Below are 57,671 nucleotides of genomic sequence, written 5' to 3'. Positions count from 1 at the left end.
GACGCCGATGCGCAGGCCGCGCACGCCGGCGCCGAGGCGCGCGCCGAAGCCTCCGGGCGGCGGCGGGGGCGCCCATGCGGTGAGGTCGTCGTCGGGGTCGGGCTCGCTGGCGACGGCGTCGAGGAAGCGCGCGAGATCGGCCGTGCTGCTGGCGATCGGGCCGGCGTGGGCGACCGAGCCCTTGAAGCCGTCGCCGGCGCGGCTGACGCGGCCGAAGGTCGGCTTGATGCCGAAGACGCCGTTCAGCGCGGCGGGCGCCCGGATGGAGCCGCCGCCGTCGCCGCTGGCCGCGAGCGGCGCGAGCCCGAGCGCCACGCCGACGGCGGAGCCGGTGGAGGAGCCGCCCGCGGCGCGCTCCTTGTGGTGCGGGTTGTGGGGCATGCGCTGGTGGACGCTGTTGCCGATCGGCGACATGCCCCACTCGGTGAGCACGGTCTTGCAGAGGAACACGGCGCCCGCCTGCCGGAGCCGGGCGACAACGGCGGCGTCGCGCGCCGCGGGCGGCTGCGGGCCGCAGGGCGAGCCGAGCGTGGTCGGGAGGCCCTCGACGTCGAACTCGTCCTTGACGAGCAGGGGCACGCCGTCGAGCAGGCCGCGCGGCCGCCCCGCGGCGTGGCGCGCGGTCGCCGCGTCGGCGTCCCTGAGCGTCGCCTCGCGCGAGGTGGCGACGGCGATGTTCATGCACGGGCGCTCGGCGGCGAGCGCCTCGAGCGCCGAGAGCGCGCGCTCGGCGACGCGGAGCGGGGTGGTGGCGCCCTTGCGGTAGGCCGCCGCGTAGGCCACCGAGGGCCTGGGCCAGTCGCGGACGGGGGGCGCGCCGAGCCCGGCGTCCTCCCAGCGCCGCGGCGGCGCGGCCTGGAGGGGGCGCGCCTCCGCGGGGACGTCGTCGCGGAAGGCGTCCGGGAGCGAGGCGAGGCGATCGATGCCCAGGCTGCGCTTCATCACCTCCCGGAGCGCGGCGGAGGATCCGGGCGCCTCGGCGGCGAGGCGCGCCGCGGTGAGCGCGCGGCCGGTGAGTCGGGGGACCTTCATGCGGCGCAGCTTACTCGACGGGCCGGGCGGCGCGGCGCTCATGGTCAGGGTGCTCCGCGGGCTCACGTCGTGGCTGCGTGTCGTCGGTGGCGGGCTCGGTCGTCGTTCCTCGTCGATCCGCGCGTGGGAGGGCCTGGGACGGCGGCCGCCGCGACCCTGGAGCTCAGGCAGACGAGGTGAGGTCGTCCCAGACACGCACCGACTCGGGGCGCAGCTCGCGCAGCCACGTCACTGCGCGCCCCTCGGATAGCCTCCGCTCGAACACCAGCGCCGCGTCGCCCGCGTAGAACGTACCGGTCGAGTCGGTCGCCTCTTCCACCTCGTCCAGGCCGAGCGCCTGCGCGAGCTCACGACCGTGCGACGAGCGCGAGACATGAACCGGCACTTCCTTGGGGTGTCCCCACAACGCAATGCGGGAGACGAAAGCGCGCACCGAGTCGCTCGTTCGCTCCCACTCGTCCCAGCCGAACCCATAGGCCCACATCCTGCCGTCCTCCGTCACGCAGGCGAGGGTGTCAGGGTTGTCGATGTCTCGCGGACTCACCAGGATCGCCGGGCCATCCGGCGTCTGCTGAAGCGGCCACTCAGCGACGCTCCCTTCGCCGAGAGCTCGATCGAGCATCTGGATCCCGCCGAAGCGCTGGATCCGATCGACGCTGCGCAGACCACCGAACGAGCTCTCGGCGTCAGCGGCCGTTCTGGCAAGCGCCTCGCTACCGCCGTTCTCCAGCACCCACGAGGCGAGCCGCGCGGGGTCGCCGGCATCGTGCAGCCGGCACAGCCAGCGCGATGCCGCCTCTCTCACGCGGGGTGATAATGGAAGCGTCCTCGACGCTGGATCTACGGTTGCGCAGAGAAACCCGACCACGCTCTGCCGACATCGCTTATCTGGTGCCGCAAGCGGGAGATCCAGATGCCAGGCTTCGTTGTCCAGGGCTGCTCGCCCGGTCGCATCGATGAGATCGTCGCGAAACTCGATCCAGCCAGACTCCGGCGCGACAGGCGGCTTGTCGACCGCTCGCACCACCGGAAAGACGCACTGTAGCCGCAAGGCCGCGCACTCTTCGAGCCAGGGCCGCAGGCTCGTCGCTGTGGGGCCCAGCACGCGCAAGAACACGTCGTCGCGCAGTGCGAGCACCCCATCGCAAACATGCCATACGAACCCGTGCAGGCGAGACTGGCGGCTCGCCTGCCCGACCCGGCGAGCAACGCCCTTGACGAGAGCGTTCGTCTTGTCGAGCGCGGTGACCCGTCCCGTCTCGGGATAGAAGTTCCCGAGATCGACACGCGCGCGCAGCTCGAAGTTCGGAGCACGCCACGGCTCGAGCCTTTCCGCCACCTCGTTCAGCTGCGCCAGGGAGGCCGTGAGCTGCTTGGCCCCGTAGATGGATCGGAGCTGAGGGCTGAACATGCCCTTCGCGACCGTTCCAAGAAGGGGATGGCTGAATCGAGTTTTCACGTCGGCCCCCAATCGTTGTTCTCCCCGGTGCCTCCGAAGACGCCGGGAGTCATTCCGGTCACGCGGTTGGTGCGGCGCTGAATCTCCGCATCCGAGCCATCTCTATCTGAAGCGATCTGCGATGGCCAGCACCTCCGACACGCTGGACACGCGGCGGGACATTCGCTGAATGCCGCACTCCTCGACGAGCCAGACGGCATCTCCGTCGACGAAGACCTGCGCTGCAGCGTCAGACAGGTCTCCGCGGAGACTGAGTCCGTGGGGCAGCACCTCCTCCGAACGGCATGTGGCCTCCGATGCGTAACCGTTCTCGAGAAGGTAGACTTGGCGCTCGAACCAGCGCTCGACACCCGTGCCCACAAGGCGCAATTGCACATCGTCGTCGTCTGGCTCCTGCCACGAGGCCCACACGCCGCCCGTCTCGTCGACGTACAGGCTCGTGCGCACCGACGTGTTCTCAATCCAACCGATGAACCAGGCGCCATTGTAAGGATGGACTGGCTCAGACCAGATGCCCGGTGAAGTCCGTTCCCGGATCGCGCCCGCCGCCCATGGGGCGACGAGTGAAATTCCCCTCTGCCCGCGGAAGCCCCCCACGAGCTCGTCCACAGCGAAGACAGCACTGGTGAGCGCCTCCGATGCCCGGTATCGCTCGAGCTGGGCGCGCAGACCATCACGATTCTGCAGACCAGGCTGCCACTCTCCGAATGAGCTGGCGCCCGTGAGTCGGTCGGGATGACGCGGAACCGTGGCGATGCGCCCACCGGCCGTCATGTGGAACTGCGTCTCGAAAGCGCCGTCGAGCACCCCGCGAACCCAGCAACCGGTCGCTGTCTCGTACAGCTCGAACGCCTCTGGGAAGTATCTATCCGTGTGGTCCACCGACCCGAGCAGCGGCCCCCGCGGCGGAACGCCGGCGATTGAGCCGTACGAGTACCTCGCCGGCGCGGGCGAGAGGCCACGCGGCAGGGGGTGTGCGAGCAAGGCCCGAAGTCGCTCGCTGGTCGCGCACGCCACCGTCAGCGCGTCGCGCAGCAGCAGGACGATCGCGCCTTCGAACCAGAGCAATTGCTCCGAACGCCCGATCGAGCGAACTGCGCACGGCGGTCCCAACGCGCCTTCGACCCACGTGGCCATGAGCGCTCCCTGCGCCCCGTGGTTGTGGCGCTCGCGGAGCACGAGCCCCTCGGAGATCAGCCGCGCTGCCTCGCGGAGGACGGCCGGATCGTCAACGGGCACCGGAGGTCGCGGCTCGAAGGGGTTGCCGGCGAATGGAACGCGTACCACCGCCCCGTCGTGCAGGGCGAGTGAGCCCAGTGGCCCCAGATTCTCGAGCCCCGGGGCGCTCGGCAGATCGTCGCGCTCGGTGAACATCACAGGCGTGGCCTCCAGGACCCCGACAAGTGATGGCAGGGGATCGGCAGGTGGCTCGCTCGGCGCTCCTGGTCGGGCCAGGCGTACACACGCACGCCGACCGGGAGCATGCGCTGCTGTGCCGCCAAGGGGAGCGGAGACCGCCGCAACGGAGGACCTACCCGGCGAGGGTCTCGCACACCCGTGCCTCGGCTTGTGGGGTGAAGCACTTCAACAGCGCTCGCTCACCGAAGCGCTGGAACGCTACGAGATCGGCAGAGATCGCCAAGGAGGCGCAGTCGTCCGTTCCAATCGGGTCGACCACGAGCCCCAGGCGCTCGCAGAGCTCGTTCAGCGGGAGATCTGACTCACGCGTGGCTGCCACCCTCGCGTCGAAGCGAAGGATTCGCTCGACGTAGGCGGCGTAGCTCAATGCCGAGATGGACCACAGGCCCTCTTCGAATGAATACCGGTAGATGCGGCGGTCCTCACCGAGATAGACGAACGCGTCCGACATCCCGATGTCCCAGTAGCCGACTAGCAATCGCGACGGCTCACCGGGCGGAAGCCAGGCGTCGCCGGAGACGAGGAGCGGCGATTCGAACGCCTGCGCAGAAGCCCCGCCCGCGAAGAACTCGGCGTGGCAGAGCACAGGACCGCACATGGCAGTTCGATCGAACCGCCGGACGCCGTGCGCGAGGCCGAGCGCTTCCGAGACGGCATCGCCAAGGCGGGACGATGCTCCTTGTGCGTGGAACCATGCGAGGAAAGAGGGGATGCCGTCGTTGTTGACAACCACGAACCGCGGGGCCGTGGTCACGTCGTTGAACGACGATTGCCACGGAGCATGCAAGCGTACGTTCGCTCGTTTCCCGAGCCCCAGCGATACCCCTCCGCCAGGGAGGCGGTAGCGGACGGCCGCGCTGCCATTGCGCACCAGAAAGGATCCCTCGACGCCTCGCTCCCGGTCGTCGAACGATAGCCCCTCGCCTTCCACTGGTTCGCCCTCGGCGAGCACGGCCGAGTAGGCAGGGAACCAGATCGGCTTGTGCGGCTGCCGCTCACCGAAAGCCCGGATCCAGGGGATGAGTCGCTCGGCGCTTCGGGCGTAAAGGCACCACGTGTCCCGGCTCTCGGTGACCAGCACAGAGCCCTCATACCATCTGAATGAACCACACGTCTCCGGAGCAGAGGGCACATCACCACCGCGCGCGCGAACGGCGTCGAGGATCTCATCGCGAGCGACGGTGGGGGCGCCCGTGCAGGCGAGGTAGCTGTCCTCCCAGCCCGCGAAGCGAGAACGCAGCCGCTCGCGGTCCCTGGATGGGACGCCAGGGAGCGCAGGGAGATCAAGCGTTTGTAGCGTCTGCGATGAGGTCACAGTCTCCTCGATCTACTGTGAATACCACGTAGCGTTGGCCCGACGACCGTCGTCCGGGGCTGCTGCGCCCTCCCCGGGTAGCCTGTTGCCGCACAGGAGCCAGGAGAGTCCCCGTCGCTGCGGACCTGAAGCCGATGCGCGGGTCCGCCATTCGGGGACGACTTGGGAATCTTCCCACTCAGCTGGCCCGTGCCCACCAGTGCGTGCGAGCCAGCTTCTGCGAGCAGTTCGCGTTCATGGACCGTGGCATCTCAGGCAGACGAGGTGAGTTCGTCCCAGGCAAGCACTGCCTCAGGGCGCAGCCCGCGCATACGCGTCACGGTTCGGTCGGGTCGCCTCCGCTCGAACACCAGCGCCGCGTCGCCCGCGTAGAACGTGCCGATGGAGTCGCTAGCCTCTTCGACCTCGCTCAGGCCGAGCGCTCGGGAGAGCTCACGGCCGAGCGGCGACAGCGCGATAAGGGTCGGCACTTCTTTGGGGTGTCCCCACAGCGCAATGCGGGCGACGAACGTGCGCACGGAGTCGCTCGTGCGCTCCCACTCGCCCCAGCTAAAATCGTATGCCCACATACTACCATCCTCCGTCATACAAGCGAGCGTATCCTGGTTGTCGAGGTCATCCTGGCTCAGGAGAATCGCAGGGCCGCCGGGGGTCTGCTGAATAGGCCACTCCGCGACGCTCCCCTCGGAGAGGGCACGATCGAGCATCAGGACCCCGCCGAATCGCTGGATCCGATCGACGCTGCGCAGACCGCCAAACGAACTCTCGGCGTCTTCTGCCGCCCTGGCGAGCGCCTCGCTGGCACCATTCTCCAGCACCCACGAGGCGAGCCGCGAGGGATCTCCGGAATCGTGCAGCCGGCACAGCCAACGCGATGCCGCCTCTCTCACGCGGGGTGACAACGGAAGCGTCCTCGACGCTGGATCTACGGTTGCGCAGAGAAACCCGACCACGCTCTGCCGAAATCGCTTATCTGGCGCCGCAAGCGGGAGGTCCAGATGCCAGAATTCGTTGTCCAGGGCTGCTCGCCCGGTCGCATCGACGAGATCGTCGCGAAACTCGATCCAGCCAGACGCCGGAGCGATAGGCGACTCGCCGGCCGCTCGCACCACCGGAAAGACGCACTGTAACCGCAGGGCCGCACACTCTTCGACCCAGGGCCGCAGGCTGGCCGCCGTAGAGCCCAGCACCCGCAAGAACACGTCGTCGCGCAAGGCAAGCACCCCGTCGCAGACATGCCATACGAAGCCGTGCATACGAGACGAACGACTCGCCTGGCCGATCCGGTGAGCAACGCCCTTGACGAGAGCGCTCGTCTTGTCGAGAGCGGTTACCGGTCCCGTGTTGGGATAGAAGTTCCCGAGATCGACACGCGCGCGCAGCTCGAACTTCGGCAAACGCCACGGTTCGAGCCTTTCTGCCACCTCATTCAGCTGCGCCAGGGAGGCCGTGAGCTGCTTGGCGCCGCAGATGGATCGGAGCTGGGGGCCGAACGTACCTTTCTCGATGGTTCCAAGAAGGGGATGGCTGAATCGAGTTTTCACGTCGGCCCCCAATCGTTGTTCTCACCGGTGCCTCCGAAGACGCCCGGAGTCATTCCGGTCACGCGATTGGTGCGGCGCTGAATCTCCGCATTTGATAAATTATTGCGCCCTGCTGCCCGCTCAGCCTCGAGCTGCGCTCGGTACCGCGTCGCGTTGGCCCGGCGAGCGTCGTCCAGGGGCGCTGTGTTTCCCTGGGCGGCCTGTTGCCGCGCGCGATCCAGCGGTGCCCCCGCCCCTGCGGGCCTGAAGTTGAGGGGCGGTCCGCCTCTCGGGGGTGACGCGGGGATCGTCTCGGGCTGCTGGCCTGTGCCCGCCAGCGCATGCAAACGAGCCAAGGTCTGCGAGCAGTTCGGACACGGCGCGCATGCGGTTTCATTCACATCGGTGCTTCCGATCGGTCCCATGCGACGCAAGGCGCGGCGAAGGTGCCGCTGGCCTTCCGGTGTACCCGGATCGCATCTCACCCCATTTCGATCTTCGTAGTCACGGAGATAGTTGCTAATCGCATGCGGCTCGGAGCACCAGGACGGATCCCTGCCCTGGCCGCGCCCGGAGTCTTGAGGGAGCGCGGCGGCGACGGCAGGATGCAGATCGTACAGCGGCCCCTGGCCCGTAGGGTTGCGGTAGCGAGCTGACTGTCCGGTGAACTCCCGCGTGCCGCCTCCTTGAGATCGCGGAAGGCGCCGGGTGCTGAGGTCGGAGCCCATCAGCCCATCGAGGTCGACCAGCGCGAGCGGCCTCCCGCTCACATACCCGTACGCTTCGAGCCCCCCTTCGAGCCCCAGCGGCTCCGGGCTCAGGTACGTCGCGCTCGCCGGCTCGAAGTACCGCCACCGGTTGTAGTGGAGCCCCGTCTCCGGCTCGTACCAGTGCCCCGGGAACCGGACCAGCGTGGCAGCAGCGTCGCCCGCGATGACCCGACCGTACGCGTCGGTCTCGAAGACCTGGTCGACGCTCCCGTCACCATTGACGAGCCCGAGCGGCACAGGCGCCCCGTCCCGGTGCACGAAGTACTTCCAGGCGCCCGGGCCCGCCTCGGAGTCGATCGCCTGCGCGACCGGCGCCGGCGAGCCCGGCGAGTACGCGTAGCGCCGTCGCTCCACCAGCGCGAACGGCGTGGATGTGCCTGTGGCGCTCGCCTGGCGCTCCACCATCTCCTCCACGAGGTCCTCGCCATCCCAGCGGTAGCGGTGCCGTACCATCGCCGCGTCCCGACGCAGCACGCGCTTCTCGATCCGCCGCGCGAACCCATCGTAGACGAACTCGAGGCGCGTGCCGTCGGGCAGCGTCATGCCCGAGACCAAGCCGAGCGCGCCCCATGCGTAGGTGGTCACCGCGGTGCCCTCGACCTTCTTCACGAGCCGGCCGCGCGCGTCGTACGTGAGGGCCGCGCCGTTGGTGGTCACGAGCCGGCCGCCGCTGAGGTGGGACTGCGCGCGGCCGTCGATCCAGCGCACGTCGCCTCGCGGCGAGAGCACGTAGTCCTCGGTCCTGGCCCGCCCCTCATGCTGCTTCTGCGCGATCCGGCCGCGCGCGTCGTACAGGAAAGACTGCGCCCCACGATCGCGATCGGCGAGCACCTGGAGCTCGTCGGCAGGCGACCATCGGTAGTCGAACCGCAGGGTCTCCGGGCCGCCCAGGCCGCCGACCCACATGGGCTCGCCCGGGCGGATGACGGCGGTGCTGCCGCCGAAGACCGCCGAGCGGAGGACGTTGCCGTGCGCGTCCCTCGTGAGCTCGATACGGCCACCGCCGGCGAAGAAGCGCCCCGTCTCGCCGTCCGTCGGGTCGTACGCGAACCTCGCGATCGGCTGGTCCGCACCCCGGGTACCCGAAAGATCCGAGACGACGAGCGCGGCGCATCGCCCGACGGCGTCGCGCGGGGCGGCGATCGCGAAAGCGCCGAGCACTTCCACCTTCGAGCGATGCAGGCCGGCGTCGTAGACGTGCCGGAGCGATGTCACGGACGAGGGGTCGTCCTTCCGCTCCGTGTCCTCGCGGATGCAACGCCCTCGCTCGTCGTACGTATAGAGAGTGCTGACGGCCTCCGTCTCGAAGCTCAGGAGGCGCCCGCGCTCGTCGTACTCCAGCCTGTGGGATGTGTCGTCCGAGAAGGTGCGCGCGATCAGCCGATCGAGGTCGTCGTAGGCGAGCTCGACGAATTCGCCGTCGTCGAAGGTGATCCTCGACAGCCGCCCGGCCTGGTCGTTCCTGTACCGCAGCAGGCGACCGTCGAAGGTGCGCTCGGAGAGGATCCGACCCTCGAGGTCCCGCTCGATGGTGTGCACGTCGCCTTCCTCGTTGACGATGCGCACCATGTCGAGCTCTCGATCGTAGGCGTACGAGACGCGCGTGCCGTCGCTCCGCTCGACCGCGATCACCTCGCGGAGGCCCGCGTAGATCAACCGGAACCAGCGGCCATCCGCGTCGCGCTCGCCGGCGAAGCGGCCGGCCTCGTCGTAGGTCGTGACCGTGCGAGCGCCCAGCGGCGAGCGGTGCTCGACCACGCGCCCCATCGCGTCGTAGATCCAGCGGTGGACCCCGCCCTTCTCGTCCCGCATCTCCACGAGTCGCCCGAGGAAATCGTAGCGGAGCGCCCGCGCGCCGCCGTCCGGCTCGACGATCCCGACGCGGTTGCAGAGCGCGTCGTACGTCATCGCCGTCTTGCCGCCGTCAGCGGTCTCGGCCTGGACAAGGCAGCCGCGCTCGTCGTACCGGAAGCTGGCGACGAGCCCCATCGCGTCGGAGAGGTAGATCAGGTTGCCGTTCAGATCGCGCGCGTGCTGCGTCTCCAGGCCCTCAGGACCGCGCGTGGTCACGACGTTGCCGCGATCATCGTACCGGTACTCCGTCACATGAGCGAGCGGGTCGACAACGCGGTACACGCCGTCGGCCTCACCCATCCGCCATATGCGCCTGAGGCCGTCGCGATACCCCACCAGCTCGCCTGCATCGTCGAACACATTCTCGTGCACCTGCCCCGCCCAGACGATCCGGTCCGCCTTTCCGAAAGCGTTGACCCCGATCCTCCGCAGGGCGCGCGAGGTGATGACGTTGTTCTCGTCCCCGCAGTACTCGACCTTCGCGTGCAGAAACCCCTTCGCGCGACTTCCGTCCGCCAGCACCTCGGGCACGCCCTCGGCCAGGAGCGCGCGTTCCTTGGGATCATTGCTCCACGTCTCCACGCAGCGGCCGCGGTCATCGTAGCCGTAATGCACCTCGAGGCCCGTGGGCCAGCGCTCCAGCACGAGCCGATGGTCTGCGTCGTACGCGAAGGTCATCGCGTGCCCCAGGGCATCGCGCGCGACCACGAGATCTCCGCGTTCATCGTATTCGTACGTGCGGAAGGACGTCCAGGCGCCTCTCGAGGACGCGTTCTTCACCTCGAACGCGGCGATGCGGCCGTCGCGGTGCCGCCGCACGCGGAGCAGGCGGCCCACGCTGTCGTTCACGAACTGGAGCGGGCCGGTTCCGTTTTCGTAGAAGAGCCGGGCCTGGTTGCCGTTGTGATCGAGGAGCGCGCTGAGGCGGAACTCGTTGTCGATGGCAAAGACGTCCTCGAAGACCCGCGTGATCCCGTCGTCCGCCTTGAGGAGATAACCGTCGCGGGTGCGCGTCAGCAAGCCGACGGGGAGCTTCACTGTCTCTCCCTCCTCGGGGCAGCGGCCCTCGCACGCGAGCGCCGTCGCGGTGACGACGCGCACCCTGCGGCGGCGGAGCTCGATGACGCGCCAGCCGAGCGAATGGTTCCAGCCATAGCCAAGGCCGTAATCGAGGTCGCGCTGCGCAGAGTTATAGGCGCGCTCGATCACGAGCGGGAACGCTCCTGGCAGCGCCATGTCGGTGACGGCGAGGGTGTAGACGCGGCCCGTCACCGGATCGATGGGGTGCCCCGCGTGCGTTCCCCCACCGCCCCCATGCGTCGGGTTGGGACAGCCGCCGCCGCTGCCCTGACCGCAGCTGCCAGCGTTGCGGCCGCCGCCCTGGGCGCCGTTGCCGCCGTTCTTGCCGCCCGCGCCCTGATCGCCGCCGGCGCCGTTGCCGCCCCGCCCGCCGCTGCCACCGCCGGCGCCGCCGCCGCCGAGGATGAAGACACCCGGGTTCATCCCAGGGATCGCGGGGATGTTCGGAACCGGAGCTGTGCGCGCCATGAGGCGATGGTCGCCCAACGAGCCACGGAGTCAATACCCGCTGCCACGCAGAAATGTGCTGGGATGCCGCAGCCCATGAGGGGTTGACGGAGCGTGGCGTCCCTGCGCTCGACGCCTGAATCCGCGATGAGCTCGACGGGTGAGCGCGAGCAGGCTCCGCTCGGTGCGTCGATGACATCGAATCTCCCGCAGAGAATGCCGATGGGCGGACGTGCGACGAGGAGAGCTTCAAGCCGTGATCGTGCTGGAGACGCACGCCTGGCTCTGGCTCGTCGCGTCCCCAGATCGCCTCTCCGAGCAGGCAGCCGTGGCCGTCGATGGTGCGGATAGGCTCGGCGTCTCGGCCATGAGCTGCTGGGAGATTGCGATGCTCGCCGAAAGAGGGAGGGTCGAGCTCGATCGGCCCGCGCAGAGATCGCTCGAGGACGCGCTCGCCAGAAGCGGAGCGGGGCGATCCTCTCGCCGATTGAACCGGTGATCGCTGCGCCGCGTGACGGCCACAACGGCTTGACAGCAGCGTCGGAGGGCGGGTCTCATCGCTGGTGGATCCATGGCGACGAGCAGCCCTCCGCATGTGAGCGCGACGCCGGTCGGCGCTGCGACCGCCGCCGCCATGGCATGGAGGTTCAAGGGCAAGCTCTGGGTGACCGCGATGGTGAAAGCCACCTTCGGGTTCGCCAGCGACACGATGATGCAGCGCATCGCCCCGCAGGAGATCATTGGGGAGGAGGTCCACCACGGCGGGCTCCCCTCGCGGAGCATCCGGTTCACGACCGATCTGGTTCCTCGCCTGCTCAAGGCCGACGTGCTCTTCACGGGCCATGCGCACGCGCCGCACGGCCGCCCCGTCGAGGCGGCGCATGTTCGGCTCGGACTCTTCTCGGGCAGCTGGACGCTGCTGGACAAGACGCTGATGGTCCGTAAGCGGGGCGGCTTCGTGCGGCTCCCCATCGATTACGAGCATGCTTTTGGCGGGATCGGCTTCCCGGACAACCCGTTCGGAGAGGGCCATCCGCAGGGCTCGGGCGAGCCGAACATCCTCGATCCGGCCGACGCGAGGCGCGTGGCTGGCTTCGGCCCGATCTCGAAGGTCAGCCCCGCCCGCCGGCGGCTCCTCGGGGCGACCCCGCGCGCCCTGCTGGAGCGCGGTATCCGCGAGATCCCGGACGAGCTCAGCTGGGACTACTTCCAGGCGGCGCCGCCGGATCAGCGCACGCATTTCCTGCGCGGCGACGAGTGGATCGTGATGGACGGCCTGCACCCGAGCGCGGCGCGCATGCGCATGCGCCTGCCCGGCGCGCGCGGCTTCGCGCGCATCCACGGCCTTGCGGGCCTCGGCCTCGCCGAGCACCAGGAGCTCCCGCTGAGCGCCGACGTGCTGCGTATCGACGGCGACGAGCAGCGCTGCACGGTGACGTGGCGCGGCAGCTTCCCCGTGCCCTCGGAGGACGTGCTCCCGCGCATGCGCATTTTCGCCGGCGTCGAGCTCCCGGGCGAGCCGATCGCGTGGCCCGCTCCGGGCGCCGCGGTCAGCAGGGCCGGAGCGACGGCGCCCCGCGCGGGCGCGGCGGGCGACGAGGACGACGCCGCCCTCGAGTCGACCGTCGCGCTGTCCGCCGCGGCGAGCATGAGTCCCAGCGGGACGCTGGACATCGCGCCGAACAGGGCGCTCGCGGTCCCAGCGACGCTGCCGTTTCGTCCGGCCCCCGCAGGCGCCTCGCCGTCGTCGCCGAAACGGCCCGCGCCATCGCCACCGGAGGCTCCGCTCGCCAGGTCGGGGACGATGCAGATGCCGAAGGACGTCGACAGCCACGCGGCGCGCCAGCCGGCGACTCCCTTCACGGCCGAGCCGCCACGCGCGCCGCCGGCCGAGCCACCACGCGCGCCGCCGGCCGAGCCGAGCGCTCCCGCCGCCAGCGCGGCCGCGCCCGCGGTCTCCACGCCGGAGCCGGCGAGCCCCGCGGCCGCGGGGGGCGCCTTCGCCTGGGCGACGCCGCCTCCCGAACCGCCGCCCCCGGAGCCGCCGCCGCCCGGAGCGCCGAAGCGCCCCGCGAAGCTCGATGTGCGGGCGCTCCTGTACGGCACCGGCAAGGGGCGAGGCTGACGCTCCGATGCCCGTGAGACCCCGAAGAGCGAGCCCCGGTGGCGCAGGGTGCCAGCAGCCCTCATGCGGCCATCCCGGCGCCCCCGCGGCGCGCACGCCCACGCGGCCTCTCCACCTTTCCGGTGCCCCAGGGAAGGCCGCGGCGGAATCGGAGAACGAGCGATGAAGGAAGCCTCCGGGACGTTGAGCGTTCGCATCGAGTCAGCGCGAGGGCCGTGGGACCACGTGCAGGTCCGCGAGCTCTCCGGGCGAGAGGCGATCTCGCAGCTCTTCTCGTTCGACCTCGACGTCGTGATCGACGAGGGCCGCGAGCTCCCGGCCGACGCCGCGCCCGGCGCCGAGATCAGCCTGGTCTTCGAGGCCGACGGTGAGGAGATCCGCCGCGTCTCGGGCATGCTCGGCCCGATCCGGGACCGCCTGGAGCCGCTGGCCGAGCGCGCCACCTGCCGCCTGCGCCTCGTGCCGCGCGCGTTCCGGCTCACCCTCGTCGAGACGCAGGAGATCTACCTGGACCGCAGCGTTCCCGACATCCTCCGGAGCAAGCTCGAGCGGCACGGCCTGGGCTCCGAGGACGTCGAGCTGCGGCTGCTCGAGAGCTATCCCGAGCGCGAGTTCGTCGTGCAGTACGGCGAGAGCGATCTCGCGTTCATCAGCCGCCTGGCCGAGCACGTCGGCATCAGCTTCTTCTTCGAGCACGAGGGCGGCCGCGACAGGATGGTCTTCACCGACCACCCGTCCGGCTTCCGCCCCGCCTCGGGCGCGGAGACGGTGCCCTTCCGCGCTCGCGGGGAGGCCTCGGGCATCTTCGCCCTCGAGGTGACGACCGACCTGGTGCCCACCAGCTACGTCGTGCAGGACTACAACTACCGCGCACCGCAGCTCGACCTGACGGCCTACGCCAGCCTGGGCTCGGGCGACGGCGGCGGCGTCGTCGAGTACGGCAGCCACGTCAAGACGCCCGAGGAGGCCGGGAAGCTGGCGCAGATCCGGGCGGACGAGCGGCTGTCGCGGCAGCGCGTGTACGAGGGCAAGGCCAGCCGCGCGGCGCTGTCCGCCGGGCGGCGCGTGACCCTGATCGAGCACCCGCGCTTCCCGGAGCCCGAGGAGCTGCTCCTCGTCGAGGTGGAGCACGAGGCGAGGTTCCCCGCGTTCAAGGACGCCGGCGAGCAGAGCCCGTTGTACAGGAACGCATTCCGCGCCATCCCGGCGCGCGTCGCCTACCGGCCGCCGCGCCGGACGCCGAGGCCGCGCATCTCCGGCGTCGTGACGGGGATCGTGCAGCCGGGGCACGGGGGGAAGACGAACGGCGTCGCTCAGCTCGACGCCGAGGGGCGCTACACGGTCCAGCTCCACTTCGACACGGCGGAGCCGGGCGAGCAGAAGGCCTCGCGCCCGGTCCGGATGGCGCAGCCCTTCAGCGGCGTGGGCCACGGGATGCACTTCCCGCTGCGCCCGGGCACCGAGGTCCTCGTGGCGTTCGCCAACGGCGACCCGGATCGCCCGGTGATCCTCGGGGCCATGTTCAACCCGCTCGCGCCGTCGCCCGTGACGGCCCGCAACGCCAACCAGAGCCGCATCACCACGGCGTCCGGCGCCATGCTCGAGATCTCGGAGAAGCGATGACGAAGCCCACGACGGTCGGGATCCACTTCCGCTCCGAGGCCGCCCCGGCCGGGGCGTTCACGGTGCTGGGGCTCCGCGGCGAGGAGGCGCTGTCGCGCCCGTACCGCTTCGAGATCGATCTCGCGTCGCCCGATCCCGCGCTGCCGCTCGACGACCTCGTCGGCGCGGCCGGGGAGCTCGATCTCGCCGGCCGCGCGGTCCCGGGGGTCGTGGCCGAGGTGGAGCAGGGCGGCGCGCTCGGCGGCGATCGGTACGCCTACCGGGTCGTGCTCGTGCCGCGCCTCGCCCTGCTCGGCCTCGCGCGGCAGACGCGCTTCTACCAGCGGCTCAGCGTGCCGGACCTGGTGGAGGCGGTGATCGCCGGGAGCGGCCTCGGGATCGAGGTGGAGCGGCGGCTCGAGCGGGCGTATCCGCCGCGCGAGCACGCCGTGCAGTACCAGGAGAGCGCGCTCGACTTCGTGTCGCGGCAGCTGGAGCAGGCGGGCGTCAGCTACTTCATCGAGCCGCGCGGGGGGACGGAGCGGCTCGTCCTCTGCGACCACCCGGACGGCTTCCGGGGCGCGGTCGAGGCCGCGATGGGGGAGGCCGGAGGGGTGCGCGCGCTGCGCTGCCGGCGCCGGATGTCGCCGCGCGCGCTCGTGCTGCTCGACTACAACGAGCGCACGCCCGAGGTGCCGCTGGAGGCCGAGGCCGAGGTCGACGCGCGCGGCTTCGGGCTGCTCGTCGACGAGGGCGGCTCGTTCGCGGCGCCCGAGGAGGGCGCCGCGATCGCCGCCGTGCGCGCCGAGGAGCTGCGCTGCCGCGCGACCGTGTACGACGGCGCGATCGGCGCGCCGCTCGCCGCGGGCGAGCGCCTCGGGCTCTCCGGCCATTTCCGGGCCGACTGGAACCGCGATTACCTGGTGACGCGCGCCGTGCACCGCGCCGGGGCGGGCGACGGGCCGCGCTATGCTTGCGAGTTCGAGGCCATCCCGGCCTCGACGCGCTACCGCCCGCCGCGCGCCACGCCGAGGCCGCGCCTCGAGGGCGCGATGGTCGCCCACGTCGACGCGCGCGGCCCGGAGGGCGTCGCCGCGGTCGACGCCGAGGGGCGCTACCGCGTGGTGATGCCGTTCGATCTGAGCGGCGCGGCCGAGGCGCAGGGCTCGGTGCCGATGCGCCTGGCGACGCCCTACGGCGGGGCCGACGAGGGCATGCACTTCACGTTGCGCAAGGGCGCCGAGGTGCTGTGGACCGGCGTCGGCGGAGACCCCGAGCGGCCGGTGATCACCGGCGTCGTGCCCAACGCGAAGAGCCGCGTGGTCACGAGCGCCGACGAGGGGCGCGGCCGCATCCGGATGCCGAACGGGGCGATGGTCGAGATGGGAGGCGGCTTCGGGCGCGCGCGCGGCGGGCCCGCGACGCGCGCCGGCGCCGAGGGCGCGCTGCCGACGGAGCAGCAGCTCGGCCAGGACGACATGACGACCACCGCGAGCAGCGCGGAGGACTGGATCCGCATCGCGGTCCCCCACAGCGACGGGAAGTACAGCTACCTGCGCTACGGCGAGCGGGCGACCGCGTCGGCCGGGACGTTCACCGAGTCCGCGCGGCTCGATCCGACCGCGGGGTTCGGCGACAGCGGCTGGACGTGGTCGAGCCTCGACAACGGCTACGACACGAGCTCGGACGAAAGCGACAAGGGGAAAGCGGCGCACTTCGGCTGGGCGGCGAGCGACGGGGTCTACGATCACACGGACGGCAACCGCACGGTCGTGACCCAGGGGGACTACCAGTCGGTCACCACGGGCAACCGCACCGACGTCGTCCTGGGGAACTACCGGCTCGTCATCCCGAACCGGACGCTCGGCATCTTCGACGTGGACTTCTACTCGATGACGTTCAGCAAGGACTGGCAGGGCTGGCGAAAGACGACGCGCAGCCACGTCTCGACGGTCAACCTCACGTACGGCGACAACTCGAATTTCTTCACCGGCGTCAACTTCGGGGCGAGCCTCGGCGGGAACTACAGCCTCGCGGCGGGCGTGAACGGCAACGTCTTCCTCGGGCTCAGCACGGGGATCACGGCCGGGATGAGCTGCAACATCGCGTACGGCCCGGTGCTCGAGTTCGGCAGCACGAAGAAGCTCACCACGGCCGACGAGCAAGACATCAAGGCGCGCTCCAAGGTGCACCTGCGCGTGCGGAGCACCGACGCCCCGACGGTCGAGGCCGCGAAGCCGTGGGCAGCCGCCGTGGTCGCGGGCGCCCTGGGCGCGGTGGCGGGCCCGCTCGGCGCCTCCGCGGGCAAGGACGATCTCGAGAAGGGCAGCGGGCTCACGGGCGCGACGTGGGGCATCGCGACGCTCGGGGCGCTCGTCGGAACGTACCTTGTCCACAAGCTCGCCCACGCGAGCCCGCTGAACGACGCCGAGCTGATCATCGAGCCGACCCAGCTCCTGCTGCGCTGCGGCGGGCTGGCCGGCGCGTACATCAAGATCGAGCCCGCCGCGATCGAGCTCGCCTGCGGTCCCAGCAGCCTCAGGATCGACGCGACGAGCGTGATCGCCGGAACCGGGACCGCCAAGCTGGAGCTGAGCAGCACAGCCGCGTCCTCCGTCCTGAGGTTCGGCGGCCACCAGGTCCAGATCGACGCCGCGGGAGCCCTCATCCAGGGCGCCAACTTCCACGCGCTCTAGGAGGAGCCCGCCCGGCGGGCGCGCGGGCTCGCGGCCTGGCCGCGTCGAGAGCTGCCATGAAGATCATCAACCACACCCCCACCACGTTCGCCGCGGTAGCCTGGCAGATCCGGCCCCCGCAATGGGCCCTGTGCCTGATCGCGAAGGGCACCTACCGCCTCGTGCCCGGCGAGCCGGCGATCCCCGCCGACGCCCCGGAGCCGCCGCTCGGCGACGTGCACGAGGGCTACGATCCGCGCGGGGCGCTTCTCCAGGCGTCCGACTTCGCCCCCTTCAAGCCGAAGGCGGATCTCCTGCTGACCGGCAAGGCCCACGCGCCCGGCCGCCGGCCCGTGAGCTCCCTGCCGGTGAGCTTCGCCGTCGGCAAGGCGTCGCTCGCGCTGCAGGTGACCGGCGACCGGTACTGGACCGACCCGGCCGCCGGCAAGCGCACCGACCCGCAGCCGTTCGTCGAGATGCCGCTCGGCTTCGACCGCGCCTTCGGGGGCCCGGGCTTCGCGGCCAACCCGGTTGGGCGCGGCGTGTTCGACCCGGGCGAGCGCGATCTCCGGCGACGGCCGCTGCCGAACATCGAGGATCCGCGCGCGCCGGTCGACTCGCCCGCGGCGCGGCCGCCGCCCGCGGGCTTCGGGCCGCTCGCCGCCGCCTGGGCGCTGCGCGCGAGCAAGCTCGGCACCTACGACGAGCGCTGGCTGAAGCAGCGCTGGCCCTTCTTCCCCGACGATTTCGACTGGAGCCACTTCAACGCGGCCGTGCCGGCGCTCCAGGTCGAGTACCCGCGCGGCGACGAGGACATCGTCTGCCACAACCTGCACCGCGCGCGGCGCGAGTACCGCGCGCGGCTCCCCGGCGTCCGGATGCGCTGCTTCCTCGACGAGCGCGCGGGCGGCGCGGAGCGCTTCCGCGAGGTGCAGCTGCACCTCGACACGGTCCGGGTCGACATGGAAGCCGAGGCGCTCATCCTCGTGTGGCGCGGCCATGCGCCCGTCTCCGCCGAGGACCACCCCGAGGTGCGGCACGTGCTCCTCGAGAGCGAGCCGCTCGGCGAGGGCCGCGTCGCGGCGGCGCGCTACCGCGAGCGGCTCGCGCTCGCGCTGCTGGAGGCGCGCCCTGCCGCGGCGGAGGCGACCGCCGCGGCGGCGCCGCCCGGCAACGACAACGACGGAGCGTCTCCCCTGGCCGGCGTCGACGACGCCGAGCTCCTCGCGCAGATCCGCGCGACGCTCGAGCGGGGCGGCGCCCCCGCGGCGCTCGTGGCCTCGCTCGGCGCGTCGGTCGATGGCCCGCGCCCGCCCGGCGCGGAGCTCGAGGCGTGGCTGGGCAAGCTCGGCGGGGACCCGGCGCAGCTCGACGAGATCCAGCGGAAGAGCCGCGAGCAGATGAGGAAGGCGCTCGAGGCCGGGGGGCACGACCCGGCGCAGCTCGACGCGCTGGAGCGCGAGGACGAGGCGCGGGACCGGGCAGCCACGGAGCGCGCGGCGCCGTGGACGCGCGAGCGCGTGGAGCTCTGCCTGTCGATCCGCGAGAGCATGGCGGGCGCCGATCTCTCGGGGCTCGACCTGTCGGGGCTCGACCTCAGCGAGGCGAGCCTCGCGCGCGCGCTGCTCGTCGGCGCCGACCTGACCGGCGCCCGCCTCGCCGGGGCCGACCTCGACGGCGCGACGCTCGCCCGCGCCAGGATGGCGGGCGCGTGGCTCCCGGCGGCCAGGCTGAACGACGCCGACCTCTCCGGCGCCGACCTCGCGGGCGCCGACCTGACCGGCGCGGCGCTCGGCAAGGCGCGCCTCGACCGCGCGGCGCTGCGCGGGGCCATCCTGACCGGCGCGGCCGCGGCCGGCGCCTCGTTCCTCGAGGCCGACCTCACCGGGGCGCGGCTCGACGGCGCGCAGCTCGCCGGCGCCCGCCTCGCGCGCGCGGCGCTCGACCGCGCGTCCTTCGCCGGCGCGGCGCTCGAGGGCGCGAGCCTCGAGGGGGCGCACGGCGAGGCGGTCGACCTGCGCGGCGCCGACCTGCGCGGGCTGCGCGCCTCGGAGCACACCCGCCTGCCGCGCGCCCAGGCGCGCGGCGCCCGCGCCGACGGCTCGCGCTGGATGCACGCCGACCTCACGGGCGCGGACCTCGCGCTGTCGAGCCTGCGCCGCGCGGATCTCGGCCGGGCCGAGCTCGGCGGCGCCGACCTGCGCGGCGCCGACCTGGCGGGCGCCGACCTGACGCGGGCGCGGCTCGGCGGCGCCCGCCTCGAGCGGGCGAACCTGCACGGGGCTCGCCTCGAGGCCGCCGACCTGCGCGGCGCCGACCTGCGCGGCGCCGGGCTGTACGAGGCCGCCCTGTGGCAGGCGCGGCTCGAGGGCGCCGACCTGGAGGACGCGCAGCTCGCGTCCACGCTGCTCACGAGCGATCGAGGCGCGACGTGACCGGCGCCGCCGCCACCTCCGCGGGCTTCGCGCGGGACAAGGACGATCTCCTCGCGCGCCTCGACGCCGGACCGCTCGATCCGCCGATGATCGTTGGCCTCGACCTGCGCGGCGTGGACCTCGCGGGCCGCGATCTCTCGGGCGTGCTCTTCAACGGCGTCGACCTGAGCGACGCGCGGCTCGCCGGCGCGCGGCTCGCCGGCGCCGTCTTCCTGGCCGTCACGCTCCGCGGGGCCGATCTGTCGGGCGCGCGGCTCGAGCGCGCGGTGCTCGCGCGCCACGCGCGGCTCACCCGCGACGCCGCGGCCGCGGCGCTGCCGCTCGAGGCCGATCGCGACCTCGGCGCCGAGTCCCTCGAGGCGCTGCGCGCCGCCGGGTACGCGGGGTATGCCGCCGGGGCCACGTCGCTCGCCGGCGCGTCGCTCCGCGGGGCCGATCTGTCGGGCGCGCGGCTCGAGGGCGTGGACCTCGCCGGCGCCGATCTCTCGGCCGCGACGCTGACCGGCGCCGCGCTCGCGGAGTGCGCCCTCGACGGCGCGCGCCTCGACGGCGCGACGCTCCGCGAGGTCGAGCTCGACCGCTGCGCGCTCGCGGGCGCGAGCTTCATCGACGCCGAGCTCGCCGCCGTGACGCTCATCGGCGTCGCGCTCGGCGCGCTCGACCTGTCGCGCGCGCGCCTCGTCCGCGGGCTCCGCGTTCCGAACCAGGACCTCCGCGGCGTGGCGCTCCCGCGCGACCTCGCCGGCGGCGACCTCACGGGCGCGAACCTCGCCGGCGCGGACCTGTCCGGCTTCGACCTGCGCGGCTGCAAGCTCGACGCGGCCGATCTCGACGGCGCGCAGCTCCCGTCCGCGGCGCTCGGCGGCGCCTCGCTGCGAGGCGCCTCGCTGCGCGGCGCGCGCCTCGCCGGCGCCACGCTGAGCGGGGCCGACCTCGAGGGCGCCGTGCTCGAGCGCGCGAACCTCGACGGCGCCCGGCTCGACGGCGCCGGCCTCGAGGGGGCCGACCTCACCGGCGCCAACCTGTCGGGCTGCGATCTCTCGGGCGCGCGCCTGCGCGGCGCCCGCCTGCGCGGCGCGCTGCTCGCGGCCGCCGCGCTGCGCGGGACCGAGCTCACGGGCGCCGATCTCGCCGAGGCGTCGCTCCAGGACGCCGCGCTCGACGGCGCGGATCTGCGCCGCGCGCGCCTCTCGGGCGCCCGCCTCGCCCGGGCCGAGCTCACCGGCGTCGATCTCTCGGACGCCGACCTCGCCGGCGCCGATCTCTCCGAGGCGCGCGTCGCGGGCGGGCGCCTCCGCGGCGCGAACCTGTCCGGCGCGCGCCTGCACGGCGCCATGCTGAAGCGCGCGCAGCTCGCCGGCGCCGCCCTCTCCGGCGCGGATTTCGGGGGGGCCTCGCTCGAGGGGACCTCGCTGCTCGGGCTCGATCTCCGGGGCGTGCGGCTCGCAGGCGCGCGGCTCGCGAAGAGCTCGCTCGTCGAGGCGAAGCTCGGCGGGATGGATCTCTCGGGCGCGGTGCTCCGCGACTGCGACCTGTCGCGCGCGGACCTCCGGGACGCGCGGCTCGACGGGGCCGATCTGGCGCAAGCGAGCCTGGCCGGCGCCGAGCTGGGCGGCGCCTCGCTCGTCTCGGCGCGCCTCGGGGTCGCGAACCTGACCGGCGCCAGCCTCCGGGGCGCGCGGCTCGCAGGCGCGGATCTCTCCCGGGCGTGCCTTGACGGCGCCGCGCTCGCGCGCGCCGATCTCGGCGGCGCGCGGCTCGACGAGGCGATGGCGCGCAAGGCGGATCTGAGCGGCGCGCGGCTCGAGGGCGCCTCGCTCGTCGGCGCGGACCTGTCGCACGCCGACCTGTCGGGCGCCGATCTGTCGGGCGCCGATTGCCGCGGCGTGAACCTGCACCGGGCGGCCACCGCGCACGCGCGCTGGGACGGCGCGAAGCGCGAGGGCGCCCGCGGGACCGATCCGGATCGTGCCCGCGCCGAGGACTGGCGCCCGCCCACGCTGTTATGAACGGCCGACGACGGCCGCGAAGCCACGACCCGAGGACCTCCGCCATGCCCACCGCTGCCCTCCCTGCTCTCCCCGTCGAGCCCCTGCCCTCCGACGCGCGCCCCGAGGGGCTCCTCGACGCCGCGCCGCGCGCGCCGTGCGCGCCGTGCGCGCCGTTGGAGGAGCGCCCGCTGCGCATCGTGGCGCGCGCAGGCGCCTCGGCGTCGATCGTCGAGCGCGACGGCCACGAGGTCGTCGCGGTGCACGACCGGGCCGGCCGGCTGCTCTTCGAGTACGACGCGGAGACCGGTCGGGGCAGCCTCGTCGCGGCGGGCGGCCTCTCGCTCGCGGCGCCCGGGGGCGACATCGATCTCGTGGCGGGCGGCGCCATCCGCTGCTGGGCGGCCGGCGAGGTCGCGATCGCGAGCCGGAGCGGCGCGACCCTGAGCGCGCGCGCCGGCGAGCGCGGGGCGACGGTGCAGGTCGCGCCCGGGCGCGTCACCGTGGCCGGAGAGGCGCTCGCCGCCGTCGCCGAGCGGGGCGACGTGCGCATCGCCGAGGCGCGCTATGAGGGGCGGGCGCTCACCGCGGTACTGGAGCGGGCGCACACCACCGTGGGCAAGATCGAGTCGATCGCCGGGCGGGTGATCGCGCGGGCGGGGGATCTCTTCCAGGAGGTGCGCGAGCTGCACCAGCTCCGCGCCGGGCGGGTGCGCGCGCTGGTCGAGGACGTGATCGAGCTGCGCGGGCGCGAGGTATCGGTGGACGCGCGCGAGGACGTGAGCATCGATGGCCAGCGGATCAACCTGGGTTAGGAGGGCGCGGCGATGTTCCCTGTGACCACGACGCAGGCCGGGATCTGCCAGGCCATGCCGGACACGTGCAAGACCCCTGCGCCGCCTGGTCCGCCGGTGCCGCTGCCGTACCCGAACGTGGCGATGTGCAACCAGGCGCTCCCGAGCACCTGCGCCCTGAAGGTGCTGGTGGAGGGCAAGCCGGTGCTCACGAAGCAGAGCGAGATCCCGATGTCGACCGGCGACGAGGCGGGCGCTGCCGGCGGCGTCGTGAGCGGCAAGATCAAGGGCGAGGCGATGTTCCGCAGCTTCTCGGCGAAGGTGAAGGCCGAGGGCAATCCGGTCGTGTTCCACGCGTGCGCGGTGGCGCAGAACGGAAAGAGCCCGAACATGCCCATGGGCGTGCAGGTCGCGCCGTCGCAGGCGAAGGTGATGGTGGGCGGCTGAGGGGCCGCGCGGCTGGCGGAGGGGGTCCACGTGGCAGCGCGTCGTTACCGCGTGGTTCACCGCAGCCGGTACGAGCTCGGGGCCGAGGGCGTGGTCGCGTGCCGGCTGGAGGCGCACCTCACCCCGCGCGTGCTGCCGCATCAAGCGGTCGAGTTTCACCAGCTCGTGGTGCGGCCCTTGCCGCGCTCGAGGCGGGTCGAGGAGGACGCCTTCGGCAACCTCTGCGCGCGGATAGAGATCTGCGGGAGCTACGGCGCGATCGACGTCACGGCCCTCAGCGTTGTGCGCCTCTGCGAGGAGGCGGCGGGCGGCGCCGGCGATCTCGGGGACGACTGGCGGGCGGTGGCGGCGCGCACGGCGGCCGCCGCGGCGGAGGACCCGGCGCTGCGCGCGCTCGTGGAGGGCACGGCGCGCGCGCCGCGGAGCGGCGCGATGGCGGACTACGCGCGGGGGTGCTTCCGGGAAGGCCTCCCGCTCGGCGGCGCGCTGGAGGGGCTGGTCGACCAGATCCGACGGGATTTCACCTTTACCCCGGGCGTCACCGCCGCGGACACCGGCATCGCCGTCTTCTGCGAGCTCCGGCGCGGCGTCTGCCAGGACTTCGCGCACCTCGCCGTGGCGTGCTTGCGATCGATGGGCCTCGCGGCGCGTTATGCGAGCGGCTACGTGGCCGGCTCCGCCTCGGCGCCGGCGCGCGCCTCGCACGCGTGGGCGTCGGTGTGGTTGCCGTCGGGCGGCTGGCACGACCTCGATCCGACGCTCGGGCGCCTGGGCGCGCCCGGGCACATCGTGCTGGGCTACGGACGCGACTACGATGACGTCGCGCCCCTCAGGGGCACCGCCGAGGGCGCGCGCGGCGTCCGGCTGCGGACGGAGATCGTGGTGGCGCCGCAGGGAAGCGAATGACGTCGCGCCGTTTGCACGAGCGGGTCGCGCGTACCCAGCCGAAAATCGAAAGGAGCTCGAACGATGATCGAGGTTGCCGGACCGAACGCCGAGCAGATCCGTTACTGGAACGAGGTCGCCGGACCGAAATGGGTGGCCCTCGGCGATGCCATCTCGGCGTCGACCCGGCCGCTGGGCGTCGTCGCCATGGATCGCGCGGGGATCGCCGCGGGCGAGCGCGTCCTCGACGTCGGCTGCGGGCTCGGCGACACCACGCTCGAGCTTGCCCGGCGCGTCGGCGCGGGCGGCTCCGTGCTCGGCGTCGACATCTCCGCGCCGATGCTGGAGAGGGCGCGCCAGGACGCGCGGGCGGCAGGCGCCGCGCGCGTGGCCTTCGAGAACGCGGACGCGCAGACCGCGGCGCTGCCCGGGCTGTTCGATGTCCTCTACTCGCGCTTCGGCGTCATGTTCTTCACCGAGCCCGAGGCGGCCTTCGCGAACCTCCGGCGGGCGCTGCGGGGCGGCGCGCGGCTCGCGTTCGTCTGCTGGCGGCCGCTCCAGGAGAACCCCTGGTTGCACGTGCCGGCCATGGCGACGGCCCGGCACATCCCCATGCCGCAGGCCGAGCCGCACGCGCCAGGCCCGTTCGCGTTCGCCGACGCCGCGCGCGTCCGGGAGATCCTGTCGCGCGCGGGGTTCGTCCGGATCCATCACGAGCCGCTCGATCGGGAGCTCCTCGTGGCGGGCGGGAGGTCGCTCGATGAGACCGTGGACTTCCTCCTGCAGATGGGCCCGTCGGCCGCGGCGCTGCGCGCGGCGAGCCCCACGCCGGAGGTCGTCGACCGCGTGCGGGCCGCCGTGCGCGAGGCGGTCGCGCCGCACGACGGCCCCGGGGGCGTGCGCATGGCCAGCGCCGCGTGGATCGTGACGGCGGCAGTGGACTGACGCCTCCGGGACGCCCCTCCCGCTCGTCAGCCGCGTCATCTCCGCGACGACGGAGGTCCTGGAGCTCCTCAAAGAGTCGACGCATCGAGATCGCTCCCGGAGCGACGCCGCTCGCTCCTGGGCCGCACGGAGCACCCCCATGTCGTTCAAGCGCCTGGATCCCTGTCTGATGTTCGACGGAGCCGCCGAGAGGGCCATCAAGCTCTACGAGAGCGCGCTCGGGGCGAAGTGAGAGGGCGTGATGCGCTTCGGCGATGTGCCGGGCGACAACGCATCTCCCGAGAGCAAGGACCGGAGGATCCACGCCACGCTGCACATCGGTCCTGGCGTCATCCTGGTCAGCGACACGATGCCCGGCACGCCGGCCGCGAAGGGGAGCAACACCGAGGTAAGCTTGCACTTCGGCGAACTCGCGAAGAGGACGAAGGTGTTCGACGCGCTCGCCGCGGGCGGCGACGTCACGATGCCCCGGCCACCTCGGTCCCCTCCAAACGAACCTCCGCACGCTCGCCCCGCCTCGTGTGTCCCCACGCGCACGGCGCCGCTCGCTCCCTGGCACGGCGCCCGCATACCGACCGTCACGAAGGACGTGGCGGGGGGACCACGCGGAGGAGACCCATGAGCCAGAGAGCATCCGATCAAGCCATCCAGGTGAAGCCGCTCGCAGGGCACATCGGCGCCGAGATCCACGGCGCCGACATCTCGAAGCCGCTGCCCGACGAGGCCGTGGCGGCCATCCGCGCGGCGCTGCTGAAGTGGAAGGTCGTCTTCTTCCGGAACCAGCCGCTCGACCACGCCGAGCAGATCGCCTTCGCCGCGCGCTTCGGCGAGGTGACCTACGCCCATCCGCACGAGGACGAGCCGTTCGACGAGCACCCGGAGATCCTCGCCATCGACAGCCGCCGCTACGATCGCCGCTACGGCAGGCGCTTCAGCTACGAGAACCGCTGGCATACCGACGTCACCGCGGCCGTGAACCCGCCGGCGGCGTCGATCCTGAGGGCGCACATCCTGCCGCCCTACGGCGGCGACACGACCTGGACGAACCTCGTGGCAGCCTACGAAGGGCTGTCCGCGCCGCTGCGCGCGCTCGTCGATGGCCTGCGCGCGGAGCACCGCTTCGGGCTGCGGTTCGCGCCGCAGGACCAGGACAGCCCGTACCTGCGCAAGGTGCGCGAGAACCCGCTGATCTCGATCCACCCGGTGGTGCGCGTCCACCCCGAGACCGGCGAGCGGGCGCTGTTCGTCAGCCCGGGCTTCACCAGCCACATCGTCGGGCTGTCGCCGCGCGAGAGCAGCGCGATCCTCGACCTGCTCTTCGAGCAGATCAGCCGCCCGGCGTACACGGTGCGGTTCCGGTGGGAGCCGGGCAGCATTGCGTTCTGGGACAACCGGGCCACGGCGCACCTGGGGCCGCAGGACCTCGGGCACCTCGACGTCGAGCGCGTCCTCTACCGGGTGACGCTGACCGGAGACATCCCGGTGGGGGTCGACGGGGTCCGCTCCGAGATCGTGGCCGGGGAGCCGTTCGGGAAGCGACCTCCGAGCAAGGTAAAACCCGCCCGCAAGGACAAGGCGCCCGAGGCGGAGGTGCAGGCATGAGCGCCGCGAGCGCAGGCGTCGAGAGGACGTCGTTCGAGGGGCCCCACGGGCCGGTGGAGGCGGTGCAGGTCCGCCCGGCGTCGGGCGGGCGCTCGCCGGCGCCGGCGGTGCTGATCCTCCACGAGGGGCTGGGCCTCACGGTCCATACGATCGAGCTGGCAAGGCGCTTCGCGCAGGAAGGGTACCTCGCGTTTGCGCCGAACCTGTATTCGCACGACGCGACGCACCGGACCTTCACCGAGGCGGAGGTGGCCCGGGGGGTGAGCCTGCTCCGCGCGGCCGACCGCGACGAGGTGGTCGGCCGGTTGCCGGCGAACGAACAGGAGCGGCTGAAGAAGGTGTTCGCCTGGTTCGGTAGCCGCGACACGTCGACGTACCTGCCCGACGCGAGGGCGGCGGCGGCGCACCTCGCCGGCAGGTCGGACGTGCGGCCGGGGGGCGTCGCCGCCGTCGGGTTCTCGCTGGGCGGAGGGCTCGTGGGGCAGCTCGCGGTCGCAGGCGTGGCGCTCGCGGCTGGCGCGGTGTTCTATGGGCAGGCGCCGGCCCTCGAGCAGGTGAAGAACGTGCGGTTTCCGCTGCAGGTGCATTATGCGGAGGAGGATCCGGCGATCACCCCGAGGGCGCCAGCGGTGGGGGAGGCGTTCAGGGCTGCGGGGCGGGAGCTGATCTCGTTCGTGTACCCTGGGACGCGCCACGGGTTCTTCAACGAGACGCGGCCAGCGTACCACGCCGACGCGGCGCAGCTCTCGTGGCGGCGCACGCGGGAGTTCTTCGCCGAGCGCACCGGCAACGTCGGGCAATGGCGGCCGCAGGCCGTGGCGGGCGAGGGTGTGCGCGCTGCAGGGTAGCTGCGGCTCCGTCGCTGGCACCTCTGGCACCTCAACCTGGGTCGGGCACCTCGGGCACCTCAACCTGGGTCGGGCACCTCGGGCACCTCAACCTGGGTCGGGCACCTCAACCTGGGTCGGGCACCTCAACCTGGGTCGGGTCGGAACCTCCGGAACCTCAACCTGGGTCAGCACCTCGAATCTCAACCTCGGTCGGATCGGAACCACCGAACGAACCTCAACCTGGGTCGGGTCGGAATCTCGAACCTCAACCTGGGTCGGGTCGGTCCCGCCTCCCGACGGTGACCGCGCTGCAGGAGGCGCTCCGTACCGCCTCCGAGACCGCCAGCGCGCCCGGCGCCGCGCACTCCGAGATCCGGGTCTACCCTGACGTCCCTCACGCCTTTTACGCCGACTACCGGCCGAGCTACCGGCCGGAAGCCGCCGCCGACGCCTGGCAGCGCCAGCTCGACTGGCTGGCCCGACACGGCGTTGCCTGACGGCGACCGGCCGCGCCAGCGCCCCGGCGACCCCTGCTGCCCCGGCAACAAGCTGCGCCTCCGCTGCTACTCCTTACGCACCCCACGCCCGCGCCAGCGCGCCCCGCGATCGGATACCCTGACGCGGTGCGCGCCAGGATCCGAGACACCGAGCTCTACTTCGACGTCGAGGGCATGGGCCTCGTCCCCGACGGCCCGCGGATGCGCGAAAAGCCGGTGATGTTCGTCGTACATGGCGGACCTGGCGCAGATCACTCCTCGCACAAGGGCGGGATGACGCCGCTCGCCGACCAGGCGCAGCTCGTCTACTTCGATCATCGCGGACAGGGCCGCTCCGCGCGGGCGCCAAAGGAAACGTATACCCTCGAGAACAATGTCGAGGACATGGAGGCGCTGCGCCTGCACCTCGGCCTCGATCGTATCGTGGTGATGGGCACCTCCTATGGCGGCATGGTGGCCATGGCCTATGCGCTCGAATACCAGCGGAACATCTCCCATCTCATCCTGGTGGCCACGGCGGCCAGCCATCGCCTCATCGACCGGGCGAAGCGGATCGTCGCGGAGCGCGGCACGGAGCAGCAGAGAGCGGCGTGCGAGCGCCTCTGGGCCGGCCAGATCGAGAGCGACGAGCGGTTCGCCGACCTCCTCCAGATCCTGGGGCCGCTCTACTCGACCACCTTCGATCCACACAAGGCGGCCGAGGCCCGCGCGCGCACCATCTACAGCGTCGACGCGTGGAACGTCGGCCTGGAGGGGTTCATGCGGAGATTCGATTTCACGCCGCGCCTCCCCGAGATCGACGTGCCCACGCTCGTCATCGCCGGCCGACACGACTGGATCTGCCCACCCGATCTCTCGGAGGAGATAGCGCGGCTCATCCCGGGCGCGGATCTACGTATCTTGGAGCGCAGCAGCCACTGGGTGCGCGCTGACGAGCCGCGGGCGCTGCTCGACGCCATCGCCGGCTTCCTGGCCCAGAGGCGGTAGCGCGCAGAGCGCACCGCCGAGCGCCGCGCCCTCTACTGGATCCCGGCCTTCTTCATGGCCGCGGGCATCCGCTGGACGATGACCGTTCCGACCTTCTTCCCCACCTCGCCGCTGATCTCCGGGAGGAGCTTCGCGGCCTTCTTTCCTACCGGGGTGCCGTAGAACTTGATGAGCTCCTTCAGCTCATCGGCGGTGAACTTCCCCGCATAGATCTCGACGTTCCACTGGACGAGCTCGTCGTACGGCAGCACCTCGGCGACCACCGCCTTCAGCTTGCTGGCGTCCCTGGGCGAGATCTTCGCGCCCGCTTGCTGCATCGAGGCTCCCATGTTGGTCATCAGCTGATCGAGGAGCGCATTGTAGACGTCCTTGGGCATCACGAGGTGCGTGAGCTCCAGGGCGAGCTTCTTCTCCGCCTCTCCGGCGTACGCGCTGCCGAGCGACACGAAGGAGAGCAGGGTCACAACGGCGAGCGAGACGATCCATGAACGAAGCGCGTGCTTTTTCATGGGCCCTTTGTATCACGACCACGCCGCGATCCGCGCCGCGCAGGCAGGCCCGCCGCATCCCTCCCCGCAGCCGCCGCGACACCTTAGGAGCCGCCATGCAGCAGCCGTTCGGGCGCTCGGTCACACGACCGTCACCTCGTCTCCCACGCGCAACGTGCCGGCTTTCGTCTCCTGGATGTAGTTCTGCCCGAAGTTCACGTCGCTGGGCTTCTGCGCGTCGCGCCGGTACGTGGCCAGCGTGCGGAGCGGCTCCGGGCCGCGCTCCGCGGTGCGCTGATCGGTCGTGGTGACGACGCAGCGGGCGCACGGGCCGCCGGCGCGGAGCACGAGGTCTCCGATGCGGACGCGGCCCCACCGGTCCTCGTCGAAGGCAGCGCAGCCGCTCACGACGAGGTTGGGCCGGAAGCGATCCATCGGCAACGGCGCGGCGCCCCGGCCCTCGAGGTGAGCGTTCAGATCGGCGAGCGAGGCCTCGGAGATCACGAGCAGCGGGAACTCGTCGGCGAACGACACGACGTCTTCCGGGCCTGCCACCGAGGCCTTGAGGACGGGCCGCCGGAAAGCCTCGCCGATGCGGACGAGCCGCGCCGGGTGATCCAGGACGCCGCTGAGCCACGCGGCGGCTTCGTCACCGCAATCCTCGGCCAGGAGGCCGCTGCTGCTCCAGACCTCGACCGTGAGCACGCGCGCGCCGTCGGCCCTGCGCGGCACGGAGATCGGCGGCCTGCCGGCGAAGCCGAGCGTGAGCGCGCTCTCGGAGAGCTGCGTCTCGATGAGCGCCATGCGCGGCAGCGGGCGCTGCGTGAGGGGCTTTCCCTCGGGGTCGACGATCATGAACCGCCGATCGCCCGCGAGGCCGAGCGCGTCGACGGCGGCCTCGTCGACCGCGAGGCCCCGGCAACCTTTGACGGGATAGATGTGGATCGCGGAGAGTCGCATTCCGGAGCTTATAACACCCCTCCGGCGCTCGGCGCCCGGAGAAGCGCGGCGCGCACGTTCCGAGCGCCCACGCTCCCCGTCGTCATGCCACGTCGCCTCCCGCCGCCGGTATCCCGAGCACCTGCCGCAGGTCCATCCCCACGACGACGTCCGCGTTCTGCTGCACCCATTCGACGAGCGCGGGGCGCAGGGCGCGCGCGATCTCTTCCTTGACGAGCCCTTCCACGACGCTCGGCCCGAGGCGCTGCGGGTCGAGCGCGACGCCGCCGCCCGCGACCAGGGCGCTGAACAGGCGCACGAGCGACTCGGCGCCCGCCGCGTTTCGTGCCGCGCCGAGCGGCTCGACCCGCTCGACGGCGATCTCGCCGCCGCGCTTCACGACGAAGCGACGGACGTCGGCCTGGTCGACTCCCCTCTTGTGGAGCACCGCCGAGGAGCAGTCGACCTCGATGCGCTGCACGCGCGGCGCGGTCTCGATCTCCTGCCGCGTGCCCTCGATATCGACGCTGGCCGCGATGGTCGCGCCGGCCGGGATGCGGAACCCGTCCGAGCCCACCCCGCCCGCGAGCTCCTGGTGCAGCGTCAGCCGCGCAGACAAGCGGGCGCCCCGCACGGCCGTGCTGCCGCCGGCCTCGAGGTTCGAGAGCACCTGACGCACCGTCACGACGAGATCGGGATCGCTTGTGGGGTCGTACGGGGGCATGGCCATGGGCGTCGAGGTGACCAGTCCGCGCATGAAGGCGCGCGCCTCGTCCTCCGCCGATCCCTTTCCGACCCGGACGAGCCCTCCCGTGTAGAAGACGTTGGGCGTCATCGCGCCTGAACGGAAGTCGTACTCGACCTGCTGGAGCCCCATATCGCCGAGCGGCGGCGGCAGGTTGATGACGAGGTACGGCTCGAAGGTGATCCGCAGGAGCGCCGGCGCGAGCGTCAGGCGGAGCGCCGTCGCGCTCGACGTGGCGAGCGCGGCGATTCCGGTGCGCCTCAGGACGGCGCGAGCGGGGAGGTCGAACGAGATCGAGACCGACTCGAGATCGATCCACGACGGCAGGAAGCTCCAGGCCATTCGAGGAGGGTACACCCCCCTGGCCGCCGGAAGCGCGGCCTATTGACCCGCCGCACGGGGCGCGCCCATCATGCCCCGCATGAAGCCAGAGGAATTCCTCGACGAGCTCGACCGCAAGGTCGGTGAGCGCCTTGCCCACATCGGCGCAGTGGCCCGCGCGGCGGAGCCGGCGAGCGGCGTCGGCATCCCGGCGCTGCTCGCGACCGCGCTCAAGAAGGAGCTCGAGGCGACCGAGGAGGCTGCGCTCTGGCTCACCACCGAGACGGACGTGGAGGTGAAGCTCGCCCTCGCCCGCCAGTGCGGCGACGAGGCGAGGCACTACCGGCTCATCGCCGAGCGGCTCCGCGCGCTCGGCGTCGACCCCGCCGCCATCCCGGCGAAGTTCGGGCCGCCCACGCCGATGTTCGGGTACTTGAAGGGGCTCGGCTCCACGGTCGAGCGCGTCGCAGCGGGCCAGTTCACGCGGGAGGCGCTCGCGAAGGTGCACAACCAGGCGTTCATCGATTACTGCGAGTCGCAAGGCGACGCCGAGACCGCGCGCCTTTACCGCGAGGTCATCCAGCCGGACGAGGGCCATCACCACGAGATGGGCCGGCGGCTCCTCACGCGCCTCGCGGACACCGAGGAGGCCCAGGCGCTCGCGCGCGCCGCCGCGATGCGCACGCTCGAGATCGCCGAGGAGCTCCAGGAGATCGCCCGCCTGAAGATGGGTATCTGCCGCGCGCCTGGGTGCTAGTGTTCAGGCACGGTCCTGACGGACCGCCACCCCGCTCGATCCAGCCGCTCCGATGCGGTTCGCCGATCTGACCGTCGACGTCCGGGCGTCGATCGCGAGCTAGCGTGTCGTGGTGTCGCGCTGTCGCGCAGAGAGAGCGACCAGGGCGGGAACAACCGTTCGGGCAAGGCGTTCGCGCATGCCTCGCGGCGTCCCGGCTGTTCGCGAGGGGCGTTCAGGGCACGGCGGTCTCGGCGTCGGTCGCTGTTCCGAGGCCTATATGCGGGATGGCCCGACATGCGAAAGCCATCGAATCCATGCACCCTCCAGATACCGAAGTTGCCGCCTTGTCGCGAGGCGTACTCGCGGCGAGAGGCGGCCAGTTGGGTCAAGGGGGGTTCTCATGATCAAGTTTCCGGGGGACAGATCGTTCCGGGAGGTGGCCCGGTTCACCCAGGATTGTGGTTCGATCTGCACGCACGCGGCGCAGTATTGCCTCGAGATGGGAGGCTCTCACGTGAGCGCCCCGCACATGCGGCTGCTCCAGGACTGCGCCGACATCTGCGAGGCGACGTCAAAGCTCCTCCTGCGCAGCTCGCCGCAGATCACCCAGATGATGAGCGTGTGCGCGAGCCTCTGCGAACAGTGCGCGGCGAGCTGCGATAAGCTCACGGGAGATACGCAGATGAAGACGTGCGCTGACGAGTGCCGCCGCTGCGCTGCCGCCTGCCGGCAGATCTGAGAGCGGCGGAGACATCGTGGTCTTCCGGACCGTGAGCCGAGCAGCGGAGTAGCTCCCCTCGCCTTTTGCGGATCGCAGCCGTCCTCCACGCCAGAGCCCCCGCGCGCGCGGCGGCCCGTCGGCGCCGCGGTCGCGTGTGGTCCGGCGGCGGAGCGACGCCGACGGCGGCGGCGTTCTGGCTCCCCATGGTACCCTCGCGCGCATGCGTTATCGAAGGACCATGGGAGCCGCGGGGTTCGCTCTCCTGTGCGCCGGGTGTGGCGGGGACGCGCCCGAGGCAGCGGTGCGTGCGGTGCGCGACCTGGGTGCGCTGGAGTTTGCCCCGGCGATTCGAGGGCGGGACGGCGGCTACAGCGCGCGGTGGGGCGACCGATCGGTGTGGGTGTTCGGCGACACGACCCTGGAGATGCCGGGGGAAGACGGAGCGCTGTGGAGGTCGAGCACCTTCTGCGCGACCGACGATCTGGATGCGTCGGATGGGCTCTCGTCGCTCACCGAGCCGCTCGACGCGGCCGGCGCGCCGCGGGAGTTCCTCCCGTTCACCGAGGAGGAGCTCGCGTTCAACCTCGCGCACTCCGACCCTCGGGCGCAGGAGACGTGCGAGGAGGACTGCGGAGCGCGCTATGCGCTGTGGCCGGGCCCCATCGTCGTCGACGAGGCGACCGGCCGTGCGCTCGTCTTCTACAGCAAGGTGACGGGGCGGCTCGGGGTGTTCGACTTCGACATGCAGGGTTCGTCGATCGCGGTCTGGGAGAGCTTGGATGCGCCGCTCGCGCGCCCGGAGGTACGCCCGGGCGCTGCGGATCCGACGCTCCTCTTCGGCGCGGATGAGCCCTCGCTCACGTCGGCGGCGCTCGTCCGCGAGGGGATGCTCTACGCCTACGCCTGCGCGTGCTCGGGTCTCACGTGCCCGTGCCTCGTCGCGCGCGCCGCGCTCGCGGAGGCAACGGAGCGCGCCGCGTGGCGGTTCTTCTCGGACGGGCGCTGGGTGGAGGGCCATGAGGAGGCGGAGCCGGTCATGGCGGGGGCACCGATGATGTCGGTGCATTGGAACGAGCACGTCGGCAGGTACATCGCGCTGTACAGCGAGCCGGTATCGTCGGAGATCTCCCTCCGGACGGCGCCGGCGCCGGAGGGGCCATGGTCGGACAGCGCGGTGGTTGTCACCGCCGAGGTCCCGCCTATCCCGGAGGCGTGGCCATATGCCGGCCTCGTGCACGCGGAGCTCGCGCGGGAAGGAGGGCGGGTGGAGTACGTGACGTACTTCCGGGAGACGGGGTTCCTGGAGGGAGAGATCCGACTCGTCGAGCTGGAGCTCCAGTAGACGACGACCCGACCCAGGTTGAGGCCTGCGGCCTGCCGGACGCCGCTCGACCCGACCCAATCCACACCGCCCGACCCGATCTAGGTTGAGGCCTGCGGCCTGACCCAGGTTGAGGTCTGCCGGGCTGCCGAGACCGCTCGACCAGGTAAAGAGGGGCAGCTGAAGACGGTCGAACCGGGTTGAGACGACCTGGCTCGGTCGACCATCCGCCATGAACCTAACCCGAATGGCCCCAGCCGGATCGCTCCATCGGTTGGGCAGGTCTACTTCACCGGCACCCAAGGTGCCTTTCGCTCAGACCCATCCGACCACAACGTTAAGCCCAGCGCGGCAATCCATCCCCAGCGTCACGAGAACGCTCCCGCTCGCTTCACCTTCCCCAGACGGACCTTCCCCACGACGGCGCCTTGGCCCGCCCTGCTGTGGCGCTGTGACGCACCGCCAAGGTGCCTACATCGCGATCACGACGTCCGCCACGTTGGCGCCATGATAGATGCGCATCCACCACGTCCCCCCCGGAAAGACGGCGCTTCGTACCCCGGCACGCCATCGTTCAAGCGCCGCACGGTATGACGCACGAAACGCTCGCACAGCGGCACCAGCGATTCGCCATGCATCGCCCTGGTTACGGCCGACGGCAAACGTCGGATTGCGATCGCGCAGCGCCTCGAAGCTCGTCGCGCGGCTGTAAGGGGAGACCGTACTGGCGCCCTTGTTGCCTAATAATCGGAGCCCTTGCCGCTGCAAATCCGCATGGGCTTGCGCTTCCTGTCGCTCAAGCTCGGTCGCGACTTCACGGCGAAAGCCTTCTGCGTTGTCGTGCTCGATGGCGGGTGGTAGCGTGAGCGAAAGCGTTGCTTCCGCCGGCCACTGCCGATTCTCTGGATCAAGATACACGGAGGGACGCGCTGCACGGAGCGCGCCACCGCCGAGCTCGCTCACATCCGACTTGGCCCCCGGCCACTCGTGCGCGTGGCGGACGAGGCCAGCGGCTACGGGGTTCGCGATGACGTAGGCGATCTTCTCCACCGTAGCCGCGCGCGTCAGCAGCCGCACCACGCTGCCACGTCGCAGGGTCATGGGGCCACCCCGTCGCAGGGTCATGGGGCCAGGGGGAGACACCGTGATCGGTCTCGACCATGCCCGAGACCGCGAAGCGTGTCGAGGTCCCCGGAGCCGGGCGCGCAGCGACCGGCGACGTCTCTCTTTTCGCAGGGTCATGGGGCCACCCAGGCCCCCGGTAGATCCCGGCAGGGTCCGCGACGCTCAGGAGCAGGCAGGTTCGCCCCGCCCCCAGCAACACCAGCGGTCCCATCGACGAGGGTGGGCGAGGCACGCCGCTCGGAGCGAGGGGTCAGAGGCGCGGCCCCAGGCTCGACGTCCTCGCCGGGGCCGCAGCGGTCATCGCCGCCTGCCGCGTGGGTGGGTGGGCGGCTTGCTGCGCGCGGGCACCAGCGCGGCCGTGGTGCTCTCGTCGAGCTTCGGCTTGAGCCGCGGTCTGTACGACTCCCCGTCGATGATGAAGTCGAACGCCGCGTTCTTGAACCGATCGACGGCGCTCTGCGCGAGCAGCACGTCGTCGAACATCGCGAGCCACTCAGCCGTGTCGCGATTGCTCGTGACGATCATCGAAGCGTTGCCTGTGCGTTCGAGGAAGAGCTGGTACACGTCGCGGCTCTCTTCCTTGTTCATCGCCTCGAGCGCGAAGTCGTCGAGGATGAGCAGGTCGACGGTCGTGAGCGCGACCATCTCGGCGTCGCGTGAGTTGTCGAGTCTGCTCTGGCGCAGCCTGCGCAGCATCGCGTCCGCGCGCAAGAAGCGCACGCTGTAGCCGTGCTGGCACGCGAGGTGTCCGAGCGCGTTCGCGAGGTAGGTCTTGCCCACGCCGACAGAGCCGAGGATGACGATGTGCTTGTGCTCTTCGAGGAAGCGTAGGCTCGTGAACCCGCCGAGCAGACGCTTGTCGAAGCTGACCTTCGCGGTCTTGTCCCAGAGCTCCAGGCGCATGGCCGGGTCGAGCCCGGCGTCGCGTACGCGGCTCTCCGTCGCGCTGGCCTCGCGGCGCGCGATCTCGTCGGTGAGCAGCATGAGCAACAGCTCCTCGTGTCCCATCGACTGCTTCTCGGCGACCAGGAGACGCTCGCGCAGCGTCGCCGCGATGCGGCCGAGACGAAGGCGCTTGAGCGCTGTGATGAGCGCAGGGTCGACATCGCTCGAGCTCATCACGAGTCCTCCTTGGTCGCGGCAGCCGCCGGCATGCGCGTCGCGAAGTGCTCCGTGCTGCGCGCGAACCGCGGCGCGGGCAGCGCAACGACCGTGCGCTGCCCCGTGGACGGTGACGCCGGCGTCTTCGCCGTCTCGAGCATGCGCGCCACGCGCTGCACGTCGATGACATCAAACGCGAGCGCGCTCTGGCAGATCGCCTCGACACGCCCATTACCGAACTTCTTGCACAGACGCAGCAGCGCGTAGACCAGCCGCATGCGCGTCCAGGGCAATGGCACCGCGAGCAGTCGCTCAGCGTAGACGCCGACGTGCACTCCGCACGTCTTCGCGCTCGCGATGAGCGAGGCGACGTCGCGCACCGCTGCGACGTCCTTGCCCATGGGGTAGTCGCTCGGATCGGTGGAACGCTTGCCCGGCGCGACGCGCGCGTGCACTTTCACGAGCTCCGTACCGGCGTAGATTCTCACCGACGCGCTGTCGGCGCGGACGCGCACCGTGCTGCCGACGTAGCGGGTGGGCACGCTGTAGAGCGACCGGAGCACCTGCACGTGATGATCGGGGTGCACCTTCGCGTCGGTCCAGTACGGCACGTCGAACGGTGCTGCCGGCGCCGGCTTCATGGCGCTCCTCTCGCGCGCCTCGAACACCTCGCGCGGTACCTCGCGCGTCGTGCCGTGGACGCGCGCGCCGGCAACGTCGCGGCACCACCGCTCAGCCGACACGCGCGCGTCGTCGAGGCTCGTGAACGATTCGCCGTCGAACCAGCTCTCCCGCACGTAGGCGACCTGATTCTCGACACGCGCCTTGTCTCTCGGCGACCGGACACGCGCGGCATCGACGAACAGCCCGCGCGTCTGCGCGTAGTCGAGGAAGGCTGGCACGAGCACGGGGGCAAGCTCGTCGGCGCGCAGCACGATGGCTTTCATGTTGTCCGGGATGATCACGCGCGCCATCGCGTCGAAGAACCGCCACGCGGCATCCAGGCCCGCGCACACCGCCACGGTGGTCTGCTCGAACGACGGCCACACGAACTGGTAGCGGCTGTACACGAGCGTCACCACGAGCACCCACAGATTGCGAGCTCGCTGCGTCGCAGGATCGAACAGCCTGCCCATGAGGCCGAAATCGACCTGCGCGACCTCGCCGGGCTCGGTATCAGCGACACGAACCGTCGGCGTCTTCTTGCGCCACGCGAGCTCCTCCTTGGCGAAGCGCCAGAGCGTGTCGTAGCTCGCCGTGACGCCGTGGTCGCGCTGGAGCAGCGTGTGGATTTTCCGCAGCTTCAGCGGGCGAGATTGAGCGAGCCAGGCCTCGATACGCACGCGATGCGCGTCGATCTGCTTCCTCTCGTCGCTCGCGTCGGGCACCGGGCGCGCCTGCACGCGCTGGGCGATCGCGTGAATCTCCTCGTCCGTCGGCTCGCGGTCGAGTGGCAGTGGCAGCGTCGCTGCGGCCTCGAAGTACCTGCCGACCGTCTTGCGATCGAACCCCGTCTCGCGCGCCACCTGACGCGCGCTTTGCCCCGCCGCACGACGGCGGAGCATTTCCTTGATGTCAACCATGATCAGCTCTCGGTAGGGCATCGGGCTCCTTCCGACGGCGACCCGCGCCGTCATCGGAAGGAGCCCGTCTCAGATCCCGACCGCGGCGTCCCGAGCTGGCCCCATGACCCTGCGAAAAACCTCGGAAGCTGGCCCCATGACCCTGCGAAAAACTGGGTCACGCCCCCGCGCGGGTGGCCCCATCCTCCTGCGATTGGGGTGGCCCCATGACCCTGCGAAAAACGCCGTCAGGTGGCCCCATGACCCTGCGAACTGGCACCACGCTCGTGGGTTCGTGGTCCCACACCGGTCCTTCCCACGTGCGGAGGACCTTCGTTCCAAGCGCAACGATGCGGTGAAAAAACTGCAAGAAGCGCGGCAAAACGCCTTGCACATCGGTCACGACGAGGTGCAGATGCGTTGACATCGCGCAAAGAGCGTGGACTTCGATGCCAAATCGACGGGTCGAAACGGCGAGCGTGTAGACCAGGAACTGGGTGAGGGCAGCATCCGGGCGGAGAAGGAGATGCCGGCGCAGGACGCGACGGGTGATGAGGTAGGTGGCGCCGGGAGCGATTTCACGAGGCTGGCTCATGGCCTGGGCATACGAACAAATGCCGTGCCAGAGATCGTGATCAATCATTTCAATGACTTATGCCGGCGCGACGGGTACGACGGGTGGCGGCCGCCACGTGGTCCGCCACCTGGACCGCTGTCGCAGCGACGGCTGCTAGCCTTGGCGGCATCGGCTGGATAGCGGAACCTGCGCTCACACAAACCGAGGAGCGCGCTCTGGGTGGGTGCGCGCAACCTGGGTGTGGTCGCCCGGCCTCGACCTTCGTCGGTAGCAACCCGGGTGTGGTCGTCTTCTGCCCGATCAATCACCTCAACCTGGGTGCGGTCGCCGCCGCAACCTGGGTGCGGTCGCCGCCGCAACCTGGGTGCGGTCGCCCGGTCGCCACCGAGGCACTTTTTTCTGCAACCAGCCATCAGCTACCCTCCGCCTGTGGCAACGTCCGACAGGAGCCGCGCCGAGTACGAGCGGCGGGTCAACCGCGTGGTCGACTACATCCAGGCCCATCGCGCCGAGGACCTCTCCCTCGACACGCTGGCCGCGGTGGCGGCGTTCTCGCCGTTTCACTTCCACCGCGTGTTCAAGTCCATCACGGGCGAGAACCTTCGCGAGTTCATCCAGCGAACGCGCCTCGAGACCGCGGCGAGCCACCTCGTGCAGCGGCCGCGCGCCGACATCCTCGAGATCGCCCTCGAGAACGGCTTCAGCTCGGCGAGCGCCTTCGCGCGCGCCTTCAAGGAGCGCTTCGGCATGAGCGCCTCCGCCTGGCGCAACGGCGGCGCCGCGCACGCGCGCAACGCGCGGCAAGCGGATCGCAAGCCAGGTCAAGTCGAGCGCAATCCGTGCAAAGCAGCGGCCTGCGCGCCCGACCAAGATGCCTCCTCGTCGGGCGCGGACGCCCGCCAACACGAGGAGGAGATCATGAACGTGACCGTGAAGACCCTGCCGAGCTACCACGTGGCCTATGTCCGAACCGTCGGCCCCTATGGCCCGGAAGGGGGCGTCGGCGAGGCCTGGCAACGGCTCATCCGCTGGGCGAGCGCCCGCGATCTGTGGACCCCGGACCGCATCTGCCTCAGCATCGCGCACGACAACCCCAAGGTCACCGAGCCTGCCAAGTGCCGCCTCGACGCCGCCATCGTGATCCCGCAGGACTTCAAGGCGGACGGCGACGTCAACGTGACCGACATCGCCGGCGGCAAGTACGCCGCGGGCGCGTGGGTCGGCGACGCGCGCACGATCGGCGCCGCCTGGGACCAGCTCTTCGGGAAGTGGCTGCCTGAGAGCGGCTATCAGCCCGACCATCGGCCCTGCTTCGAGCTCTACCAGGGCGAGTTCCACGATCCCAAGACCAACAACTTCCGCTGCGATCTCTGCTTGCCGGTGCGCCCGCTCTAGCTCCGCCCCCCAGGGAGCCCGGTCATCCGCCCGGGCTCCTGCACCGCCTCGCCGCGACGCTGGCGGGCGGCCGGGCCCCGGCCGCCTCGCCCCTCGCGCCGCCCTCAGAGCCCGCCGTTGCCCCGCAAGCCATCGATATTACACGACTTTCACGGGAGAGCGACGTCGCTCGCGTTTGACAGCCGGGGATCCTTGCACTAGGAGCCGACATGGCATTCATCTACGATGAGCCGAGCAGGACGTTTGGCGAGTACCTGCTCGTCCCGAATCTGACGACGAAGGACTGCGTCCCCTCGAACGTCGATCTCACGGCTCCTGTCGTCCGGTTCAAGGCCGATCCGGGCGCGACGCCGCCGGATCCGAGGCTCGCGCCGCTCACGATCAGCGTGCCGATCACCAGCGCGATGATGCAGTCGGTCTCGGGCGCCGAGCTCGCGATCGCGCTCGCGCGCTGCGGCGGCCTGTCGTTCGTGTACGGCTCGCAGGGCATCGAGGAGGAAGCCGCCATGGTGCGGCGCGTGAAGAACTACAAGGCCGGGTTCGTCGTGAGCGACTCGAACCTGCGCCCCGACGCGACGCTCGGCGACGTCCTCGCGCTCACCGATCGCACGGGCCACTCCACGATTGCGATCACCGAGGACGGCACGCCCACGGGCAGGTTCGTCGGCATCATCACGAGCCGCGATTACCGGCTCGGCAAGACGCCGCTCAGCACGCCGGTGCGCGAGATCATGACGCCGTTCAAGTCGATCCACTGCGGCAAGGTCGGCCTCGATCTTCAGGAGGCGAATGAGCTCATCTGGCGTCACAAGCTCAACACCCTGCCTGTCATCGACGAGCGGCAGCACCTCCAGTACCTGGTGTTTCGCAAGGACTACGAGTCGCACCAGGCGCACCCGCTCGAGAACGTGGATCACGAGAAGCGCCTCATCGTCGGCGCCGGCATCAACTCGCGCGACTACAGAGATCGCGTGCCGGCGCTCGTGGAGGCGGGCGCCGACGTGCTCTGTATCGACTCGTCGGACGGCTACTCCGAGTGGCAGGGCGACACCATCGCCTTCGTGAAGTCGCTCGGCAAGCCGGCCTATGTCGGCGCCGGCAACGTCGTCGATCGCGAGGGCTTCCTCTACCTGGTCGAGGCCGGCGCCGACTTCGTCAAGGTCGGCATCGGCGGCGGCTCGATCTGCATCACGCGCGAGCAGAAGGGGATCGGCCGCGGCCAGGCGTCGGCCGTGATCGAGGTGGCCAAGGCGCGCGACGAGTACTTCCAGAGGACCGGCGTCTACGTGCCGATCTGCTCCGACGGCGGCATCAGCCAGGACTACCACATCACCATCGCCCTCGCGATGGGCGCCGACTTCGTCATGATGGGCCGCTACTTCGCGCGCTTCGACGAGTCGCCCGGGCGCAAGGTCCGCGTGAACAACCAGTTCATGAAGGAGTACTGGGGCGAAGGGAGCAACCGCGCGCGCAACTGGCAGCGCTACGACCACGGCGATACGAGCAAGAAGAAGGATCAGCTCGAGTTCGAAGAGGGCGTCGACAGCTACGTGCCGTACGCCGGCAAGCTGAAGGACAACCTCGACGTCACCCTCGCCAAGGTGCGCTCGACGATGTGCAACTGCGGCGCCACCTCGCTGCGCGACCTGTACATGCGCGCGCGCCTGACCGTCGCGTCCGCGGTGAGCATCCACGAGGGCGGCGTCCACGACGTGATGCTGAAGGACACACGCGGCAACACGCGCGAGCCCTGAGGAGCCACTCAGGCCGACCGTCGCTCTGGCGCCCCGGGGCGCGCGCTCCGGTCGACGAAGCGAGCCCTCGTGTCGCGCCCCCGTCGATCTGACGAGAAGCGGCGCGCCTCGCGCGGTGTCAGCCGCCGAGGAGCGCGCGCGTCCGCTGCTCCGCGCGGCGCCCCTCGGCGGCGAGCCGCTCGACGAAGCGCTCGACGATCGGATTGCGCCGGAAATTCTCGCGCGTCATCAGCTCGACCGGCAGCGGCTCGACCTCCGCGACCTCGACGTCGAGCCGCGAGCGCGCAACCTCGGTCAGCGCGAGCGCCGGCGCGAGGCCGATGCCGAGCCCGCCGGAGACGTACGAGACAAGGAGTGACACGCTCGACACGTCGATCGTCGAGATGGGCCGGATCCGCTCGCGATCCAGGTACGCGTCGAGCATCCGCCGCCCCACGCTGCCGGGCGCCAGCCGGAGCAGCGGCTCGTGCCGTAGCCGCTCGCGCAGCGCCGGCGCCGAGCCCTTGAGCCGCGGTCCCACCCAGAGGAACGGCTGCACGAACAGCGGCAGCTTCACGAGATCGCCGCCCGCCGAGGACGCCGACGCGAGGCCCAGATCCACCTCGCCGCGCTCCACCCCCCGCGCGGCGTCGACCGAGTTCGCCGTCGTGATCGCGAACCGCACCGGCGCGCGCTTCTCGAGCATCTGGCGGATCACCGGCACGAGCAGCCCCTTGCCGAGGTAGTCGCTCGCCGCCACGCGCAGGGTCGTCGACGGCTCCCCCGCCAGCTCCGAGAGCAGCTCGAACACCCCCTCCGCCTGGTCGAACAGCCGCGTGATCGCGCCGAGCGCCGCCTCGCCGGCCGGGCTCAGCCGCACGCCGCGCCCGTCGCGCTCGAACAGCGCCACCCCGAAGCGCTCCTCCACCCGGCGCACCTGCTGGCTGATCGCCGACGGCGTCTTGTGCAGCCGCCGCGCCGCCTCGGCGACCGAGCCCGACCGGGCCACCATCAGCACATCCTCGAGCGCGGGGAGCAGCGACGCGTCCATGTAGCTTTACTTAATCGATCGTGAAAAAAGTTTCATTCGACTTAATCCTCTCGCGCCCGCATAGTCATGCCGCCCGCCCGACGTTGCACCGCCAGACCGGCGGCGGCCGGCGGCCTTCGAGGGAGGCCGCTGGCGCGCCCTGGCGCCGGCGTCGGGCCGGTCCGCTTCGCTTCGCACGCCGTCCCCTTCACCCCCCTTCACCCGATTCCAGCGCACCGCGAGAGGCCATCATGGGTAAGAGTCTCTATGACAAGGTTTGGGACCTCCACAAAGTCCGCACGTTGCCGAGCGGCGAGGACCAGCTCTTCATCGGCCTTCACCTGATCCACGAGGTGACGAGCCCCCAGGCGTTCGGGATGCTCCGCGATCTCGGCCTGCGGGTGAGCATGCCCGAGCGGACGTTCGCGACCCTCGATCACATCGTCCCGACCGACAACCGCAAGCGGCCGTTCAAGGACACGCTGGCCGAGGGGATGGTCGACGCGCTCAAGAAGGCGTGCACCGAGCAGGGCGTCACGTTCTTCGATCTCGAGTCGGGGAAGCAGGGCATCGTGCACATCATCGGCCCGGAGCTCGGCCTCACGCAGCCGGGCATGACGATCGCGTGCGGCGACTCGCACACGTCGACGCACGGCGCGTTCGGCGCGATCGCGTTCGGGATCGGGACGACGCAGGTGCGCGACGTGCTCGCCACGCAGACGCTGAGCCTCCAGCGGCTCAAGGTCCGGCGGATCCAGGTGGAGGGCAAACTCGGGCCGGGCGTCTACGCGAAGGATATCATCCTCGAGATCATCCGCCGGCTCGGCGTGTCCGGCGGCACGGGCTACGCCTACGAGTACGGCGGGTCGACCATCGAGGGGTTCTCGATGGAGGAGCGGATGACCCTGTGCAACATGTCGATCGAGGGCGGCGCCCGGGTCGGCTACGTCAACCCGGACCAGGTGACGTTCGAGTACATGAAGGGGCGTCCGTACGCGCCGAAGGGCGAGGCGTGGGAGAAGGCGCTCGAGTACTGGCGCTCGATCGCGTCGGACGAGGACGCGCGTTACGACGACGTCGTCCGGATCGACGCGAGCGAGATCGCGCCGACGGTCACCTGGGGCATCACGCCGGGGCAGGCGATCTCGGTGAAGGAGAAGGTCCCGGCGGCCGAGGACGTGGCGAACGAGTCCGAGCGGGCGCTGATCCGCGAGGCGCTCGAGTACATGCGGCTCGAGGGCGGCAAGCCGATCGAGGGGACGAAGATCAACGTGGCGTTCATCGGGAGCTGCACGAACGGGCGCCTGTCGGATTTCCGGGAGGTCGCGCGGCGCATCCAGGGGCACAGGGTCGCGCCGCACGTGCGCGCGCTGGCCGTCCCGGGGTCGATGGAGGTGGCGCGCGCGGCCGAGGCCGAGGGGCTGGACCGGGTCTTCCGCGACGCGGGCTTCGAGTGGCGCGAGCCGGGCTGCTCGATGTGCCTGGCGATGAACCCCGACAAGCTCATCGGGGATGAGCTGTGCGCGTCGTCGTCCAACCGCAACTTCAAGGGCAGGCAGGGGAGCCCCACCGGGCGCACCGTGCTCATGAGCCCGGTGATGGTCGCGGCGGCCGCCGTCCGCGGCGAGATCGCCGACGCTCGTGACGTGTTCGGAATCTGACGACGCTCGCACCCGAGGGAGATCCCAATGGCACTCGATTTGATTCAATCCGTCACCGGTCGCGCCGTTCACGTTCCGGGGGACGACATCGACACGGACCGCATCATCCCGGCGCGCTTCTTGAAGTGCGTCACCTTCGACGGCATCGGCGAGCACCTCTTCCGCGACGTGCGCTTCGACGAGCGTGGCGAGCAGCGGGAGCACCCGCTGAACGACCCGCGCTTCGCGGGGGCGACGGTGCTGATCGCCGATCGCAACTTCGGCTGCGGGTCGTCGCGCGAGCACGCGCCGCAGTCGATCGCGAAGGCGGGTTTCAAGGCCGTCATCGCCGAGAGCTTCGCCGAGATCTTCTTCGGCAACTCGACGACGCTCGGCATCCCCTGCGTCTCGGTGAGCCGCGAGGACCGCGCCGCGCTCGTGGCGCGCGTGAACGCCGACCCGACGACCCCCGTCACGGTCGACCTGCAGGGGCAGGTCGTCCGGGCGGGGAGCGATCTCACGGTGCCCTTCACGATCAAGCCGGGCGCGCGCGAGTCGCTGATCCGGGGCACGTGGGATCCGATCGCCCAGCTGCTCGAGGGGGCCGCGGAGGTCCGGCAGGTGGCGGCGCGGCTGCCCTACGTGCGGCCCACCTCCGCGCAGTAGCTCCGCGCTCGATCGGGGCGCTGCCCCAACCTGGGACGCGCGAGCACCTCGCGAGCACCACCTCAACCTGGGTCACCACCTCAGTTACCACCTCAACCTGGGTTACCACCTCAACCTGGGTTACCACCTCAACCTGGGTCGGGCCCCACGCCCACGCCCCCCCGTCAGAGCACCTCAACCCGGGTCGGGCCACCACGCCCACGCCCCCTGCCGAACCTCAACCTGGGTCGCGGCTAGCCTCAACCTGGGTCGGGTCATCCCCGGCCGAACCTCAACCTGGGTCGGTCATCCGTACCTCAACCTAGGTCGGGTCATCCCCCCTGGGCCGCGTAACCCAGCTCACTCAAGAAAAAAATTCCCCCATCCTTCCATCCCCTTGCCTCCCGGCACCCCCTGTGGCGCCAGTTGGCTCAACGTGACACGTAGCCAGCGCTCCCCGTCACACTGCCGCCCCGTCGCGCTGAGCGGAGGCGCGCAGCGGGCGCCGCGCGACCGCGAAAAGCCGGCCGATATGCCTCGGGCCGTGCGGCCGTCGACGCTACCGAGCAGGCGGACGCGCCTGGCATGTCCAGTGCTTTATCCCCACGCGAGCTCTCCGAGTCGGCGCTGAGACGCCGCGCGCAGCAGCGCTCGCATGCTGCGGCGCAGAGCCATCGTTCCTTGATCGCGTGTCTCGCACAGGCACGCAGGATGGAGTACCCCCATGCGTTTCGCGATCTTCTCCTCTCTTATCTCGCGTTCGTCAGCCGCTCGCTCCTCTCTCCAGGGTCTGGTTGCGCTCTCCGCGCTCGTTGTGCTCACCGGCGCCAAGGGGCAGGGCTGTGGGGGCGTGGACGAGCCCCCACCGCCACCAGAGCCCGACTGCGGACCTGGCTTTCACTGGGAGACGGTCTGTTCACCGTGCGAGATCGGCGAGATGTGCGAGGAGCAGTGTGTGCCCGACAGCATCTGTCCTGCTGACTGGAGCGAACAGACCATCTGCAGCGGCGGCACCACGTCTTCGGGCCAGGGTGGCTTCGCCGGCGGCACCGCCATCCCCGTCGATCCGGGCGAGTGCTGGACCGAGTGCATCCCGCCGCAGCCGTACTGCCCGCCGGGCACGATCGAGCAGACCGTGTGTGGCGGCACCACCACGGTCGGCGTCGGCGGCTCCGGCGGCTGGGGCACTGGCGGCATGCCGATGCCTTCCGAGCCGTGCTGGACCGAGTGTGTGCCCGTCGGCCCCTATTGCCCGCCCGGCACAACCCCGCAGACCTTCTGCGACGAAGGCACCACCGTCACCAGCAGCAGCGTCGGCGTCGGCGGCTCGGGCGGCTGGGCGGGCACCGGCGGCGCCGATGGGGGCGCGAGCCGGCCCTATCCCGGCGGCGGCTGCTGGACCGATTGCGTGCCCACCGAGCCCTACTGCCCGCCCGGCACCACCCCGCAGACCTACTGCGACGGCGGCTCCTCCGTCACGAGCAGCAGCGTAGGCGTCGGCGGCTCGGGCGGCTGGGCGGGCACCGGCGGCGCCGGCGGCGCCGGCGGGGGCACCGCGGGCGGTGGCATCGGCGGCTCCGATCCAGGCTTCGCCGCGCCGCGCCCCCCTGACGGCGGTTGCTGGACCGAGTGCGTGCCCACCGAGCCCTACTGCCCGCCCGGCACCACCCCGCAGACGGTCTGCAGCGGCACCGTCGGCAGCAGCGGAGTCGGCGGCACCGGCGCCTACGACGGCGACTGGGGCGGCTGCCGGACCGAGTGTGTGCCCACTGAGCCCTACTGCCCGCCGAACAGCATCCCGCAGACCGTCTGCGGCGGCAGCGCCGTCTCGGTCGGCAGCACCGGCACCGGCTACGGCGGCGCCGGCGGCGCCGGCGGCTCCTCCGGCACCGGCATGGCGGGCGGCAGCCCGTACCCCGGCCAGGAGTACTGCTGGACCGAGTGCGTGCCTGTCGAGCCCTACTGCCCGCCGGGCACGACCCAGCAGACCATCTGCGAGGACGGCGAGCCCGTGCCCGGCACGAGCAGCAGCGGCACCGGCATGGGTGGCATGCCCTTCCCCGGCGGCGGCTGCTGGACCGACTGTGTGCCCACCGAGCCCTACTGCCCGCCGAACAGCATCCCGCAGACCGTCTGCGGCGGCGGCAGCTCCGTCGCTGTCGGCAGCTCCAGCAGCTCCGGCACCGGCGCGGGCGCCATGCCCTACCCCGGCGATTGCTGGACCGAGTGCGTGCCCGTCGAGCCCTACTGCCCCGCGGGCATGATCGAGCAGAAGGTCTGCTCCGGCGAGAGCAGCAGCAGCAGCACCGGCACCGGCATGGGCGGCGCCGACGCGTACCCGCCCGGCGATTGCTGGATCGAGTGTGTGGACGGAGCCACCTGCCCCCCCGGCGCGATCGTCCGAACCATCTGCGAGGAGCCGAGCGGCGGCGGCGCCGGCGGCCCCGTCTGCCGGACCGAGTGCGTCCTGATGCTGCCGTGACGCGACGGGCGCGGGCGATCCCCCCGACCGCGGGAGGCTTCGCGAGCGAAACGCCGCCGCCCGCGCCCATCCGATGACGAAGGCGCCGGGAGCGCCAGGGGAAGCACGATCCCCTGGCGCTCCCGGCGTTTCGGCGTTCCAGGACGGCACCGCCGCGGCGTTGCGCGGCTGTCATCCACCGAGGATCGTACCCGATACCAACGCACGGAGCGCCCGCGAGCACAACGTTCGGGACCAGGCCGCGACCCGCATTGAAGACGGTGGAGCGGGCCCTGAAGCAAGCGTGCCTGCTCGATCGACGTGATCCGTGCCGTTGAAGGTCGCTGTTCGATTGAAGGGCGCTTCGAGAGACGGCGACGGGCGAGGTCCGCCTTGACCACGAGGAGGCTCGCTGTTTCACCGGCGGGCACCGCCACATCCCCCCTCGCGCTCTTCGCGCACGCCTTCTTGACGGTTGATCGGGCTGCCTCCGACGCTGCGAGCGGGTCTGGCGGTCCGGCGATGACCGCGATCCAGCGCTCACCCTCTTGACGCGGCGCTCCGGAGGAGCCCCGCCAGCCTCGTCCTCCCCCGGATTCGACGATGCCCGCGGGCCGGTAGATTGGAATTGACATCGGCAATGTGAGCGTTCACATTGCAGTCGAGGGGTATCCTTTCGCTTCGGCCTCCTCGGTCGCCCTGGGCACCGAGATCTTCGTCATCTGTTCGCTCTTCATCGATTTTTGCACCAGCTCTATTCGCCTGGCCTTCGAGAAAGCGATCGCTGATCGAGGGTGATTGGTGTTGTGCCGAGGGCGATCCGCCAGAGGACACGACAGACATCGCGTATTCGAGGCCTGTCGTGAAAGCCTGGATGCTGTCCACCGGACACGATTTCGTCAAGGATCCGGCGAACCTGGCGGTGTGGCCGGATGGCAACCTCGGGAGCGGAGTAACGTAGTTTGCGGCGGGCCACGCTCAGGCGCTCCTCGGGCGCACCGGTGTCATCACATCGGCCCGTCCGGGGCTCCGGCTGAGCCACGCGGGAGGTTGGGTGCGCACCGCGCTCATCGCGCTTCTTCATCACGGAGCCAGGCTGCGCCCCAGGGCGCCCGCCTGCTGCCAGCCGCGCAGTCCGCGCCAGCAAGCCATGCCGCTGTAGCCGAGCTCTTGCGGTCGGTGCTCTCGTGGGACCCGCCTTGAGCACGAACAAGATCCCCGTCAGGGCGATCTGATCACGAGTACGCGGCCGGCCGCCCTGCGCCTTCGGCTCCGTCTTCGAAAGCAGCGGTTCAGGTCGCCCCCAGCGTTCTTCCGGCGCCAGCGGCTCCCCCGCGCCGTATACCGCCGCGCGCTCCGCCTCTCCCGAGCGAGGGGTCAAGCGGGCTGTCGCCAGGCGCCCTCATGCTGATTCAGCGGCGCGAAGCGCGGGCGAAGACAGCTCCGCGCCGCGACCGCATGGAGACAGTCCGCGCTCTTACAGCTGGCGTGAACCATTGAAGTCGGGAGCACTCATGCACTCTGTTGCTTGCGAGGAATCATGCGAAACTTGATGGACCGTTATCTCTGCGCGGCGCTGATCGGCCTCTTGCCGCTCGGCGGCGCGTGCTCGGGCGGGTCCAGCAACCCCGGTCCGGGCGCCGGCGGTGCGTCAGCCAGCGCCGCTGGCACGACCACGACCAGCGGGGTGGGCGGCGGCGGCGCAGGCGGTGCAGCCGGCGCAGGCGGCGCGGCCGGGGTCGGCGGCGGCGGCGGCTCCGGAGGCCAGGGAGGCGACGACGACCAGCTGGTCTGCCCGCCTGCCCCTCCAGAGACCGAGCTCTATGCCGCCGACGCCGCCGGCGTCACCTTCAACCTGGAGAGCGGCCTGCTGAGGCTGGAGGTCTGCAACGAGAGCATCATCAGGGTCCAGTACACCACCGCCTCTTCGCCCCCTGACAAGAACTCTCTATCCGTCAACAACGAGTGGGACAAACCGAGCTTTTGCGTCGCGGAGAACCAGGGGACCGTGACGATCACCACCTCACGGCTGAAGGTCAACGTCGACACGACCAGCGGCCTGGTCACCTATGCCGACCTGAACGACGGCGTCATCCTGTCGGAAGACAGCAAGACCTTGACCCCCGTGACCGTCGAGGGGGTCAGAACGAACCGCGTCGAGACCGTCTTCAACTCACCCGCCGACGAAGCGTTGTTCGGTCTTGGCCAGCACCAGGACAACGTGGCGAACCGCAAAGGGACGACGCGGCGCATCGTCAACGTCAACACGGAGATCAACGTTCCTGTATTGGTGTCCAACAGGGGCTACGGGATCTTCTGGGACAACTATTCCGCCTCGAACTTCGACGGGACCAGGTCGAGCAACAGCAAGTACAGCTATTCGTCCGAAGCCGGCGACATGGTGGACTACTACTTCTTCTATGGTCCGAGCATCGACCAGGTGGTAGCCCAGTACCGCACCGCGACCGGCGCAGCCCCGCTGTTCCCGAAGTGGGCCTACGGGCTCTTCCAGTCGAAGGACAAGTACGGCAGCCAGGCCGAGCTGCTGAGGATCAAGGACGGCTACCGCAACAACGACATTCCGGTCGACTGCATCGTTCAGGACTGGGATTACTGGACCCCGTACGCGTGGGGCTCCCACTTCATGGATGAACGCCGCTATCCGGATCCAGCGGCCCTCATCGCCGAGATGCACAAGGCCAACGTTCACACGATGATATCGATCTGGCCGGTGTATCAACGCGTGAACACCGAGCGGAAGGCGGGAGAGCTGGACAACTACAACGCGCTCGATGAAATCGGCGCGCTGTACCCCAGCAGCGGCACACACCGTTTCTACGACACGTTCAACCCCGCCGCCAGAGCTCTGGTGTACCAGCAGATCCATGATCGCCTGCTGGGGCCGCACGGCTGGGACGGCATCTGGGCAGACAACACCGAACCCCAGGCCTACCCGGACCCCGTCAACGTGCGGGCGGCGGATACCGCGCTCGGCAAGGGCGCGCTGTACCTGAACGCGTATCCCCTGGCACACGCCGCGGGAGTGTACGAGCACTGGCGCAGCACCGGCCCGAAGCAGAAGCGAGTCTACGTGCTCACCCGCAGCGCCTTCGCCGGCCAGCAGCGATACGCCACGACGTGCTGGTCGGGGGACATCGACAGCAATTTCGCGACCTATGCCAAGCAGATCCCCGCCGGGCTCAATTTCTCGCTCGCGGGGATGCCCTATTGGACCACGGACATCGGCGGGTACTGGGGCCACAACGTGGACTGGACCACCAGCGCGAACAATGAGCTCTTCACCCGCTGGTTTCAGTACGGCGCCTTCTCCCCGATCTTCCGGATTCACGGAGGCGGCTCGAGGGAGCTGTACAGCAACAGCTGGAGCGCCGCCACCAAGGCCAACCTCCTCAAGATCGACAACCTGCGCTATCGGCTGATGCCTTACATCTACTCATTGGCATGGAAGGTGACCAGCGACGGCTACACCATGATGCGGCACCTGGTCTTCGACTATCCCAGCGATGCGAATGTGTTCAACATCAAGGATCAGTTCCTGTTCGGCCCCGCGTTCCTGGTCAATCCCGTGACCACCGCGGGCGCTACCAGCCGCTCCGTTTATCTCCCCGCGGGGACGTGGTACGATTTCTGGACGGGCTCGACGACAGACGGCGGACGTACGGCCTCCGTTCCCGCGCCGCTGAGCGAGCTGCCGCTCTTCGTCAAAGCGGGCTCGATCGTCCCCATGGGCCCCAGCATCCAGTATGCGACGCAGAGCATCGACCCGCTGGAGATCCGGATCTACACGGGCCAAGACGGGTCGTTCACCCTCTACGAGGACGAGGGCGACAGCTACGACTATGAGGACGGTCAATACTCGACGATTCCATTCACGTGGAGCGAGTCTGCCGGAAGGTTGACCATCGGCGCACGGAAGGGGAGCTATACCGGAATGCCGGCCAGCAGGACGTTCAGGATCGTGCGGGTGGGCTCCGATCATGGCGTCGGCGTCGACGTCACCGCCGCTCCAGATCAAGTGGTCACCTACGATGGCTCAGAGGTGGTTGTAACCGCGAACTGAGCTACGGCCGTCGACGTCCAGGCGGATGGACGGCGTCGCGCGCCGAAGACGCGCGCCGGAAGCGCCGAGGGAATCTCAATCCCCGTCGCTTCCGGCGTGCCCGTACCTGAACCCGAACGCCCACGCCGGGAACACCGTTGCCGCGAAGCTCGCGCCGAGCCCGTAGAGGACCTCGTCGAGCGGCACGCCGAGCAGCGCCCTCCCCGGCAGCAGCACGCTGGGCCGCCAGGTGCGCTCGAACACGCCGGGCACGAGCGCAGCGAAGACGAGGCACAGGCCGAGGTAGAGCGCCGCCGACAGGAGCGCCCCGAGCAGGCCCGGCACGAGCAGATCGCGGCGCGCCCCCACGAGCGCCGCGGCGAACGCCGTCATCGCCGCCACCGCGGCGTAGAGGACGGGCACCCCCGCCGCGACCAGCGCCCCGGCCGCGGCGAGCGCGAGCGCGATCACCACGCCGGCACGCAACCACGGTCGCACGCGCGGCGCCCGCTCCGCCGCGCAGGGCACCGGCGCGCGGCGGAACACAACGGCATAGACGGTCGAGGAGAATCCGCTGAGCCCGACGACGAACAGCACGTCCTCGATGCCGAACCCGATCCGGTCGGCCAGGTCGAACAGGAACTTCGGGGCCCAGTACCTCGGGTAGAACAGCCGCTCGGTCGCCGCGAACGGCAGCGAGGCGAGCGCCATCCGCTTCATCAGGGGGCGCAGATCCGGGCGCGCGAGCCAGATGACGCCCCCCGGCAGGAGGAAGAGCGACGAGAGCAGCAGGAACTCGTGCGACATCGCGCCCTCGCTCCTCAGCGCGCGGCGAGGGCGATGACGGTCGAGCCGACCAGCGACAGCGTCGCCGCGCCCGCCGCCGCGACCCGGACCAGCAGCAGGCGCGAGCCCGGCGGCGCTGGGCGGGCCAGCAGCACGACGAGCACCGCCGCCGCCGGCACGAGCAGGCCCGCCCCAGGGCTCAGCCCCACCGCGCCCAGGCCGACCGGCGCGAGCACGAGCGAGAGCCCGTTCAGGAGGACCACGCACCGCGCCGCCCGCTCTCCGCCCACGCGCACGGGCAGCGTCCGCTTGCCGCTCTCGCGATCCGAGGGCTCGTCCGGGAGCGCGGTGGCGATCGCGGAGCCGAGGTGGCTCGGCAGCAGGAACGCGAGCAGCGCGAAGGGAAAACGCGCGGGGTCGCCCCCCTGGGCGATGTACCCGTAGAGCGGCAGGACCGCGCCGACGCCGACCATCTGGAGCAGCTCCCCGCCGCCGCGGTACGACAGGCGAAGCGGCGGGTAGCTGTAGGCCCAGAGCAGCAGGAGCGCCGCGATCGCCAGGAGCACGAGGAGCGGCGCGGCGGCCGTCGCCAGCGCCGCGGCGAGCGCCGTTGAGACCGCCACGAGCGCCGCGGCGCACACGACGGCCGCGGCGCCGAGCGCGCGGGGCGAGAGGCGCCCCTCGACCAGCACGCGCGAGCCGCCCGAGAAGGGCGTGGCGGTCCGGTTGCGGCGATCGGTCTCCTGGTCGGCGACGTCGTTCGCGTAGACGATGAAGAGCTGGTTCAGCAGGCCGAACAGCTGGACCGCCGCGAGCGTCCCCACGTCGAGCGGTCGGCCGGCCGCCCGCGCGCCGACGAGCTGCCCGAGCAGCAGCGGGAGCGCGATGCTCGGCTGCGAGGCCAGCCGAGACGCATCGAGCCACGCTCGAAGCGCGCCCGGCCGGACGCTCATCGCCCCTCGCCCCGCGACAGGCCGAGGCGATCGGCCAGCTTGGCGCGCAGATCGGTGAAGGGGAGGTCCCAGCGGCGCTCGCCGTCGAGGCGCCAGGCCTTGAGCGGGATCAGGTCGACCTGGGCGAGCAGGCAGTGGAGCTGCGACTCCTCGGGCGGCTCGCGGATGAACGAGAAGGGGTTGCGGTACTCCCGGCCGTTCAGCTGCGAGTACTTGCGGTCGTTGCTGGCCACGAGCTCGACGAGCGTCCTCTGCCGGCCGTCGAGGTAGTCGAAGAACGAGACGTCGAAGGGCCCGATGCCCGCGCGCTCCTCCGGCTTGCGCATCACCCAGCGAGCCCAGTCGTAGCCGTAGAGGAAGTCGTGCGCGTAGCGGAAGCGCAGCTTCGACTTGTTGCCGAAGCCCAGGCAGAGCGACACCACGCGGCGGGCGAAGTCGCCGATCGCGGGCGCGCTCCCGGCCTGCCACAGGCAGCAGGCCAGGTAGTCGACATCCCAGAAGATGTTGTCGGGGAAGTTGTCGGCGACCGCGCCGATCACCTCGCCGAGCCCGCGGGCAAAGGCGCGCGCCCGCTCGGCGTCCTCGCTGCCGTTCACGATCTGCTCGACAAGGGCGACGGGGGTGGGCGCGCACGGCCGGCCCGGCGCGACCGAGGCCCGCGCGCCCAGCAGGGGCGTGAGGCGCGCGAGCGCGTCGCGCTCCTCCGGGGGGATGACCGCGACGCCCGTCATGTCGGCCCTCCCCCGGCGAGGAGCCCGGCGGCGAGCACGGCCGCCGACAGGGCGACGATGCCCCACTGGATCGCGCGGTGGAGCTCGCGCTTGTAGGCCGCCTGCGCGGCGAACGCGTTCGTCACCGCCTCGGGGCTCTTCTCGACGAGCCGCGCCCTGAAGAAGAGCGCCACGGCCGCCGCCGGCGCGACCGACCAGAGCGGCGGCGCGCCCTCGACGAGGAGGGACGCCGCGAGCCAGAGGAGCGGGCCGAGGCCGGCGAGGGCCTCGGTGGCCCGGCGCGTGGCCGCATTGCCGAGCAGCGTGGCCACGGTGCGCTTGCCGCCGGCGCGGTCGCTCTGCTCGTCGGACAGCCCGCTGGCCAGCGCGCTCGCCAGCGCGAGCAGGAGCAACCCCGGCAGGAGCGCGACGAGCCACGCTGGCGCCAGCGCGCCGCACTGGGCATACGCGTGCAGCACGGGGAGCACGCCGCCGACGCCGGCCATCTCGAGGAGCTCGCCGCCGCCGCGGTAGTTGAGCCTGATCGGCGGCAGCGTGTAGGCGACGAAGACGAGCTGGCCGAGCGCGGCCAGGGGGAGCAGCAGCGGGCGATCGAGCGCGGCGCCGGCCCCCCAGGCCATGAGCAACGCGGAGACACCGGCCCCGAGCCCGGCGAGCAGGAGGGCCTTGGCGGGAAGGATGCCGTCCGGGATGGTCTTCGGCGAGCAGCCGTCCGGGAACATGCGTCGCTTGAGGGCGTCCACCTCGCGATCGCCCCAGTCGTTCAGGAGCACGACGAAGGCGACGTCGGCCATCATCCACAGCGCGCCGAAGGCGAGGGCCCCTGCGGACAGCCGGCCGGCGACGGCCGCGCCCACCGCGTGCCCGTATGCGGCCGGGACGAGCACCTTGGGCCAGCTCGCGGGTTTGAGCGCGTACGCCCACCGCGCTCCAGGGCTCATCGACTCGAGGCGCATGGATCAGCTCCCCCTGCTGCTAGCACAAGAACATCCACGCTCAGGGGTTACATGAGCCCGTCCGGAAAAACGGACCGCCTTCCGCCGGGCACGGCAGCGTTTCCTTCCACGCCGATCTGCGCCACCTTACTCCCCCGACAGCCTCCCCACGCGACCCAGTGCGGCACGTCCTCCTCCCCTCCCCGAGCCTGGCCGGCGCGCTCCTGCCGCGCGCCCCCAGGCAGCGCCTCGAGCCCGCGCGGAGGCGCGCGTGACCGCCGACGCGGTCCGATCGCGCGGCGCGCGGCAGCTCGCGGATGAGCCCGCCCGCCGCCGCATCCGCGACGATCTGCGGACGACGCTCGTCGTCGAGGCCGCCGCGGGCACCGGCAAGACCACCGCGCTCGTGTCGCGGATCGTCGCCGTGCTGCGGAGGGCGCCCGAGGAGGGCGGCGGGACGCTCGATCGCATCGTCGCGGTGACCTTCACGGAGAAGGCGGCCGGCGAGATGAAGCTGCGCCTCCGGGCCGAGATCGAGCGGGCGCGCAGCGACCCGGGCGCCGGCCCGGCGGAGCGCGCGCGGCTCGACGAGGCGCTCGCGCACCTGGAGGCGGCGCGCATCGGGACCATCCACTCCTTCTGCGCCGACCTCCTGCGCGAGTGGCCGGTCGAGGCGCGCGTCGACCCGCTGTTCCAGGTCGCGGCCGCGGATCAGGCCGAGGCGCTCTTCGACCAGGCCTTCGACGCCTGGTTCCAGCGCACCCTGAACGACCCGCCCGAGGGCGTACGCCGGATCCTGCGCCGGCGCCCGCGCGACGGCGCGCAGGGCCCGCGCGACCTGCTCCGGAGCGCGGCGTTCAAGCTCGCCGAGCACCGCGACTTCACGCGCCCCTGGCGGCGCGATCCGTTCGACCGCGAGCGCGCGATCGACGAGATCCTGGACCGCCTCGCGGCGCTCGCCGACCTGGGCGCCGAGGCCGACCGGGAGGGCGACTACCTCGCGCAGAGCCTCCGGAACCTCGACCGCTACCTCGCCGAGCTCCGCCGCCGCGAGGAGGTGACGGGCGGGCGCGACCACGACGGCCTGGAGGCCGAGCTCGGCGACGTCGCGCGCTGGAAGGAATGGCGCTGGAAGGGCTCAGGCAAGGCGTTCGGCGGGGATCTCACGCGCGCCGAGGTGCTCGCGCAGCGCGACCGCGTGAAGGTCGAGCTCGACGCCGTGCTCACGGCCGCGAGCGCCGATCTCGCGGCCTGCCTCTCGCGCGAGCTCCGGCCGCCGATCGAGGCGTACGACGCGCTCAAGGCCCGCGCCGGCAAGCTCGACTTCCTCGACCTGCTGCTCTGCGCCCGGGACCTCCTCCGCTCGAGCCGCGGCGTGCGCGAGGAGCTCAACCTCCGCTTCTCGCACCTCTTCGTCGACGAGTTCCAGGACACCGACCCGCTCCAGGCGGAGATCCTGCTCCTGCTCGCGGCCGACGACCTCTCCGAGGCCGACTGGACGCGGGCGCGCCCGGTGCCCGGCAAGCTCTTCGTCGTCGGCGATCCGAAGCAGTCGATCTACCGCTTCCGCCGCGCCGAGGTCGCGCTCTACGAGGCGACCAAGGCCCGGCTCGTCGCGTGCGGCGCGAGCGTCCTGTACCTGTCGACGAGCTTCCGCAGCGCCCCGTCGATCCAGGAGGCCGTCAACGCGGCGTTCGCGCCGCTGATGCAGGGAGGCACCGCGGAGGGCGAGCGCGCGGCGACCCAGGCGCGGTACGTCGCGCTCGAGCGGTTCCGGGATGATCCGCCGGAGCAGCCGACGGTCATCGCGCTCCCGGTGCCGCGGCCCTACGGCGACTTCGGCAAGATCTCCGATTTCCGGGTGCGGCAGTCGATCCCGGACGCGGTGGGCGCCTTCGTCCACCACCTCATCCACGGCGGCGCGGCGCTGGACGGTGGCGGCGCGCGGCGCTGGACGGTGACGGAGCGCGAGCGCCCGGGCCAGCGGGTGCCGCTCGAGGCGCGGCACATCTGTCTTTTGTTCAAGCGGTTCCAGACGTTCGGGGAGGACGCGACCCGCGCCTACGTGCGGGCGCTCGAGGCGCGGCGGATCCCGCACGTGCTCGTGGGCGGACGGTCGTTCCACGATCGCGAGGAGGTGATGGCGGTGCGGAGCGCGCTGCTCGCGATCGAGTGGCCGGACGACGAGCTCAGCGTCTACGCGACGCTGCGCGGGCCCCTCTTCGCGCTGACGGACGACGTGCTCCTGCTCTACCGCGACCGCTTCCGGCGCTTGCACCCGCTGTTTCAACCGCCGGACGACGGGGCGCTCGATCTCGCGGTGGAGGGCGGGGCGCGGCCGCTCCGGGAGGTCGCCGAGGCGCTCGCGGTGCTCGGGCGGCTGCACCGCGAGCGCAACCGGCGGCCGATCGCGGACACCCTCGGCGGGCTCCTCGACGAGACGCGCGCGCACGCGGGCATCGCGATCTGGCCGACGGGGGAGCAAGCGCTCGCGAACGTGCTGCGGGTGATGGATCTCGGGCGGCGCTTCGAGGCGGCCGGCGCGACGTCGTTCCGCGCGTTCGTGGAGCGGCTCGAGCTCGACGCCGAGCGGGGTGAGGTCGCCGAGGCGCCGGTCGTCGAGGAGGGGACGGAGGGCGTGCGGATCATGACGGTGCACCGGGCCAAGGGGCTCGAGTTCCCTGTGGTGATCCTGGCCGATCCGGCGTCGCCGGCGGCGCACCAGCTCCCGTCGCGGCACGTGGATCCGGAGCTCGGCCTGTGGGCGGAGCCGATCGCCGGCTGCGTGCCCGCGGAGCTCGTCGAGCGCCGCGAGGAAGTGCTGCGCCGCGATCGCGAGGAGGCGGTGCGGCTCGCGTACGTGGCGGCGACGCGCGCGCGCGAGCTCTTGGTGGTGCCCGCGGTGGGCGACGCGCGCCCGGGCGACGGCACGAGCGACGGCTGGCTCGACGT

Annotated in this window: 40 protein-coding genes and 3 pseudogenes (2 of these 43 cut by a window edge); 25 read left to right on the top strand and 18 right to left on the bottom strand. The window is 71.3% G+C overall.

Annotated features, from left to right (window positions below):
* The 6 genes from WMF11_RS00670 to WMF11_RS00645 all read right to left on the bottom strand — a co-directional run.
* Nucleotides 1-1,032 carry the 5' portion of an amidase gene (locus WMF11_RS00670; RefSeq protein ID WP_437906465.1) on the bottom strand. The gene continues 630 nt to the left of window position 1, outside the view, so the window shows 1,032 of its 1,662 coding nt (coding positions 1-1,032); it begins with the start codon at nucleotides 1,030-1,032; the stop codon falls past the left edge of the window.
* A 163-nt stretch (nucleotides 1,033-1,195) separates the two neighbouring features.
* Nucleotides 1,196-2,491 (bottom strand): hypothetical protein, encoded by a 1,296-nt coding sequence (locus tag WMF11_RS00665; RefSeq protein ID WP_437976065.1) that lies wholly within the window; start codon nucleotides 2,489-2,491, stop codon nucleotides 1,196-1,198.
* A gap of 102 nt (nucleotides 2,492-2,593) precedes the next feature.
* A complete protein-coding gene (locus WMF11_RS00660; protein WP_437979418.1) occupies nucleotides 2,594-3,865 on the bottom strand; it encodes a hypothetical protein in 1,272 nt (423 codons plus the stop codon).
* A gap of 157 nt (nucleotides 3,866-4,022) precedes the next feature.
* Complete coding sequence (locus tag WMF11_RS00655; RefSeq protein ID WP_437976064.1) at nucleotides 4,023-4,664, bottom strand: hypothetical protein; 642 nt, start codon at nucleotides 4,662-4,664, stop codon at nucleotides 4,023-4,025.
* Nucleotides 4,665-5,476: 812 nt separating this feature from the next.
* Entirely contained in the window at nucleotides 5,477-6,769 is a 1,293-nt protein-coding gene (locus WMF11_RS00650; protein ID WP_437906463.1) for a hypothetical protein, read from the bottom strand.
* Nucleotides 6,766-10,920 carry a YwqJ-related putative deaminase gene (locus WMF11_RS00645; protein ID WP_437976063.1) on the bottom strand — a complete coding sequence of 1,385 codons (4,155 nt, stop codon included), beginning with the start codon at nucleotides 10,918-10,920 and terminating at the stop codon, nucleotides 6,766-6,768. Before WMF11_RS00645 ends, WMF11_RS00650 begins: the two co-directional genes overlap by 4 nt.
* Before the next feature lie 211 nt (nucleotides 10,921-11,131).
* On the opposite strand from WMF11_RS00645, the gene WMF11_RS00640 reads away from it, so the two are divergent.
* The 15 genes and pseudogenes from WMF11_RS00640 to WMF11_RS00570 all read left to right on the top strand — a co-directional run bounded on the left by WMF11_RS00640 (nucleotide 11,132) and on the right by WMF11_RS00570 (nucleotide 28,711).
* The gene (locus tag WMF11_RS00640; protein ID WP_437976062.1) at nucleotides 11,132-11,398 is read left to right on the top strand and encodes a type II toxin-antitoxin system VapC family toxin; all 267 of its coding nucleotides are present in this window, start codon (nucleotides 11,132-11,134) and stop codon (nucleotides 11,396-11,398) included.
* Between the two features lie 72 nt (nucleotides 11,399-11,470).
* Nucleotides 11,471-13,024, top strand: coding sequence for a DUF2169 domain-containing protein (locus WMF11_RS00635; RefSeq protein ID WP_437976061.1), 1,554 nt, complete (start codon nucleotides 11,471-11,473; stop codon nucleotides 13,022-13,024).
* Between the two features lie 162 nt (nucleotides 13,025-13,186).
* Nucleotides 13,187-14,647, top strand: a complete 1,461-nt coding sequence (locus tag WMF11_RS00630; RefSeq protein WP_437976060.1) for a type VI secretion system Vgr family protein — start codon at nucleotides 13,187-13,189, stop codon at nucleotides 14,645-14,647.
* Nucleotides 14,644-17,322, top strand: a complete 2,679-nt coding sequence (locus WMF11_RS00625) for a type VI secretion system Vgr family protein (protein WP_437976059.1) — start codon at nucleotides 14,644-14,646, stop codon at nucleotides 17,320-17,322. The genes WMF11_RS00630 and WMF11_RS00625 overlap by 4 nt, the downstream gene beginning before the upstream one ends.
* A 56-nt stretch (nucleotides 17,323-17,378) precedes the next feature.
* Nucleotides 17,379-19,736, top strand: coding sequence for a DUF2169 family type VI secretion system accessory protein (locus WMF11_RS00620; protein WP_437976058.1), 2,358 nt, complete (start codon nucleotides 17,379-17,381; stop codon nucleotides 19,734-19,736).
* A complete protein-coding gene (locus tag WMF11_RS00615; RefSeq protein ID WP_437976057.1) occupies nucleotides 19,733-21,745 on the top strand; it encodes a pentapeptide repeat-containing protein in 2,013 nt (670 codons plus the stop codon). Before WMF11_RS00620 ends, WMF11_RS00615 begins: the two co-directional genes overlap by 4 nt.
* Before the next feature lie 44 nt (nucleotides 21,746-21,789).
* Complete coding sequence (locus WMF11_RS00610) at nucleotides 21,790-22,539, top strand: DUF3540 domain-containing protein (RefSeq protein ID WP_437976056.1); 750 nt, start codon at nucleotides 21,790-21,792, stop codon at nucleotides 22,537-22,539.
* A gap of 12 nt (nucleotides 22,540-22,551) precedes the next feature.
* Nucleotides 22,552-22,965: a DUF4150 domain-containing protein gene (locus WMF11_RS00605; protein ID WP_437297167.1), complete on the top strand. Its 414-nt coding sequence runs from the start codon at nucleotides 22,552-22,554 to the stop codon at nucleotides 22,963-22,965.
* A 30-nt stretch (nucleotides 22,966-22,995) separates the two neighbouring features.
* Nucleotides 22,996-23,871: a transglutaminase family protein gene (locus WMF11_RS00600; protein ID WP_437906453.1), complete on the top strand. Its 876-nt coding sequence runs from the start codon at nucleotides 22,996-22,998 to the stop codon at nucleotides 23,869-23,871.
* A 63-nt stretch (nucleotides 23,872-23,934) separates the two neighbouring features.
* Complete coding sequence (locus WMF11_RS00595) at nucleotides 23,935-24,795, top strand: class I SAM-dependent methyltransferase (protein WP_437976055.1); 861 nt, start codon at nucleotides 23,935-23,937, stop codon at nucleotides 24,793-24,795.
* A 241-nt stretch (nucleotides 24,796-25,036) separates the two neighbouring features.
* Nucleotides 25,037-25,417, top strand: a complete 381-nt coding sequence (locus WMF11_RS00590; protein ID WP_437906452.1) for a VOC family protein — start codon at nucleotides 25,037-25,039, stop codon at nucleotides 25,415-25,417.
* Nucleotides 25,414-26,397: a TauD/TfdA dioxygenase family protein gene (locus tag WMF11_RS00585; RefSeq protein ID WP_437906451.1), complete on the top strand. Its 984-nt coding sequence runs from the start codon at nucleotides 25,414-25,416 to the stop codon at nucleotides 26,395-26,397. The genes WMF11_RS00590 and WMF11_RS00585 overlap by 4 nt, the downstream gene beginning before the upstream one ends.
* A complete protein-coding gene (locus WMF11_RS00580; RefSeq protein WP_437906450.1) occupies nucleotides 26,394-27,245 on the top strand; it encodes a dienelactone hydrolase family protein in 852 nt (283 codons plus the stop codon). Before WMF11_RS00585 ends, WMF11_RS00580 begins: the two co-directional genes overlap by 4 nt.
* Before the next feature lie 272 nt (nucleotides 27,246-27,517).
* A pseudogene (locus WMF11_RS00575) lies at nucleotides 27,518-27,724 on the top strand (dienelactone hydrolase family protein); the annotation flags it as partial.
* A 126-nt stretch (nucleotides 27,725-27,850) separates the two neighbouring features.
* Entirely contained in the window at nucleotides 27,851-28,711 is an 861-nt protein-coding gene (locus tag WMF11_RS00570) for an alpha/beta fold hydrolase (protein WP_437906449.1), read from the top strand.
* A gap of 32 nt (nucleotides 28,712-28,743) precedes the next feature.
* On the opposite strand, the gene WMF11_RS00565 is transcribed toward WMF11_RS00570, so the two are convergent.
* From WMF11_RS00565 to WMF11_RS00555, 3 genes are all read right to left on the bottom strand, one after another.
* A complete protein-coding gene (locus tag WMF11_RS00565; protein WP_437906448.1) occupies nucleotides 28,744-29,220 on the bottom strand; it encodes a DUF2059 domain-containing protein in 477 nt (158 codons plus the stop codon).
* Between the two features lie 120 nt (nucleotides 29,221-29,340).
* Nucleotides 29,341-30,159 (bottom strand): MOSC domain-containing protein, encoded by an 819-nt coding sequence (locus tag WMF11_RS00560; RefSeq protein WP_437976054.1) that lies wholly within the window; start codon nucleotides 30,157-30,159, stop codon nucleotides 29,341-29,343.
* Between the two features lie 82 nt (nucleotides 30,160-30,241).
* Nucleotides 30,242-31,225 carry a hypothetical protein gene (locus WMF11_RS00555; RefSeq protein ID WP_437906446.1) on the bottom strand — a complete coding sequence of 328 codons (984 nt, stop codon included), beginning with the start codon at nucleotides 31,223-31,225 and terminating at the stop codon, nucleotides 30,242-30,244.
* A gap of 79 nt (nucleotides 31,226-31,304) precedes the next feature.
* Between WMF11_RS00555 and WMF11_RS00550 the strand changes: the two genes are divergently transcribed.
* The 3 genes from WMF11_RS00550 to WMF11_RS00540 all read left to right on the top strand — a co-directional run bounded on the left by WMF11_RS00550 (nucleotide 31,305) and on the right by WMF11_RS00540 (nucleotide 34,006).
* Nucleotides 31,305-31,961, top strand: a complete 657-nt coding sequence (locus tag WMF11_RS00550; RefSeq protein ID WP_437976053.1) for a ferritin-like domain-containing protein — start codon at nucleotides 31,305-31,307, stop codon at nucleotides 31,959-31,961.
* 382 nt (nucleotides 31,962-32,343) lie between these two features.
* Nucleotides 32,344-32,682, top strand: coding sequence for a four-helix bundle copper-binding protein (locus tag WMF11_RS00545; protein WP_437297157.1), 339 nt, complete (start codon nucleotides 32,344-32,346; stop codon nucleotides 32,680-32,682).
* A gap of 202 nt (nucleotides 32,683-32,884) precedes the next feature.
* Entirely contained in the window at nucleotides 32,885-34,006 is a 1,122-nt protein-coding gene (locus WMF11_RS00540; RefSeq protein WP_437976052.1) for a DUF4185 domain-containing protein, read from the top strand.
* Between the two features lie 450 nt (nucleotides 34,007-34,456).
* Here WMF11_RS00540 and WMF11_RS00535 read toward each other — a convergent pair.
* The 4 genes and pseudogenes from WMF11_RS00535 to WMF11_RS00520 form a co-directional block, all read right to left on the bottom strand.
* Nucleotides 34,457-35,068 (bottom strand): annotated as a pseudogene (locus WMF11_RS00535) (transposase); the annotation flags it as partial.
* Nucleotides 35,069-35,407: 339 nt separating this feature from the next.
* The gene (locus WMF11_RS00530; RefSeq protein ID WP_437743789.1) at nucleotides 35,408-36,229 is read right to left on the bottom strand and encodes an ATP-binding protein; all 822 of its coding nucleotides are present in this window, start codon (nucleotides 36,227-36,229) and stop codon (nucleotides 35,408-35,410) included.
* On the bottom strand, nucleotides 36,229-37,815 hold the full coding sequence (gene istA / locus WMF11_RS00525) for an IS21 family transposase (protein ID WP_437974280.1): 1,587 nt from the start codon (nucleotides 37,813-37,815) through the stop codon (nucleotides 36,229-36,231). The genes WMF11_RS00530 and istA overlap by 1 nt, the downstream gene beginning before the upstream one ends.
* Nucleotides 37,816-38,050: 235 nt before the next feature.
* Nucleotides 38,051-38,368 (bottom strand): annotated as a pseudogene (locus WMF11_RS00520) (transposase); the annotation flags it as partial.
* 411 nt (nucleotides 38,369-38,779) lie between these two features.
* On the opposite strand from WMF11_RS00520, the gene WMF11_RS00515 reads away from it, so the two are divergent.
* Both WMF11_RS00515 and WMF11_RS00510 read left to right on the top strand, forming a co-directional pair.
* Nucleotides 38,780-39,745 (top strand): AraC family transcriptional regulator, encoded by a 966-nt coding sequence (locus WMF11_RS00515; RefSeq protein WP_437906443.1) that lies wholly within the window; start codon nucleotides 38,780-38,782, stop codon nucleotides 39,743-39,745.
* Between the two features lie 209 nt (nucleotides 39,746-39,954).
* Nucleotides 39,955-41,499 carry an IMP dehydrogenase gene (locus tag WMF11_RS00510; protein WP_437548554.1) on the top strand — a complete coding sequence of 515 codons (1,545 nt, stop codon included), beginning with the start codon at nucleotides 39,955-39,957 and terminating at the stop codon, nucleotides 41,497-41,499.
* Nucleotides 41,500-41,617: 118 nt separating this feature from the next.
* Here WMF11_RS00510 and WMF11_RS00505 read toward each other — a convergent pair whose 3' ends face one another.
* Nucleotides 41,618-42,529, bottom strand: a complete 912-nt coding sequence (locus WMF11_RS00505; RefSeq protein ID WP_437906442.1) for a LysR family transcriptional regulator — start codon at nucleotides 42,527-42,529, stop codon at nucleotides 41,618-41,620.
* Between the two features lie 230 nt (nucleotides 42,530-42,759).
* On the opposite strand from WMF11_RS00505, the gene leuC reads away from it, so the two are divergent.
* The 4 genes from leuC to WMF11_RS00485 all read left to right on the top strand — a co-directional run bounded on the left by leuC (nucleotide 42,760) and on the right by WMF11_RS00485 (nucleotide 51,335).
* Nucleotides 42,760-44,169 carry a 3-isopropylmalate dehydratase large subunit gene (gene leuC, locus WMF11_RS00500; RefSeq protein WP_437548551.1) on the top strand — a complete coding sequence of 470 codons (1,410 nt, stop codon included), beginning with the start codon at nucleotides 42,760-42,762 and terminating at the stop codon, nucleotides 44,167-44,169.
* 27 nt (nucleotides 44,170-44,196) lie between these two features.
* Entirely contained in the window at nucleotides 44,197-44,814 is a 618-nt protein-coding gene (gene leuD / locus WMF11_RS00495; protein ID WP_437976051.1) for a 3-isopropylmalate dehydratase small subunit, read from the top strand.
* 934 nt (nucleotides 44,815-45,748) lie between these two features.
* Nucleotides 45,749-47,275 carry a hypothetical protein gene (locus WMF11_RS00490; RefSeq protein ID WP_437976050.1) on the top strand — a complete coding sequence of 509 codons (1,527 nt, stop codon included), beginning with the start codon at nucleotides 45,749-45,751 and terminating at the stop codon, nucleotides 47,273-47,275.
* A gap of 1,531 nt (nucleotides 47,276-48,806) precedes the next feature.
* A complete protein-coding gene (locus WMF11_RS00485; protein ID WP_437976049.1) occupies nucleotides 48,807-51,335 on the top strand; it encodes a glycoside hydrolase family 31 protein in 2,529 nt (842 codons plus the stop codon).
* 75 nt (nucleotides 51,336-51,410) lie between these two features.
* Here the strand turns inward: WMF11_RS00485 and WMF11_RS00480 are convergent, their stop codons facing one another.
* The 4 genes from WMF11_RS00480 to WMF11_RS00465 are packed head-to-tail and all read right to left on the bottom strand — an operon-like array spanning nucleotide 51,411 to nucleotide 54,740.
* Nucleotides 51,411-52,121 carry a lycopene cyclase domain-containing protein gene (locus WMF11_RS00480; RefSeq protein ID WP_437976048.1) on the bottom strand — a complete coding sequence of 237 codons (711 nt, stop codon included), beginning with the start codon at nucleotides 52,119-52,121 and terminating at the stop codon, nucleotides 51,411-51,413.
* A gap of 14 nt (nucleotides 52,122-52,135) precedes the next feature.
* A complete protein-coding gene (locus WMF11_RS00475) occupies nucleotides 52,136-53,053 on the bottom strand; it encodes a prenyltransferase (RefSeq protein WP_437976047.1) in 918 nt (305 codons plus the stop codon).
* A complete protein-coding gene (locus WMF11_RS00470) occupies nucleotides 53,050-53,784 on the bottom strand; it encodes a ferrochelatase (RefSeq protein ID WP_437906436.1) in 735 nt (244 codons plus the stop codon). The genes WMF11_RS00475 and WMF11_RS00470 overlap by 4 nt, the downstream gene beginning before the upstream one ends.
* The gene (locus WMF11_RS00465) at nucleotides 53,781-54,740 is read right to left on the bottom strand and encodes a prenyltransferase (RefSeq protein ID WP_437976046.1); all 960 of its coding nucleotides are present in this window, start codon (nucleotides 54,738-54,740) and stop codon (nucleotides 53,781-53,783) included. Before WMF11_RS00465 ends, WMF11_RS00470 begins: the two co-directional genes overlap by 4 nt.
* Before the next feature lie 250 nt (nucleotides 54,741-54,990).
* Between WMF11_RS00465 and WMF11_RS00460 the strand changes: the two genes are divergently transcribed.
* On the top strand, nucleotides 54,991-57,671 hold the 5' portion of the coding sequence (locus WMF11_RS00460; RefSeq protein ID WP_437976045.1) for a UvrD-helicase domain-containing protein. 1,084 nt of this gene lie beyond the right edge of the window; 2,681 of the gene's 3,765 nt are visible here — the first part of the coding sequence; it begins with the start codon at nucleotides 54,991-54,993; its stop codon lies off the right edge, out of view.

Origin of the sequence: Sorangium sp. So ce295 (assembly GCF_051527405.1) — a bacterium.
Classification (GTDB): domain Bacteria; phylum Myxococcota_A; class Polyangia; order Polyangiales; family Polyangiaceae; genus Sorangium; species Sorangium cellulosum_B.
The sequence above is the reverse complement of the archived record's forward strand: the minus strand, read 5'-3'. Positions and strand labels throughout refer to the sequence as shown.

Bases quoted from the DNA above. Each gene is read 5' to 3' on its own strand.
- WMF11_RS00550 (WP_437976053.1), top strand. From the start codon at position 31,305: ATGAAGCCAGAGGAATTCCTCGACGAGCTCGACCGCAAGGTCGGTGAG.
- WMF11_RS00565 (WP_437906448.1), bottom strand. From the start codon at position 29,220: ATGAAAAAGCACGCGCTTCGTTCATGGATCGTCTCGCTCGCCGTTGTG.
- WMF11_RS00630 (WP_437976060.1), top strand. From the start codon at position 13,187: ATGAAGGAAGCCTCCGGGACGTTGAGCGTTCGCATCGAGTCAGCGCGA.
- WMF11_RS00610 (WP_437976056.1), top strand. From the start codon at position 21,790: ATGCCCACCGCTGCCCTCCCTGCTCTCCCCGTCGAGCCCCTGCCCTCC.
- WMF11_RS00505 (WP_437906442.1), bottom strand. From the start codon at position 42,529: ATGGACGCGTCGCTGCTCCCCGCGCTCGAGGATGTGCTGATGGTGGCC.
- WMF11_RS00660 (WP_437979418.1), bottom strand. From the start codon at position 3,865: ATGTTCACCGAGCGCGACGATCTGCCGAGCGCCCCGGGGCTCGAGAAT.
- WMF11_RS00605 (WP_437297167.1), top strand. From the start codon at position 22,552: ATGTTCCCTGTGACCACGACGCAGGCCGGGATCTGCCAGGCCATGCCG.
- WMF11_RS00540 (WP_437976052.1), top strand. From the start codon at position 32,885: ATGCGTTATCGAAGGACCATGGGAGCCGCGGGGTTCGCTCTCCTGTGC.
- WMF11_RS00585 (WP_437906451.1), top strand. From the start codon at position 25,414: ATGAGCCAGAGAGCATCCGATCAAGCCATCCAGGTGAAGCCGCTCGCA.
- WMF11_RS00475 (WP_437976047.1), bottom strand. From the start codon at position 53,053: ATGAGCGTCCGGCCGGGCGCGCTTCGAGCGTGGCTCGATGCGTCTCGG.
- WMF11_RS00595 (WP_437976055.1), top strand. From the start codon at position 23,935: ATGATCGAGGTTGCCGGACCGAACGCCGAGCAGATCCGTTACTGGAAC.
- WMF11_RS00485 (WP_437976049.1), top strand. From the start codon at position 48,807: ATGGACCGTTATCTCTGCGCGGCGCTGATCGGCCTCTTGCCGCTCGGC.
- WMF11_RS00590 (WP_437906452.1), top strand. From the start codon at position 25,037: ATGCGCTTCGGCGATGTGCCGGGCGACAACGCATCTCCCGAGAGCAAG.
- WMF11_RS00510 (WP_437548554.1), top strand. From the start codon at position 39,955: ATGGCATTCATCTACGATGAGCCGAGCAGGACGTTTGGCGAGTACCTG.
- WMF11_RS00530 (WP_437743789.1), bottom strand. From the start codon at position 36,229: ATGAGCTCGAGCGATGTCGACCCTGCGCTCATCACAGCGCTCAAGCGC.
- WMF11_RS00465 (WP_437976046.1), bottom strand. From the start codon at position 54,740: ATGCGCCTCGAGTCGATGAGCCCTGGAGCGCGGTGGGCGTACGCGCTC.
- WMF11_RS00580 (WP_437906450.1), top strand. From the start codon at position 26,394: ATGAGCGCCGCGAGCGCAGGCGTCGAGAGGACGTCGTTCGAGGGGCCC.
- leuC (WP_437548551.1), top strand. From the start codon at position 42,760: ATGGGTAAGAGTCTCTATGACAAGGTTTGGGACCTCCACAAAGTCCGC.
- WMF11_RS00620 (WP_437976058.1), top strand. From the start codon at position 17,379: ATGAAGATCATCAACCACACCCCCACCACGTTCGCCGCGGTAGCCTGG.
- WMF11_RS00560 (WP_437976054.1), bottom strand. From the start codon at position 30,159: ATGCGACTCTCCGCGATCCACATCTATCCCGTCAAAGGTTGCCGGGGC.
- WMF11_RS00480 (WP_437976048.1), bottom strand. From the start codon at position 52,121: ATGTCGCACGAGTTCCTGCTGCTCTCGTCGCTCTTCCTCCTGCCGGGG.
- WMF11_RS00555 (WP_437906446.1), bottom strand. From the start codon at position 31,225: ATGGCCTGGAGCTTCCTGCCGTCGTGGATCGATCTCGAGTCGGTCTCG.
- WMF11_RS00635 (WP_437976061.1), top strand. From the start codon at position 11,471: ATGGCGACGAGCAGCCCTCCGCATGTGAGCGCGACGCCGGTCGGCGCT.
- istA (WP_437974280.1), bottom strand. From the start codon at position 37,815: ATGCCCTACCGAGAGCTGATCATGGTTGACATCAAGGAAATGCTCCGC.
- leuD (WP_437976051.1), top strand. From the start codon at position 44,197: ATGGCACTCGATTTGATTCAATCCGTCACCGGTCGCGCCGTTCACGTT.
- WMF11_RS00545 (WP_437297157.1), top strand. From the start codon at position 32,344: ATGATCAAGTTTCCGGGGGACAGATCGTTCCGGGAGGTGGCCCGGTTC.
- WMF11_RS00645 (WP_437976063.1), bottom strand. From the start codon at position 10,920: ATGGCGCGCACAGCTCCGGTTCCGAACATCCCCGCGATCCCTGGGATG.
- WMF11_RS00470 (WP_437906436.1), bottom strand. From the start codon at position 53,784: ATGACGGGCGTCGCGGTCATCCCCCCGGAGGAGCGCGACGCGCTCGCG.
- WMF11_RS00625 (WP_437976059.1), top strand. From the start codon at position 14,644: ATGACGAAGCCCACGACGGTCGGGATCCACTTCCGCTCCGAGGCCGCC.